This window comes from Streptomyces sp. NPDC001068 (assembly GCF_042897315.1).
In the GTDB taxonomy this organism is placed as follows: domain Bacteria; phylum Actinomycetota; class Actinomycetes; order Streptomycetales; family Streptomycetaceae; genus Streptomyces.
On record NZ_JBIAYD010000012.1, the window covers coordinates 281,522 to 335,736 of the forward strand.

The 54,215-nt window shown below is 71.6% G+C and carries 53 protein-coding genes, 1 tRNA gene and 1 riboswitch (1 of these 55 cut by a window edge); of the genes, 29 read left to right on the top strand and 25 right to left on the bottom strand.

Annotated features, from left to right (window positions below):
* On the bottom strand, positions 1 to 967 hold the 5' portion of the coding sequence (gene thrC / locus ACFY3I_RS32265; RefSeq protein WP_390864596.1) for a threonine synthase. The gene continues 338 nt to the left of window position 1, outside the view; only the first 967 of its 1,305 coding nucleotides appear in the window; it begins with the start codon at positions 965 to 967; its stop codon lies off the left edge, out of view.
* A gap of 18 nt (positions 968 to 985) precedes the next feature.
* Positions 986 to 1,148, bottom strand: a riboswitch (SAM riboswitch).
* A 157-nt stretch (positions 1,149 to 1,305) separates the two neighbouring features.
* On the opposite strand from thrC, the gene ACFY3I_RS32270 reads away from it, so the two are divergent.
* Positions 1,306 to 2,250 carry a glucosyl-3-phosphoglycerate synthase gene (locus ACFY3I_RS32270; RefSeq protein WP_390864598.1) on the top strand — a complete coding sequence of 315 codons (945 nt, stop codon included), beginning with the start codon at positions 1,306 to 1,308 and terminating at the stop codon, positions 2,248 to 2,250.
* A 105-nt stretch (positions 2,251 to 2,355) separates the two neighbouring features.
* Positions 2,356 to 3,780, top strand: coding sequence for a trehalose-6-phosphate synthase (locus tag ACFY3I_RS32275; RefSeq protein ID WP_390864599.1), 1,425 nt, complete (start codon positions 2,356 to 2,358; stop codon positions 3,778 to 3,780).
* Positions 3,781 to 3,899: 119 nt separating this feature from the next.
* Here ACFY3I_RS32275 and otsB read toward each other — a convergent pair whose 3' ends face one another.
* From otsB to ACFY3I_RS32290, 3 genes are all read right to left on the bottom strand, one after another.
* Positions 3,900 to 4,748: a trehalose-phosphatase gene (gene otsB / locus ACFY3I_RS32280; RefSeq protein WP_390864600.1), complete on the bottom strand. Its 849-nt coding sequence runs from the start codon at positions 4,746 to 4,748 to the stop codon at positions 3,900 to 3,902.
* Positions 4,749 to 4,867: 119 nt separating this feature from the next.
* Positions 4,868 to 5,101, bottom strand: coding sequence for a DUF3263 domain-containing protein (locus ACFY3I_RS32285; protein ID WP_390864601.1), 234 nt, complete (start codon positions 5,099 to 5,101; stop codon positions 4,868 to 4,870).
* Between the two features lie 17 nt (positions 5,102 to 5,118).
* Positions 5,119 to 6,372, bottom strand: a complete 1,254-nt coding sequence (locus ACFY3I_RS32290) for an extracellular solute-binding protein (protein ID WP_390864602.1) — start codon at positions 6,370 to 6,372, stop codon at positions 5,119 to 5,121.
* A gap of 141 nt (positions 6,373 to 6,513) precedes the next feature.
* Between ACFY3I_RS32290 and ACFY3I_RS32295 the strand changes: the two genes are divergently transcribed.
* Together ACFY3I_RS32295 and nagA are read left to right on the top strand one after the other, a co-directional pair.
* On the top strand, positions 6,514 to 7,455 hold the full coding sequence (locus ACFY3I_RS32295) for an ROK family protein (protein ID WP_390864603.1): 942 nt from the start codon (positions 6,514 to 6,516) through the stop codon (positions 7,453 to 7,455).
* Positions 7,455 to 8,699, top strand: coding sequence for an N-acetylglucosamine-6-phosphate deacetylase (nagA, locus tag ACFY3I_RS32300; protein ID WP_390864604.1), 1,245 nt, complete (start codon positions 7,455 to 7,457; stop codon positions 8,697 to 8,699). Before ACFY3I_RS32295 ends, nagA begins: the two co-directional genes overlap by 1 nt.
* A 68-nt stretch (positions 8,700 to 8,767) precedes the next feature.
* On the opposite strand, the gene ACFY3I_RS32305 is transcribed toward nagA, so the two are convergent.
* Both ACFY3I_RS32305 and ACFY3I_RS32310 read right to left on the bottom strand, forming a co-directional pair.
* On the bottom strand, positions 8,768 to 9,586 hold the full coding sequence (locus ACFY3I_RS32305) for an alpha/beta fold hydrolase (RefSeq protein WP_390864605.1): 819 nt from the start codon (positions 9,584 to 9,586) through the stop codon (positions 8,768 to 8,770).
* Between the two features lie 59 nt (positions 9,587 to 9,645).
* Complete coding sequence (locus ACFY3I_RS32310; RefSeq protein WP_390864606.1) at positions 9,646 to 10,311, bottom strand: DUF4097 family beta strand repeat-containing protein; 666 nt, start codon at positions 10,309 to 10,311, stop codon at positions 9,646 to 9,648.
* Positions 10,312 to 10,536: 225 nt separating this feature from the next.
* Between ACFY3I_RS32310 and ACFY3I_RS32315 the strand changes: the two genes are divergently transcribed.
* Together ACFY3I_RS32315 and ACFY3I_RS32320 are read left to right on the top strand one after the other, a co-directional pair.
* Complete coding sequence (locus tag ACFY3I_RS32315; RefSeq protein WP_390864607.1) at positions 10,537 to 11,277, top strand: helix-turn-helix domain-containing protein; 741 nt, start codon at positions 10,537 to 10,539, stop codon at positions 11,275 to 11,277.
* A 73-nt stretch (positions 11,278 to 11,350) separates the two neighbouring features.
* Positions 11,351 to 12,280 carry a 1-phosphofructokinase family hexose kinase gene (locus tag ACFY3I_RS32320; protein ID WP_390864608.1) on the top strand — a complete coding sequence of 310 codons (930 nt, stop codon included), beginning with the start codon at positions 11,351 to 11,353 and terminating at the stop codon, positions 12,278 to 12,280.
* Between the two features lie 69 nt (positions 12,281 to 12,349).
* Here ACFY3I_RS32320 and ACFY3I_RS32325 read toward each other — a convergent pair whose 3' ends face one another.
* Positions 12,350 to 13,318 (bottom strand): CBM35 domain-containing protein, encoded by a 969-nt coding sequence (locus tag ACFY3I_RS32325; RefSeq protein WP_390864609.1) that lies wholly within the window; start codon positions 13,316 to 13,318, stop codon positions 12,350 to 12,352.
* Positions 13,319 to 13,436: 118 nt separating this feature from the next.
* Positions 13,437 to 15,086, bottom strand: coding sequence for a diguanylate cyclase CdgB (gene cdgB, locus ACFY3I_RS32330; protein WP_365289675.1), 1,650 nt, complete (start codon positions 15,084 to 15,086; stop codon positions 13,437 to 13,439).
* A 373-nt stretch (positions 15,087 to 15,459) separates the two neighbouring features.
* Between cdgB and ACFY3I_RS32335 the strand changes: the two genes are divergently transcribed.
* Entirely contained in the window at positions 15,460 to 15,978 is a 519-nt protein-coding gene (locus ACFY3I_RS32335; RefSeq protein WP_390864610.1) for a flavin reductase family protein, read from the top strand.
* 149 nt (positions 15,979 to 16,127) lie between these two features.
* Here ACFY3I_RS32335 and arfB read toward each other — a convergent pair whose 3' ends face one another.
* Positions 16,128 to 16,556, bottom strand: coding sequence for an alternative ribosome rescue aminoacyl-tRNA hydrolase ArfB (arfB, locus tag ACFY3I_RS32340; protein ID WP_390864611.1), 429 nt, complete (start codon positions 16,554 to 16,556; stop codon positions 16,128 to 16,130).
* A gap of 182 nt (positions 16,557 to 16,738) precedes the next feature.
* Here arfB and ACFY3I_RS32345 point away from each other — a divergent pair, with 182 nt between their 5' ends.
* Complete coding sequence (locus ACFY3I_RS32345; RefSeq protein WP_089101822.1) at positions 16,739 to 17,314, top strand: TerD family protein; 576 nt, start codon at positions 16,739 to 16,741, stop codon at positions 17,312 to 17,314.
* A 64-nt stretch (positions 17,315 to 17,378) separates the two neighbouring features.
* On the opposite strand, the gene ACFY3I_RS32350 is transcribed toward ACFY3I_RS32345, so the two are convergent.
* Positions 17,379 to 17,636 carry a DUF397 domain-containing protein gene (locus tag ACFY3I_RS32350; RefSeq protein WP_390864612.1) on the bottom strand — a complete coding sequence of 86 codons (258 nt, stop codon included), beginning with the start codon at positions 17,634 to 17,636 and terminating at the stop codon, positions 17,379 to 17,381.
* The gene (locus ACFY3I_RS32355; RefSeq protein WP_390864613.1) at positions 17,633 to 18,487 is read right to left on the bottom strand and encodes a helix-turn-helix domain-containing protein; all 855 of its coding nucleotides are present in this window, start codon (positions 18,485 to 18,487) and stop codon (positions 17,633 to 17,635) included. Before ACFY3I_RS32355 ends, ACFY3I_RS32350 begins: the two co-directional genes overlap by 4 nt.
* Before the next feature lie 114 nt (positions 18,488 to 18,601).
* Here ACFY3I_RS32355 and ACFY3I_RS32360 point away from each other — a divergent pair, with 114 nt between their 5' ends.
* From ACFY3I_RS32360 to ACFY3I_RS32380, 5 genes are all read left to right on the top strand, one after another.
* Positions 18,602 to 19,069 (top strand): ATP-binding protein, encoded by a 468-nt coding sequence (locus ACFY3I_RS32360; protein WP_390864614.1) that lies wholly within the window; start codon positions 18,602 to 18,604, stop codon positions 19,067 to 19,069.
* A gap of 98 nt (positions 19,070 to 19,167) precedes the next feature.
* Positions 19,168 to 19,515, top strand: coding sequence for a hypothetical protein (locus ACFY3I_RS32365; protein ID WP_390864615.1), 348 nt, complete (start codon positions 19,168 to 19,170; stop codon positions 19,513 to 19,515).
* Positions 19,512 to 19,769: a hypothetical protein gene (locus ACFY3I_RS32370; RefSeq protein WP_390864616.1), complete on the top strand. Its 258-nt coding sequence runs from the start codon at positions 19,512 to 19,514 to the stop codon at positions 19,767 to 19,769. Before ACFY3I_RS32365 ends, ACFY3I_RS32370 begins: the two co-directional genes overlap by 4 nt.
* A gap of 301 nt (positions 19,770 to 20,070) precedes the next feature.
* Positions 20,071 to 21,006 carry a helix-turn-helix domain-containing protein gene (locus ACFY3I_RS32375; protein WP_390864617.1) on the top strand — a complete coding sequence of 312 codons (936 nt, stop codon included), beginning with the start codon at positions 20,071 to 20,073 and terminating at the stop codon, positions 21,004 to 21,006.
* Between the two features lie 9 nt (positions 21,007 to 21,015).
* Complete coding sequence (locus ACFY3I_RS32380) at positions 21,016 to 21,555, top strand: GNAT family N-acetyltransferase (RefSeq protein ID WP_390864618.1); 540 nt, start codon at positions 21,016 to 21,018, stop codon at positions 21,553 to 21,555.
* Here the strand turns inward: ACFY3I_RS32380 and ACFY3I_RS32385 are convergent.
* Positions 21,552 to 22,976 (bottom strand): M1 family metallopeptidase, encoded by a 1,425-nt coding sequence (locus ACFY3I_RS32385; RefSeq protein WP_390864619.1) that lies wholly within the window; start codon positions 22,974 to 22,976, stop codon positions 21,552 to 21,554. The two genes, ACFY3I_RS32380 and ACFY3I_RS32385, sit on opposite strands and share 4 nt — an antisense overlap.
* Before the next feature lie 7 nt (positions 22,977 to 22,983).
* On the opposite strand from ACFY3I_RS32385, the gene ACFY3I_RS32390 reads away from it, so the two are divergent.
* Positions 22,984 to 23,484 (top strand): hypothetical protein, encoded by a 501-nt coding sequence (locus ACFY3I_RS32390; RefSeq protein ID WP_365289930.1) that lies wholly within the window; start codon positions 22,984 to 22,986, stop codon positions 23,482 to 23,484.
* 132 nt (positions 23,485 to 23,616) lie between these two features.
* Positions 23,617 to 28,854 (top strand): hypothetical protein, encoded by a 5,238-nt coding sequence (locus ACFY3I_RS32395; protein ID WP_390864620.1) that lies wholly within the window; start codon positions 23,617 to 23,619, stop codon positions 28,852 to 28,854.
* Positions 28,855 to 28,982: 128 nt separating this feature from the next.
* On the opposite strand, the gene ACFY3I_RS32400 is transcribed toward ACFY3I_RS32395, so the two are convergent.
* Complete coding sequence (locus ACFY3I_RS32400) at positions 28,983 to 29,669, bottom strand: pentapeptide repeat-containing protein (RefSeq protein ID WP_390864621.1); 687 nt, start codon at positions 29,667 to 29,669, stop codon at positions 28,983 to 28,985.
* A 104-nt stretch (positions 29,670 to 29,773) separates the two neighbouring features.
* Here ACFY3I_RS32400 and ACFY3I_RS32405 point away from each other — a divergent pair, with 104 nt between their 5' ends.
* The 3 genes from ACFY3I_RS32405 (at position 29,774) to ACFY3I_RS32415 (ending at position 35,192) form a co-directional block, all read left to right on the top strand.
* The gene (locus tag ACFY3I_RS32405; RefSeq protein WP_390864622.1) at positions 29,774 to 30,430 is read left to right on the top strand and encodes a rhomboid-like protein; all 657 of its coding nucleotides are present in this window, start codon (positions 29,774 to 29,776) and stop codon (positions 30,428 to 30,430) included.
* 9 nt (positions 30,431 to 30,439) lie between these two features.
* Positions 30,440 to 31,846 carry an NAD(P)/FAD-dependent oxidoreductase gene (locus tag ACFY3I_RS32410; RefSeq protein WP_390864623.1) on the top strand — a complete coding sequence of 469 codons (1,407 nt, stop codon included), beginning with the start codon at positions 30,440 to 30,442 and terminating at the stop codon, positions 31,844 to 31,846.
* A 97-nt stretch (positions 31,847 to 31,943) separates the two neighbouring features.
* Positions 31,944 to 35,192: a Tat pathway signal protein gene (locus ACFY3I_RS32415; RefSeq protein ID WP_390864624.1), complete on the top strand. Its 3,249-nt coding sequence runs from the start codon at positions 31,944 to 31,946 to the stop codon at positions 35,190 to 35,192.
* Between the two features lie 67 nt (positions 35,193 to 35,259).
* Here the strand turns inward: ACFY3I_RS32415 and ACFY3I_RS32420 are convergent.
* Positions 35,260 to 35,333, bottom strand: a tRNA-Thr gene (locus tag ACFY3I_RS32420).
* 216 nt (positions 35,334 to 35,549) lie between these two features.
* On the opposite strand from ACFY3I_RS32420, the gene ACFY3I_RS32425 reads away from it, so the two are divergent.
* The 3 genes from ACFY3I_RS32425 (at position 35,550) to ACFY3I_RS32435 (ending at position 38,238) form a co-directional block, all read left to right on the top strand.
* Entirely contained in the window at positions 35,550 to 36,686 is a 1,137-nt protein-coding gene (locus ACFY3I_RS32425; protein WP_365289706.1) for a sn-glycerol-3-phosphate ABC transporter ATP-binding protein UgpC, read from the top strand.
* Positions 36,687 to 36,913: 227 nt separating this feature from the next.
* Entirely contained in the window at positions 36,914 to 37,420 is a 507-nt protein-coding gene (locus ACFY3I_RS32430) for a hypothetical protein (protein WP_365289708.1), read from the top strand.
* 86 nt (positions 37,421 to 37,506) lie between these two features.
* Entirely contained in the window at positions 37,507 to 38,238 is a 732-nt protein-coding gene (locus tag ACFY3I_RS32435) for a nucleotidyltransferase family protein (RefSeq protein ID WP_365289709.1), read from the top strand.
* 172 nt (positions 38,239 to 38,410) lie between these two features.
* Here the strand turns inward: ACFY3I_RS32435 and ACFY3I_RS32440 are convergent, their stop codons facing one another.
* From ACFY3I_RS32440 to ACFY3I_RS32465, 6 genes are all read right to left on the bottom strand, one after another.
* On the bottom strand, positions 38,411 to 40,135 hold the full coding sequence (locus ACFY3I_RS32440) for a DoxX family membrane protein (protein WP_390864625.1): 1,725 nt from the start codon (positions 40,133 to 40,135) through the stop codon (positions 38,411 to 38,413).
* Between the two features lie 150 nt (positions 40,136 to 40,285).
* Positions 40,286 to 41,227 (bottom strand): 23S rRNA (guanosine(2251)-2'-O)-methyltransferase RlmB, encoded by a 942-nt coding sequence (rlmB, locus tag ACFY3I_RS32445; protein ID WP_365289713.1) that lies wholly within the window; start codon positions 41,225 to 41,227, stop codon positions 40,286 to 40,288.
* A 122-nt stretch (positions 41,228 to 41,349) separates the two neighbouring features.
* Entirely contained in the window at positions 41,350 to 42,747 is a 1,398-nt protein-coding gene (gene cysS, locus ACFY3I_RS32450) for a cysteine--tRNA ligase (RefSeq protein WP_390864627.1), read from the bottom strand.
* 118 nt (positions 42,748 to 42,865) lie between these two features.
* Positions 42,866 to 43,384, bottom strand: a complete 519-nt coding sequence (gene ispF / locus ACFY3I_RS32455) for a 2-C-methyl-D-erythritol 2,4-cyclodiphosphate synthase (RefSeq protein ID WP_390864628.1) — start codon at positions 43,382 to 43,384, stop codon at positions 42,866 to 42,868.
* Positions 43,374 to 44,138 carry a 2-C-methyl-D-erythritol 4-phosphate cytidylyltransferase gene (ispD, locus tag ACFY3I_RS32460; protein WP_365289719.1) on the bottom strand — a complete coding sequence of 255 codons (765 nt, stop codon included), beginning with the start codon at positions 44,136 to 44,138 and terminating at the stop codon, positions 43,374 to 43,376. The genes ispF and ispD overlap by 11 nt, the downstream gene beginning before the upstream one ends.
* 288 nt (positions 44,139 to 44,426) lie before the next feature.
* Positions 44,427 to 44,909, bottom strand: a complete 483-nt coding sequence (locus ACFY3I_RS32465; RefSeq protein ID WP_003953493.1) for a CarD family transcriptional regulator — start codon at positions 44,907 to 44,909, stop codon at positions 44,427 to 44,429.
* A gap of 603 nt (positions 44,910 to 45,512) precedes the next feature.
* Here ACFY3I_RS32465 and ACFY3I_RS32470 point away from each other — a divergent pair.
* On the top strand, positions 45,513 to 46,184 hold the full coding sequence (locus tag ACFY3I_RS32470; protein ID WP_390864629.1) for a DUF461 domain-containing protein: 672 nt from the start codon (positions 45,513 to 45,515) through the stop codon (positions 46,182 to 46,184).
* A gap of 80 nt (positions 46,185 to 46,264) precedes the next feature.
* On the opposite strand, the gene ACFY3I_RS32475 is transcribed toward ACFY3I_RS32470, so the two are convergent.
* Complete coding sequence (locus ACFY3I_RS32475) at positions 46,265 to 46,945, bottom strand: response regulator transcription factor (protein WP_010358452.1); 681 nt, start codon at positions 46,943 to 46,945, stop codon at positions 46,265 to 46,267.
* On the bottom strand, positions 46,942 to 48,198 hold the full coding sequence (locus ACFY3I_RS32480; RefSeq protein ID WP_351936487.1) for an ATP-binding protein: 1,257 nt from the start codon (positions 48,196 to 48,198) through the stop codon (positions 46,942 to 46,944). The genes ACFY3I_RS32475 and ACFY3I_RS32480 overlap by 4 nt, the downstream gene beginning before the upstream one ends.
* Before the next feature lie 223 nt (positions 48,199 to 48,421).
* On the opposite strand from ACFY3I_RS32480, the gene phoU reads away from it, so the two are divergent.
* A complete protein-coding gene (phoU, locus tag ACFY3I_RS32485; RefSeq protein WP_390864630.1) occupies positions 48,422 to 49,111 on the top strand; it encodes a phosphate signaling complex protein PhoU in 690 nt (229 codons plus the stop codon).
* Between the two features lie 160 nt (positions 49,112 to 49,271).
* Entirely contained in the window at positions 49,272 to 49,427 is a 156-nt protein-coding gene (locus tag ACFY3I_RS32490; protein ID WP_351746889.1) for a hypothetical protein, read from the top strand.
* A 135-nt stretch (positions 49,428 to 49,562) separates the two neighbouring features.
* Here the strand turns inward: ACFY3I_RS32490 and ACFY3I_RS32495 are convergent, their stop codons facing one another.
* Positions 49,563 to 50,528: an alpha/beta fold hydrolase gene (locus ACFY3I_RS32495; protein ID WP_390864631.1), complete on the bottom strand. Its 966-nt coding sequence runs from the start codon at positions 50,526 to 50,528 to the stop codon at positions 49,563 to 49,565.
* Positions 50,529 to 50,698: 170 nt separating this feature from the next.
* Here ACFY3I_RS32495 and ACFY3I_RS32500 point away from each other — a divergent pair, with 170 nt between their 5' ends.
* The 4 genes from ACFY3I_RS32500 to ACFY3I_RS32515 all read left to right on the top strand — a co-directional run bounded on the left by ACFY3I_RS32500 (position 50,699) and on the right by ACFY3I_RS32515 (position 52,576).
* The gene (locus ACFY3I_RS32500; protein ID WP_365289726.1) at positions 50,699 to 51,124 is read left to right on the top strand and encodes a VOC family protein; all 426 of its coding nucleotides are present in this window, start codon (positions 50,699 to 50,701) and stop codon (positions 51,122 to 51,124) included.
* A gap of 141 nt (positions 51,125 to 51,265) precedes the next feature.
* Positions 51,266 to 51,706: a VOC family protein gene (locus tag ACFY3I_RS32505; protein ID WP_365289728.1), complete on the top strand. Its 441-nt coding sequence runs from the start codon at positions 51,266 to 51,268 to the stop codon at positions 51,704 to 51,706.
* Positions 51,707 to 51,844: 138 nt separating this feature from the next.
* Positions 51,845 to 52,276, top strand: a complete 432-nt coding sequence (locus tag ACFY3I_RS32510; RefSeq protein ID WP_390864632.1) for a hypothetical protein — start codon at positions 51,845 to 51,847, stop codon at positions 52,274 to 52,276.
* Between the two features lie 90 nt (positions 52,277 to 52,366).
* Positions 52,367 to 52,576: a hypothetical protein gene (locus tag ACFY3I_RS32515; protein ID WP_390864633.1), complete on the top strand. Its 210-nt coding sequence runs from the start codon at positions 52,367 to 52,369 to the stop codon at positions 52,574 to 52,576.
* Here the strand turns inward: ACFY3I_RS32515 and ACFY3I_RS32520 are convergent.
* Together ACFY3I_RS32520 and ACFY3I_RS32525 are read right to left on the bottom strand one after the other, a co-directional pair.
* Positions 52,567 to 53,367, bottom strand: a complete 801-nt coding sequence (locus ACFY3I_RS32520) for a hypothetical protein (protein ID WP_390864634.1) — start codon at positions 53,365 to 53,367, stop codon at positions 52,567 to 52,569. The two genes, ACFY3I_RS32515 and ACFY3I_RS32520, sit on opposite strands and share 10 nt — an antisense overlap.
* A gap of 32 nt (positions 53,368 to 53,399) precedes the next feature.
* Positions 53,400 to 53,591 (bottom strand): hypothetical protein, encoded by a 192-nt coding sequence (locus ACFY3I_RS32525; protein ID WP_390864635.1) that lies wholly within the window; start codon positions 53,589 to 53,591, stop codon positions 53,400 to 53,402.
* A gap of 198 nt (positions 53,592 to 53,789) precedes the next feature.
* On the opposite strand from ACFY3I_RS32525, the gene ACFY3I_RS32530 reads away from it, so the two are divergent.
* Positions 53,790 to 54,167, top strand: a complete 378-nt coding sequence (locus ACFY3I_RS32530) for a hypothetical protein (RefSeq protein WP_390864636.1) — start codon at positions 53,790 to 53,792, stop codon at positions 54,165 to 54,167.
* Positions 54,168 to 54,215 lie beyond the last annotated feature (48 nt).

A 54,215-nucleotide genomic window follows, 5' to 3' on the forward strand; every position in this document is an offset into this window, starting at 1 on the left:
CGATGGTGTTCGGCTTCTGCGGCCGCACCACGTCGTGGCCCGCCTTGTAGGCCACCGACACCGGCGAGCACCCCTCGGCCTGGGCACCGAAGATCTTGTACGGCCTGTCCTCGACCAGCCCGAGCCTGATCAGCTCCTGGAGCCCCTTGTCGATCTTCGTGAGCTGGGAGCCGGAGGCGATCGGGATGACGAGCTGGTCCGGGATCCGCCAGCCGAGCTGCTCGCAGATCTCGTACGCCAGGGTCTTGGACCCCTCCGCGTAGTACGGCCGCAGGTTGACGTTGACGAAGCCCCAGCCCTCGCCCGCCGAGTCACCGATCAGCTCGGAGCAGAAACGGTTCACGTCGTCGTAGTTGCCCTCGATGCCGACGAGTTCCCCGCCGTAGATCGCGGCCATGACGATCTTGCCCTGCTCAAGGTCGTGCGGGATGAACACGCAGGAGCGGAAGCCGGCCCGGGCGGCGGCGGCACCGACCGCGCCGGCCAGGTTGCCGGTGGAGGAGCAGGAGAGCGTGGTGTAGCCGAAGGCGCGGGCGGCCTCGACCGCCTGGGCGACGACCCGGTCCTTGAAGGAGTGCGTCGGGTTGCCGGAGTCGTCCTTGACGTACAGGCCGCCGGTGACGCCCAGTTCCTTCGCCAGGTTGTCGGCCTGGACGAGCTTGGTCCAGCCCGGGTTGATGTTCGGCTTGGTCGCCACGTCCGCGGGGACGGGCAGCAGCGGCGCGTAGCGCCAGATGTTCGCGGGTCCCGCCTCGATCCGCTTCCGCAGTTCCTCGGTGTCGTAGGCCGAGAAGTCGTAGGCGATCTCCAGCGGGCCGAAACACTCCTCGCAGGCGAAGACCGGGCCGAGCGGCACGCGGTGGCCGCACTCGCGGCAGCTCAGGGCCTCGGCGGGACCGAGGTCGACGGAGGCGGAACCGGAAGCGGCGGTGGAGTCGGTGGTGGGTGCAACAGTCTGCGCAGCCATGAGAGGCGAGGCCCTTTCTCCTCATCTTCCTCACGACGCATCTCGCCGTGAGACGGATTTGGCACCTTCCCTAGCCGGGAGCCTCGCGAGTGATCGACAGTGTTCGGCGATCCACGAGTAACCGACTGGAGGGTTGCCGGGGCTTCATCGGGCCGTATCCCTCTGCCCCTCTGGATGAGCGGTATGTAGTTGTCAACGCCGGGTGACCCCAGGACATGCGATGGTCATCGGCGTTGTTCAAGACTGTAACCGAAGGCCAGGACAGTTGAGAGAGTCGTCCGAACCGCGAGATGGATCACACCTCGCAGTGTGATCGTGACAGTGAGGAGCCGCTGACTGTGCTGGAAGAAGTCGAGCGCTGGCTGGCCACCCGCTCCTGGTCCGTGAACGACCGCCCGCTGCACCGGATACTCGCCGCCAAGCAGCGCACCGGTCAGTCCGTCTCCGTCGTGCTGCCCGCCCTCAACGAGGAGGAGACCGTCGGCGACATCGTCGCGATCATCCGCCACGACCTGATGCGGCAGACACCGCTCGTCGACGAGATCGTGGTCGTCGACTCCGGTTCCACCGACCGGACGGCGACCGTGGCCGCGGCGGCCGGCGCCCGGGTCGTGCACCGCGACACGATCCTGCCGCGCATCCCCGCCGTGCCCGGCAAGGGCGAGGTGCTCTGGCGCTCCCTCCTCGTCACCACCGGGGACATCGTCTGCTTCGTCGACGCCGACCTGCGGGAGTTCTCCTCCGACTTCGTCACCGGAATCGTCGGCCCGCTGCTGACCGACCCGGGCGTGGACCTGGTCAAGGCGATGTACGACCGCCCGCTCGCCGGTTCGGCCGGTCAGGGCGGCCGGGTCACCGAGCTGATGGCCCGTCCGCTGCTGAACATGCACTGGCCGCAGCTGGCCGGGTTCGTCCAGCCGCTCGGCGGCGAGTACGCGGCCCGCCGCTCCCTCCTCGAACAGCTCCCCTTCCCGGTCGGCTACGGCGTGGAGCTCGGCATGCTGGTCGACGCCCTGCACCTGGTCGGCCTGGACGCTCTCGCCCAGGTCGACGTGGGCGTCCGCAAGCACCGCCACCAGGACGGCCAGGCCCTCGGCCGGATGTCCGCCGCGATCTACCGCACCGCCCAGCTGCGGCTGGCCCGCGGCCACCTGATCCGGCCCGCCCTGACCCAGTTCGAACGGGGTGAGGACGGCTTCGAACCGCGCACCTACTCCGTGGACACCGAGGAACGGCCGCCGATGGTGGAGATCACCGAGTACGCCGAGCGCCGGGTGGCCTGAGCGTGGCGTGACTTCGTCGTACGGCCGTATACGGCGGCGCGTCGGGCGCGGCCGTACGTTTGAGCGTTTCCGGGCCGGGCTAGGTTGAGGCGTATGGCTTCCCCCATGGCTTCCACCGACGGTGCCGAGGTGCTGGTCGCGTCCAATCGCGGCCCGGTCTCGTACGACGTCCGCGACGACGGAGCGCTGCACGCCCGGCGTGGCGGCGGCGGGCTGGTCTCCGGTCTGTCGGCGATCGGGCCGGACGCGAACGCGGTGTGGGTGTGCGCGGCGCTGAGCGACGGGGACCGGGAGGCCGTCCGGCGCGCCGAGGGCGGCCGGCTGCCCGCCGGCGACACCGGCGGCCAGCAGGTCCGGATGCTCGACATCGCCCAGGACGTGTTCTCGGACGCGTACAACGGCATCGCGAACTCGGTGCTCTGGTTCGTCCACCACATGCTGTACCAGACCCCGCTGGAGCCGGTCTTCGACGCGGAGTTCCGGCGGCAGTGGGCCTCCTACCAGGCCTACAACCAGGCGTTCGCCGAGGCGCTGGCCCAGGAGGCGGGCCAGGGCGCGGTGGTCGTCATCCAGGACTACCACCTGGCGCTGGCCCCGCGGATGCTGCGCCGGCTGCGGCCGGATCTGCGGATCGGCCATTTCTCCCACACCCCGTGGGCGCCGCCGGACTACTTCCGGCTGCTCCCCGACGACATCGCGGCCGAGCTGCTCAGCGGGATCCTCGGCGCGGATCACGCGGCGTTCCTGACCCGGCGCTGGGCGGACGCGTTCGTGGCCTGCTGTCACGCGGTGCTGGGCCCGGGGATCCCGGCGTCCGGGGAGACCCGGATCGGGGTGCACGGGCTGGGGGCCGACGCGGAGTTCCTGCGGAAACGGTCGCACGAGCCGGACGTGGACGAGCGGATGCGGGCGCTGCGCGAGGAGATCGGGGAGGGCCGCCGGACGATCGTCCGGGTGGACCGAACCGAGCTGTCGAAGAACATCGTGCGGGGACTGCTGGCGTACCGGCAGCTGCTCGACGACCACCCCGAGTGGCGGGAGCGGGTGGTGCATGTCGCGTTCGCCTACCCGTCGCGGCAGGACCTCGCCGTGTACCGGGACTACACGGCCGAGGTGCAGCGGGTCGCCGACGAGATCAACTCGGCGTACGGGACGGCTGGTTGGACGCCGGTGGTGCTGCATGTGAAGGACGACTTCGCGAGGTCGCTGGCGGCGTACCGGCTGGCCGACGTGGCGCTGGTCAACCCGATCCGGGACGGCATGAACCTGGTCGCCAAGGAGATCCCGGTGGTCTCGGACGAGGGGTGCGTGCTGGTGCTCTCGCGGGAGGCGGGGGCGTACGAGGAGCTGGGCGAGGACGCGGTGGTGGTGAACCCCTACGACATCGGAGGGACGGCCGGTGCCCTGCAGGAGGCTTTGACCATGGGGGTGGAGGAGCGGGCGGAGCGGTGCGAGCGGTTGGCCGCGGGGGCTACCGCGTTGCCGCCTGCGGCTTGGTTTCTCGAGCAGTTGAGGGCGTTGGGGGGGTAGCGCCGGTGCGTGGTCGGGTGCGGGTGGGTGGGGGCTTGTCGCGCAGTTCGTCCCCCAGCCTTCGGCCGGGGGTGCCCCCAGCGCCCCTTACGGGGCGCGTTCCGTACGGGGTGCGTTCCCTACGGAGCGCTCTGCTCGGCCAGGTTTTTCAGTAGCCGTACGACTTCTTCCGGGCCGTCGACCACAAGGTCGGCTCGGTCGGCGAGTTCCGTGACCTCCTCGCTGCCGCTGCACACCAGCAGGCCCGGGACGCCTTCCTCGCGGAGTTTCTCCACGGCCGCGAAGGCCGGGATGTCGCCCAGGTCGTCGCCCGCGTAGAGGATCGCGCCCGCGCCGATCTCCCGGGCGAACTCCCGCAGCGCCACGCCCTTGTCCATGCCCGGGGGACGGAGTTCCAGGACCAGGCGGCCCGGTTCGACGATCAGGGCGTGGCGGGTGGCCAGGTCGGTCAGCGGGGCGCGGAGGGACTCGAAGGCGGCCTGCGGGTCGTCGGCCCGGCGGGTGTGGACGGCCACGGCGTGGCCCTTGTCCTCGGTCCAGGTGCCCCGTGCCCCCGCCGCGTCGACGACGGCGGGGAGTTCGGCGCGGACGGCGGCGATGCCGGGGTGCGCGGGCGGGGCGGTGAGTTCGCCGGTGGCCGCGTCCCAGCGTTCGGCGCCGTAGTGGCCGAGGACGACGAGGTGTTCCAGGCCGGGCACGTCGGCGAAGCCGCCGTTGCGGACGGCGATCTCGGTGGGGCGGCCGGTGATCACGGCGACGGCCGCGACCTTGGGCGCGAGGGCGGCCAGGGCCGGTACGGCGTCGGGGTGGGCCCGCGCCTGCTCCGGGTCGGCGACGATCGGCGCGAGCGTCCCGTCGAAGTCGAGCCCGACGAGCGCGGAGCGCGGCTGCGACAGGAGTGCGGCGAGACCGTCGCGACCGGCGGCGGTGCGAGGCGTCGGAAGGGGTTCCGGGAGGTGGGTGCCCATACAGCCGACAGTATCCGAGCGCCCCTAAGGGGCGCTGGGGGCACCCCCGGCCGAAGGCTGGGGGAGGAACCGCGCGACAAGCCCCCACCGACCCGCACGTACCCCCTGGCGCACCCCCCTCACCGCTCCGACCGCCGCGCATCCCGCACCCGTCGCAGCCGATTGACGGTCACCGGGTCGTGGGCCAGTGCCCGCTGGTCGTCGAGGAGGGCGTTGAGGAGCTGGTAGTAGCGCACCGGCGCCAGGTCCAGTTCCTCGCGGATCGCCCGCTCCTTCGCGCCGGGGCTCGGAAAGCCCCGGCGTTCCAGGGCGAGGATCGCCTGCTCGCGTGCGCCCAGTTCTTGCCGGTCCATGCCGAGAACGGTAACGCTCAGCCCGACTTCGTACGGCTGTCCGCCGCCGCGGCCTCGGCCTGGAGCCGGGTGAGGACACCGCTGGGGTCGCCCGTGGACGTGACCGCCGTGCCTATCTGCTTCTTGACGTCGGCGCTGACCTCGGCCCAGGAGGTCTTGCCGGCCGGGTACAGCACGGAGGTCGGCAGCTGTTCGAGGAAGGGGAGCAGCTGCTTGTCCTGGGGCTTCGGGGAGTCGGTCATCGTCTGGGACGCCGACGTGGTGACCGGCAGCAGGCCGTACTCGCGGGAGAAGTCGAGGACGTTCTTCTCGCTGTAGACGTAGTCGAGGAAGTCGCCGATCTGGTCCGCGTGGCCGTTCTGCCTGAACGCCGCCATCCAGTCGGTGACGCCCATGGAGGGGGTGGTCGTGGCCTGCCCCGCCCGGGCCGGCATGGGGACGGCGCCGAACTTCACGCCCTTCTTCTCGGCCTGCTTGATGAGCGTGGGGTGGCCGTTGAGCATGCCGACCTGGCCGTCGGCGAACGCGGCGAACGCCGCCGCGCGGTTCAGCCTGCCGGGGGCGGTCGGCCCGGTCAGGCCCTTGTCGACCAGCTCGTCCTTGAGCCAGGTGAGGGTGTCGACGTTCTGCGGGGAGTCGATCGTGTACGTGCCGATGTCGTCGGTGTAACCGCCGCCGCCGCTGAGCAGCCACTGCATGGTCTCCGCCTGGGCCTCCTCGGCGCCGAGCGGCAGCGCGTACGGGTACTTCACGCCGTCCGAGTCGAGCGCCTTCGCGTCGGCCGCGAGTTCGTCCCAGGTGGTGGGCGGGGTGGTGATGCCGGCCTTGGAGAACAGGGTCTTGTTGTAGAAGAGGACGCGCGTGGAGCCTGCGAACGGTATGCCGTACTGCGCGTGGTTCCACTGGCCCGCCTCGGCGAGCTGGGAGGGGAAGTCGGCCTGGACGGGGATGGAGAGCAGGTCCCCGGCCTCGTACAGCTTGCCGGCGGCCGCGTAGTCGGCGTACGAGCCGATCTGCGCGAGGTCGGGCGCCTTGCCGGCGGCGACCATGTCCTTGACCTTGCGGTCGACGTCGTTCCACGAGTAGACGGTGACGTCGACCTTCACGTCGGCGTGCTGGGCCTCGTACGCCCTGGCCAGTCCGTCCCAGTACTTCTGGGAACTGTTGGCGGCGGAGTCCCCGTAGTCGGCTGCGACGAGTCTGAGGGTGACGTCCGAGGATCCGGTCGTCCCACAGCCACCAAGGACCGCCGTCATGCCCGTTGCGGACATCACCGCGATCATTCCTGCCTTACGCCGCCGCACTCGTACTGCCCCTGTCTAACTGTCTCGCTGTTCAACATGTGGACCCATAAGGTCTACACCACGTAAGTGGACTAGACCTCTTGCGGGTCGGAGGGCCACACTGTTCCCGTGAGACATGTCATCGCCCTGGACGTGGGCGGCACCGGAATGAAGGCGGCGCTGGTCGGCCTGGACGGCGGGCTGCTCCACCAGGACCGCCGGGCGACCGGCCGCGACCGCGGCCCCGAGGCCGTCGTGGACGCCATCGTCGGTTTCGCCGCCGACCTGTACGCCCACGGCGAGCGGCACTTCGGCGAGGGCGCGGCCGCGGTCGGCCTCGCCGTGCCCGGCATAGTCGACGAGCCGAACGGCGTCGCCGTCTTCTCCGCCAACCTCGGCTGGCGCGACGTACCCCTGCGCGCCCTGCTCGCCGACCGACTCGGCATCCCGGTCGCCCTGGGCCACGACGTGCGCACCGGCGGCCTGGCGGAGGGCAGGCTCGGCGCGGGCAAGGGCGCCGACCGCTTCTTCTTCGTCGCGCTCGGCACCGGCATCGCGGGCGGCTTCGGCCTGGACGGCCGGGTGGAGCCGGGCGCGCACGGCTTCGCGGGCGAGATCGGCCACATCGTGGTCCGGCCACAGGGTGTCCCCTGCCCGTGCGGGCAGTACGGCTGCCTGGAGCGGTACGCGTCGGCGGCCGCGGTGAGCGAGGCGTGGGCGAAGGCCACCGGCGACCCGGACGCGGACGCGGCGCACTGCGCCAGGTCCGTCGCGTCCGGTGACCCGAACGCCGTCCGGGTGTGGGAGGAGGCGGTGGACGCCCTGGCCGACGGCCTGGTCACCGCCCTCACCCTGCTGGACCCGCGTGTCCTGATCATCGGTGGCGGTCTGGCGGAGGCGGGAGACGTACTGTTCGAGCCGCTGCGGGAGGCCGTACGGAGCCGGGTCACCTTCCAGAAGCCGCCGACGATCGTCCCGGCCGCCCTGGGAGACACCGCGGGCTGCTTGGGGGCGGGCCTGCTCGCCCAGGACCTGCTGACTACGACTACTACTCCGGAGGTAATGCCCTGATGGCTGCCAATGAGCGCAAGGACAGCGCCCCCTCGGGGGCGCGGGGAACTGCGCGACCAGCCCCCGCGCACCCGCACTCCGGCACGCGTGGTCTGGTCCTCGACGGCGCCCGGGTAGTCCTCCCCACCGGAGTCGTCGACAAGGGCCAAGTGGTCGTCGACGGCACGAGAATCGCCGCCACCGCCCCGGAGGACGCCCAGGTCGTCGACGTCACCGGCCACTGGCTCCTGCCGGGATTCGTCGACATCCACAACCACGGCGGCGGCGGAGCCTCCTTCAGCTCCGGCACCGCGGAGCAGATCCTCACCGGCGTCCGCACCCACCGCGCGCACGGCACCACCACCCTCGTCGCCTCCACCGTCACCGACGACATGGACGTCCTCGCCCGCCAGGCCGGCCTGCTCTCGGAGCTGGCCGAGCAGGGGGAGATCGCGGGTGTCCACTTCGAGGGCCCGTTCATCTCCCCGTGCCGCAAGGGCGCCCACTCCGAGGCCCTGCTGCGCGACCCGGACCCGGCGGAGGTCCGCAAGCTGATCGACGCCGCGCGCGGGCACGCCGCGATGGTCACACTCGCCACCGAACTCCCCGGCGGCATCGACTCCGTACGGCTGCTCGTCGAGCACGGCGTCATCGCCGCCGTCGGCCACACCGACGCGTCGTACGAGCAGACGCTGGAGGCGATCGACGCGGGCGCCACGGTCGCCACCCACCTCTTCAACGCGATGCCGCAGATCGGCCACCGCGCCCCCGGCCCGATCGCCGCCCTCCTGGAGGACGAGCGGGTGACCGTCGAGCTGATCGACGACGGCACCCATCTCCACCCGGCCGCCCTGCAGTTGGCCTTCCACCACGCGGGCCCGGACCGGGTCGCGTTCATCACGGACGCCATGGACGCGGCCGGCAGCGGCGACGGCCGTTACCTGCTGGGCCCGCTGGAGGTAGAGGTCACGGACGGGGTGGCCCGGCTGGTGGAGGGCGGTTCCATCGCCGGCTCCACGCTCACCCTGGACCGCGCGCTGCGGCGGGCGGTGACGGTCGACCGGCTGCCCGTGGAGCACGCGGTCGCCGCCCTGTCCGCCAACCCGGCCCGGCTGCTGGGCCGTTACGACCGGGTCGGCTCCCTGGAACCCGGCAAGGACGCGGACCTGCTGGTCCTGGACGCCGACTTCACGCTGAAGGGCGTGATGCGCCAGGGCGAGTGGGTGGTCGTACCGGAGCTTCCGCCGGCCGCCGACGCGCGCTGAGACGGCGGGCCCCGCCACCTTCGTACGGTGGCGGGGCCCTCGACGTGACGGCGGTGGTGCCCGGTCCGTCAACGCTTCGTGCGGTCCGCGGCGGCCGCCTCGCGCACCGCGTCGGCGACGGCCCGGAAGTCCTTCTTCAGGATCGCCCCGTGGTTGCTGGCGACCTTCGCGCTGAGCCGGATGTCCGGGTTCCTGTCGAACACCTGGTCAAGACCGGCGCGGATCTCCTCCTGCTCGTCGCCCTTGCTGCCCAGCGACGTCCCGGAGGCGAGCACGTACCGCACCGGAACCCTGATGCGGTCCAGCACCGGACCCAGCTCGCGTTCGCGGGAGAGCCTGCCGAGCTCGATGTTGGACTCCGCCATCTGCGCGGGGTTCATCCGCGGGGTCAGGCCGGTCGGGCGCAGCAGCGGCATGAACCAGCCCATCCGCCGGAACAGCTTCCGGATCCGCTGCTCCATGGCCTCGTCCAGCCAGTCGTACGGCGCCGCGCCGTCGACCAGCACCGCGCCCAGGGCACGCTCCGGGTTCCGGGCCGCCCAGTGCGCCCCGACGACCGCCCCGTAGGACCAGCCCACCACCAGCGCCCGCTCCACCCCTCTGGCCGCGAGCACGGCGTCCACGTCCCGGACGGCCGCCTCGAAGGAGTAGTCCGCCGAGCGTCCCGACTTCCGGCCGCGGGCCCGTTCGTCGTAGGTGATGTGCCGCCAGTCGGGGCCGAGTTCGGCGACGACCCGCTGCCAGTACCCCTGGGTGGCGAACTGGCCGTTGAGGTAGAGCACCGGGGTGCCGCTGCCGCCGGTGTCGGTGACGGCCAGGGCCGTGTCGTCGACCGGGACCATGCCGGTCCACCGCGAACCGACCGCGGAAGTGCTGTCGTTCGTCATCTGTTCCCCCTGTAGGTGAGACTGCCGGTGGCGCGAACGGGTGTGGTGCTGCTCGTTGTTCAGAGGCTGCGGGCGGTGATGTCGCCGCGGGCGGTGGTGGCCCGGATGTCGAGTTCGGCGGTGCCGTCGTTCTTGAGGGCGTTGCTGACCCGGCCGAGACCGGTACCGGCGTCCAGGACGGCCGGGACGCCGGCGGCGGCGCCGACCACGATGTCGCCGTCCTGGGTGCGGAGCACGACCGCGCCGCGCACGGCCTCGGTGATCCGGATGTCGCCCCGGGCGGTGCTGATCTCGGCCGGGCCGCCCAGCCGGCCGACCTCGACATCGCCGTCGAGCGCGGTGAGGCGGAGGCCGGCGACCTCGTCGATCTTGATCTGGCGATAGGCGCCTTCGAAGGAGACGTCGCCGAGGCGCCCGACACCGCGCAGCTCGGCGCCGGAGGTGACGGCCTCGACGCGGGAGCCGGCCGGCAGCTGGACGGTGACCTCCACGGACCCGGACGGCCCGAGGAGCCTGCCGCCGGACGCCGCGACCGCGATCCGCAGGACGCCGTCGGCGTAGGCGACGGTGGTCTGCTCGGCGGCCTTGACGTCCCGGTTCCTGCCGGGGTCGGCGGGCCGGACCTCGACGGTGGTGTCGGCGCGGTCCGCGGCGATGAGCTGGACGCGTCCGGCGGGGATCTCCAGGACGGCGGAGACCGGGGCGGGGGTGTCGAACTTCTGCATCGTGCTCTCCTCTGGATCGCTGTTTCCGATGAGAGAAACGCTACGTTGCATTCATCGATCGAGCAACGGATCGATCGCCCGCGAATGCCTTAACTGCAGGCCAGAGTATGGAAATTGTTGCGTTGACTTTCGAGATGAACGCAACGACGACTTCTCGACCGTTGCAATGGACTGGACGTGAACGCTACGCTGGGGGCCACACCGAGGGACACGGAGGAGACCGCGATGCCGGGAGGCAGACTCACCCAGCAGGAACGCCGGCAGATCGCGCTGGGACTGGCCGACGGCCTCGCCTACGCCGAGATCGCCAGAGGCCTGGACCGTCCGACCTCGACGGTCACCCGCGAAGTGCTGCGCAACGGCGGCCCCACCGCCTACCGCGCCGACCAGGCCCACCGGGCCACCGAACGCCGCGCCCACCGACGCGGGCAGACCGCGCCCCGGGGGACCGAGGCGCCCTCGCCCGCGCACGGACGCGACCCGGAGGCCGTACGCGCCTACGAGGAGACGCTGACCACCGTCATGATGGCCTCGGGCATGAGCGCGATGCCGGCCCGGGTGATGGCCTCCCTCACCCTCACCGACACCGGCAGCCTCACCGCGTCCGAACTCGTCGAGCACCTGCAGGTCAGTCCGGCGTCCGTCTCCAAGGCGATCGCGTTCCTGGAGAGCCAGGGACTGGCCCGCCGGGAACAGGGCGAGGGCCGCCGCGAGCGCTACGTCGTCGACGACGACATCTGGTACCAGTCGATGATGGCCAGCGCCCGGTCCACCCTCCGGATGGTCGAGATCGCCCGGCAGGGTGTCGGCGTCCTCGTCCCCGGCACCCCGGCGGCCACCCGCCTGGAGAACATCGCCCGCTTCCTCGACTTCGTGAGCGAGAGCATCGCCCGCGCCGCGGAGCAGGCCCGCGAGATCCTGCACACCAGACCGGAGGCGAACACCCTCGACGGACGGCAACTCTAGGCCGCTCGGCGTCCGTAGGCATGATCGGGACCCCCCGACGGACGGCACGGGCATGCGCGAGGGAGGTCGCCCGATGATCCTCACGGTCACCCTGAACACCGCTCTCGACATCACCTACCGGGTCGGCTCCCTGCGCCCGCACACCTCGCACCGGGTCTCGGACGTCACCGAACGGCCGGGCGGCAAGGGCGTGAACGTGGCCCGGGTACTGGCCTCGCTCGGGCACGAGACGACGGTCACCGGCTTCGCGGGCGGGGCCACCGGGCACGCGGTACGGGAACGGCTCGCGGAGTCGGCGGGGGTGGTGGACGCGCTGCTGCCGGTCACCGGGGCGACCCGGCGCACCATCGCGGTCGTGGACGAACTGTCGGGCGACACGACCCAGTTGAACGAGCCGGGCCCGCAGATAGCGCCCGCCGAGTGGGGCGCCTTCCTCGACCGCTACGAGGAACTGCTGCCGGGCTGCTCGGCGGTGGCACTGTGCGGCAGCCTGCCGCCGGGGGTGCCGGTGGGAGCGTACGCGGGCCTGATAAGGACGGCCCGTTCCGCCGGTGTCCCCGTGCTCCTCGACACCAGCGGGGAGCCGCTGCGGCGCGGGGTCGCCGCCCGCCCGGACCTGCTCAAGCCGAACACCGACGAACTGGCCGAACTCACCGGCTCCCACGACCCGACCCGAGCGACCCAGGACGCCCGCCGCCGCGGTGCCCGCACGGTGGTCGCCTCCCTGGGCCCGCGGGGCCTGCTCGCGGTGACCCCGGAGGGCCGTTGGCAGGCGACGCCCCCGGCCCCGGTGCGCGGCAACCCGACCGGCGCGGGCGACTCAGCGGTCGCCGCCCTGCTCTCCGGCCTGGTGGAACAACTCCCCTGGCCGGACCGACTGGCCCGGGCGGTCGCCCTGTCGGCGGCGACGGTGCGGGCACCGGCGGCCGGCGAGTACGACCCGGCCACGTACACCGAACTCCTGCCCCGGGTCAGGGTGTCGGGCGAGGCCAGCGCGGCGTAGAACCGGCACGACCACACCGACCTGTGCCGCCGCGTTCACCCGGCGGCGGCACCTTCCCGTCCAGAGGGACTACTTCCAGCCCGACTTCAGCCAGAGCTGGTCGAAGTTGACGTCGCACTGGTTGCCCTGCTCGCAGGAGATCTTGATGGTGTTGGTGCCCTTGTTGAGCGTGATGTCCGCCCAGGTGTTGGTCCAGCCCTTTTCGTAGTCACCCGCCGGCGCCTTGGCGAAGTTCCCGAGATTTATCGGACGATCCTGCGCCGTGCCGTTGATCGTGAGGGTGGCGCTGGCGTCCTTGCCGGGAACGCCGTAGGTGGAGAACAGCGTGTACTTGCCGGCCTCTGTGACCCCGTTCACGGTCCAGGTGATCGATGCGCCCGCCTGGTTGAAGTTCCCGACGTAGATGCCGCCGTCGGACTTCGCACCCTTCACGTCCGATGCCAGGGAGGCGCCACCGTCCAGACGGAGGGCCTTCGCGTCGATCGGCGGGATGTCACCCGACGCCGAGACCGAGCTCGTGCTCGACGGGGTCGCGGAGGGGGACTCGGACTGGGCCGGGGGGGTGGAGGTGTCGGCGCCCGCCTTGTCGTCGTCGCCGTTGCCGTTCATCATCGCGACGCTGATGCCGATGACGACCGCCGCGACCACCGCGATCGCGCCGATGAGGAGACCCTTGGTGTTCGGGCCCCGGCCGCGGCCGGAGGACGGCGTCTGCTGGCGGGTGGTCTGCGCGCCGCCCGGGAAGGTCTCCGGGGCCTGGTAGGCGGCGGACGGCGGCTGGCCGTACCCGCCGCCGCCCGGCTGCTGCTGCTGCTGCTGCGGGATGGTCTGGCCGCCGTACGGCGGTGCCTGCGGCGCCTGCTGCTGGCCGCCGTAGGTCCGCTCGCCGACCGAGCGCACTCTGCTGACCGCGTTCGGGTAGCCATAGCCACCGGAGCCGGACGGCGGCTGGGCTCCTCTGGCCTGGCCGTCGGCGTACAGGTAGCCGAACGGGTCCTCGTCCTCGGGCGTGCTCGCGCCGTTGTTGCCGGGCGTCATCCCTTGGTACTCCTCAACAGGTGCGGGCGGATGCGGTACAGGTATTGAGAGTCGAGCCTACCCGGTCCGACTGAGCCAAACGGGTGACTCCGACCGCATCAAAGGGATGACCTGGGCGTCATCCGGCACGGCGATGTTGTTTGGGACGAGATCGTTTCTCTATGTACATCCGCTCGTCCGCGGATTTCAGGACTTCGTCCGCCGTCATGCCACAGTGCGCCCACCCGATGCCGAAGCTGGCGCCCACCCGGACCGCCCGGTCCTCGGCGCGGATCGGCTGGATGATCTCGTTGCGCAGGCGTACGGCCAGGTCCTGGGCGTCCGCCTTGCCGAGCCCGTCGGCGAGGATCACGAACTCGTCGCCGCCGAGACGGGCCACCGTGTCCCCGTCCCGCACCCCCCGGCTGAGCCGCCGGGCGACCTCGATCAGGACCGCGTCGCCCGCGTTGTGACCGAACCGGTCGTTGATCGACTTGAAGCCGTCCAGGTCGCAGAAGAGCACCGCGAGCCCCTTGGCACCGTCGTCGCGGCCCTCCTCGGGGGCCACGGTGTGCACATGGTGGTCGTAGCCGTCGTACGACTGGACCGACGCGGCGAAGTCGAACCCGTGGCCGTTGAGGTCGTAGGCGGGGTGGCCGTAGGCCGCGTCCAGGGACTCCAGGCCGTCGGTGTCTGCGCGCCGGCAGAGCCGGGAGGAGAGCCGGGAGCGCAGCTCGGCGGAGTTCGGCAGGCCGGTCAGGGAGTCGTGGGAGGCGCGGTGGGCGAGCTGGAGCTCGCGGCGCTTGCGCTCCTCTATGTCCTCGACGTGGGTGAGGAGGAAGCGGGGGCCGTCGGCGGCGTCGGCGACGACGGAGTTGCGGAGCGACACCCACACGTACGTGCCGTCCCGGCGGCCGAGACGGAGCTCGGCGCGGCCGCCCTCCGCGGAGGTGCGCAGCAGGGTGCCGATGTCCTCGGGGTGGACCAGGTCGGAGAAGGAGTAGCGGCGCATCGCGGAGGCGGGGCGGCCCAGCAGGCGGCACAGGGCGTCGTTGGTGCGCAGTATCCGTCCGTGCTGGTCGCCGCCCATCTCGGCTATCGCCATGCCGGACGGCGCGTACTCGAAGGCCTGCCGGAAGGATTCCTCGCTGGCGCGCAGGGCCTGCTGCTCGCGCTCCAGCCTGACCAGGGCGCGCTGCATGTTGGCACGTAGACGCGCGTTGCTGATGGCGATCGCGGCCTGGAAGGCGTACATCTGCAGGGCCTCGCGGCCCCAGGCGCCGGGGTGCCGGCCGTTGCGCGGGCGGTCCACGGAGATCACGCCGAGCAGTTCGCCGCAGGAGCTGCCCGATATGCCGGGCGTGTACATGGGGGCGAAGAGCCGGTCCGAGGGGTGCCACTCGTCCTCGAAGCGGGGCGCGGGACCGTCGGTGTACCACTGCGGGACGTCGTCGTCGTCGAGGACCCAGCCCTCGGTGTGCGGTATGAAGACGAGGTCGCCCCACTTCTCGCCCATGTTCAGCCGCCGGTCCCAGGAGTCGCGGGAGCCGGCCCGGCCGGTGATCAGGGCCTCGGCGGCGGAGTTGCCGGAGAGGGCCGCGACGACGAGATCGCCGTCGGGGCGCACGAGATTGACGCAGGCCATCTCGAAGCCGAGGGCGGTGATCACGCCGTCGGCCACGGTCTGCAGTGTGTCCGCCAGGCTGCGGGCCGTGTTCATGTCGGCCATGACCTGGTGCAGTTGTCGCAGGGACGCAAGACGGACGTAGGGTTCCGACTCGGTCTCCATGTTCGCCCTCCCCCCGAGACCTCGCAGCGAATCAAGGGTCTGCTTCGGCGCTACTTTCCCCCGCCACTGAATCACAGCGCGCTCCCCACTCGGTACACAGGGTCAACAATAAATGCCCCTTGTGACTCAAGTCACAGCGGAAGATGAGCAATTGCGTGGAGTTTCTGCGTTTTCCCTGTGCGTTTACCGAACACGGTCTTCGGGAGTGTGCGCACATGATGCACGTTACGAGCTTTCGCCACCCCGCCCTTGGTCCTAGGACCCGGCTCGGGCCGATGGCCGATGCGGTCGCACAGGGGCCGACACTAGCGTTTCCGGTGTGCTGAAGACTCCCTCCCCCACCGTCACAGAAGCCACCGGGCATGCTGTGGGGGTGAGCAACGATGCGTTCAAGGCGGCCCTGGCCCGGCTCGCCGCGGGCGTGGTCCTGGTGACCGCGCAGGAGCCGCCGCTCGACCCGGACGACCCGCTGGCGCCGGCGGGCGAGGACGTCGGCATGACCGCCACCGCGTTCGTGTCGGTGTCGCTCGACCCCCCGTTGGTGCTGGTCAGCCTGCGTACCGGGGCCCGGATGGACGACCTGCTGGACGAACAGCCGCTGTGGGCGGTGTCCGTGCTCACCGAGAGCCAGCGCCACATCGCCGGCCGGTTCGCGATGAAGGGCCGCATCAGCGACCGCCTGCTCTTCGAGGACATCCCGTACGTACGCGGCGAGGCCTCGGGCGCGCCACTGGTCGGCGGCGCCCTCGCGACCCTGGAGTGCCGCACCGAGCAACGCGTCACGGCCGGCGACCACACCCTCGTCATCGGCCGCGTCCTCACCGCCGAACTCCCGAGCGCGGAAGGCGGCCCGCTGATGTATTTCCGCGGCCGTTACCGACAGCTTGGATGAGACCGCGCGGTCTGTTTTTCAATTCACGCGAGCACGCTTTCCGCGGGAGCGCACCGAAAGGCCGATACGCGGCACCGTGAGACGCGGCGCGGTGCGATCGCGAACGGAAATCCCACGGGAGATCCGCGGGCTCGATCCACAGCCGGCCGTTACGACCAGTCCCGGCCCGAGCGGCCCCGCTTGGTGTCCGACCGTTGTTTCTTCTCCCGTAGCCGGCGTTCGTTGATGCCGCGCGGGATGCGTGTCGGGGTGCGGGGCTTGGGCGGGGGCGCGGTGGCCTCCGCGAGGAGCGCCGCGAGGCGTACGGCCGCGGTCTCGCGGTTGCGCCACTGCGAGCGGTGCTCGGAGGACCGTACGACGACCACGCCGTCGACGAGCCGTCCCGCCAGCCGTTCGAGCGCCCGCTCCTTCCACACCGGCGGCAGCGCCGAGGTGTTCGCGAGGTCGAAACGCAGCTCCACCTGCGAGTCGCTGGTGTTGACGTGCTGGCCGCCCGGCCCGGACGACCGCGAGAAACGCCAGTTGAGCTCGGCCTCGGGGAGCGAGACGGAGCCGCGGATGAGATACGGACCGGACATGTCCCCATGGTCGCGCGGCTGACCGGCACACGTCACGCGAATATCGTTCATCACCCGTTTGGCAAAGAAAGTAAAGCGAGCTGGAACCTTCGGTACCCCTCGTGGCGTTCATACCGGTAGCTGTAGCTTCAAGTCCGTACGCCGCACGGCCGTACGCAAACGAGGGAAAGGACTCCCCGACCATGGCTGTAAGCCTGTCCAAGGGTGGCAACGTCTCGCTCACCAAGGAGGCCCCGGGCCTGACCGCCGTCACCGTGGGCCTCGGCTGGGACGTCCGCACGACCACCGGCACGGACTTCGACCTCGACGCCTCGGCGATCGCGGTCAACACGCAGGGCAAGGTCTACTCCGACGCCCACTTCGTCTTCTTCAACAACAAGCAGACCCCGGACAACACGATCGTCCACACCGGCGACAACCGCACGGGCGAGGGCGCCGGCGACGACGAGGCGATCAACGTCAACCTGGCCGGCCTCCCGGCCGACATCGACAAGATCGTCTTCCCGGTCTCGATCTACGACGCGGAGACCCGCTCGCAGAACTTCGGCCAGGTCCGCAACGCCTACATCCGCATCGTGAACCAGGCCGGCGGCGCCGAGATCGCCCGCTACGACCTCTCCGAGGACGCGGCCACCGAGACCGCGATGGTCTTCGGCGAGCTCTACCGCAACGGCGCGGAGTGGAAGTTCCGCGCGGTGGGCCAGGGCTACGCGTCCGGCCTGGTCGGCATCGCCCAGGACTTCGGCGTCAACGTCTGACGAACGCCGCGCGCTGCGCTGTGCGGGAGCCCTCGGTACGGCACCGGGGGCTCCCGTCCTGCGTTCAGTCCCCCGACGCGTACGCCACGAAGGGCGCCCAGGCGGCGGGCGCGAGGGCGAGCCGGGGACCGGCGACCGTTCGGTACTTGGAGTCGCGGACGTGGATGGTGGCGGGAGTGGGGGCTATTTCGAGGCAGGACTCTCCGTTAGTGCCCCAGGTCAGGGCCACCTCTACGCAGCTGTCGCCCTCGGGGCCATCGCTATAGCTGCTCTTGAACCAGGCCAGGCTGGAGGGATCCCCGGATGAGGTCATGCGGATCATGTTTCTCCCAGCAGTTGCTCGATGAAGGCCTGCGAATCCCTTGGCGTAAGCGCTTGAGCCCGGATCGTGCTGTAGCGCAGCTCAAGGATGCGCAGCTCTTTGGGGTCACTGGTCGGCCGACCGTTGTACGCGCCGTCGGATCGACCCACCGCTGAGCCGTCCGGAAACTTCAGCACCTCGATCTTTCCACTCAGCCCAGGGTGAGCTTCGGAGTTCGTCGGCATCACCTGCAGGGTGACGTTTCGCAACTGGCCCACCTCCAACAGATGTTCGAGCTGCTGACGCCAGACCATTGTGCCCCCGACGGGTCGACGTAACGCCGCCTCCTCCTGCACAAAGCTCAGCGCCGGCGCAGGTGCTCGATCGAAGATCGACTTCCGGGCCATCCTTGCGGCCACCAACCGCTCCATCTCGTCCGGTGAGTACGCTGGCTGCCCTGCGTCGAAGATGGCTCGCGCATGCTCCGGCGTCTGCAACAGCCCATGAAGACTGAGCCCGACGTACACCCCGATCTCAACGGCCTGCCCCTCCAGCTTGGCCAGCTCCCGCACCTTCTTCGGGTAGCGGACCTTCTTCACGTCCTCCCACATCGCGGAGATCTGACCCCCCGCGTCCAGCACCTCGTCCGCCCGGTTCAGGTACTCCTGACGAGGGATCCGCTTCCCGCCCTCCACCTTGTAGACCATGTCCTCGCCGTAGCCGACGACCTCCCCGAACTCGGCGGCCCGCATCCCCGACGCCTCCCGCCGCAGCTTCAGCTGACGCCCGACCGTGGCGACGACGGCCACGCCCCAGTCGTCGTCCGGGTCGACCTCCCAGCCCGGCTCGGTCACCTCGCCGTCCGCGCTCATCCCGCTCACCTCTTTCCCGACAACCGGGACAGCACCGGACAAGCACCGGACAGTCACCGTACGCAACCGCTTCATCACTGGTCACGGTACGCACGCCCGGCCACGCTGAGTGACGTGAACGACGAAATCTCCACCCCCGTCCGCAACATGAGCCTGCGACTCTCGTCCACGCCCCGGGGCGCCCGCCTGGCGCGACTGCTGGCCGCCGAGCAACTGCGCGCCTGGGGTCTGCCCTTGGAGCCCGCGACGCAGATCGTGGCCGAGCTGGCGGCGAACGCGGCGACGCACGGCCGGGTGCCGGGACGCGACTTCGGCCTCACCCTCTACGTCGTGGGGGACACCCTGCGGATCGAGGTCACGGACACCCGCGGTGACCTCCCCCCGCGCCCCCGGCCACTCATCCCGGACGCCGAGTCGGGCCGGGGCCTGGTCCTGGTGGAGGCGCTCGCGGACAAGTGGGGCGTGGCCCCCGGGCTGCCGCCACGCAAGACGGTGTGGGCCGAGATCGACATCGCCCGAGGCCCGAAGAACCCGGCTGAGGTCGGGCCAAGGCGCTGCGGGACGGGAGGGCTTTCCTCGTGACCACTCCACTCCCGCTGTCACCTCCGTCCGATCCCGTTCTGTCCGGTTGCCTGCCGTCTCGGCGGATACTCTGGCCGGGGTACCCACTGGAGGACACCATGAGCACTCAGGCCGACCACGGGCACGAGCTGGTCCCCCGTCCCGAGCTGACGCCGGACGCCCTGCGCGCGGCCCTTGCCGTGGTAGCACCAGGACGTCTGGACGAGATGCAGGCCACGAAGGACGAGGCCTTCGCCCAAGCCGTCGAGTGGCAGTCGCTCAGCCCGGTGCAGAGCTGGGTCCAGATCTGGGCCAAGGAGATCGAGATCGCCCGCCGGCCGGACCTGTCCGCCCGCTACGCCCAGGCGGAGAAGGACCTGGAACACGAGGATCCGGCCATCGCGCGAGAAGCCCTCCGCGAGCTGAGCGCGGTCCTCGAAGAGGCGCTGAAGGCAGTTCGCGGGTGAGCTGGAAGTGGGAGTACGCCTTCGGGGCCGAAGAGGCCGCGCGCAGCGTTCCGGCGGACTTCCTGGCCGCTGTGTCACGACGGGCCGACGAGTTGGTCAGGGCGGCGGAAGCTCTTCATGTCCACGGCCGGGCCCATAAGGGGATCGACCCGAGGGGCGGCGACGTCATCGTCTCCGGCGGCTGGTTCAACTACCAGGTCGTGGTGCGCAGCGAGCGTGTCTTCGTCGTCCACATCACCTATCTCGGTTTCTGATCTGACGGTCACTGTTTGCGGGCCCAGATCGACGTGTCACCGTGCCCCGGGAACGCGGGCTTCGGTTCCGGGGGACGTCAGTACCCAAGGAACGAAAACAGGGGAAAGAACCCCACCAAGCCCCACCCCTCCCGCCCGTCGCGCAGCGTCACTCCCGCGAGTGAATATGCCCAACTCGACTGGCTTTGGGGAGGGTTGCGTGCCCTACGCTCAGCGCAGCAACCGCAGAAAAACTTCGGCCCCCGCCGGGACTGCAATCCCAGTGCGAGGGCCTGACCACCTAGGAAGACAGCCCTTCCCGATGGATACGGAAAACCCTAGCGCGCCCTCGTGCGCCGAGCCCCGTGTTGCCGCCAAGAAGCACCCGAACCGGGGGGCAGGCGGTCTCCTGCACGACAACTCCCGCCACACGTCCCACTTCGTGGTGATCGGCAACCACCTGGCCCAGCACTCCACCCTCTCGGCGCTCGCGATCGGGCTCGGCGTGCACATCCAGTCGCTCCCCAAGGGCGCCCAGGTCGACATCAAGAGCCTGGCGATCCGCTTCCCGGAGGGCAGGGACCGGATCGCCGCCGCGCTGAACGAACTGGAGGCCGAGGGCTACCTGCGGCGTGAACGCGAACGGATCGCCGACGGCCGGATCGTCACCCGCACCGTCTCCTGCAACCGGCCCGGCCATCGCGCCCACCACGCCGAAGCCGTGCCACGGCCCAGGACACCGCGCGAGCCCGCCCGCAAGAAGGCCCTGCCCCCCGTCCCGCGCCCCGCCTGCCCCTCCCCGGCGCTCGTCCAGAAGGCCGTCGACCTCCTCGCGGACCTCCGCCGCCGCGACTCCCGGCTGCTGCTGTCGGCCACCGACACCGAGCACCTGGCACCCGGTGTCGCGGCCTGGCTGGAACGGGACGTCACCCCCACCGCCGTACGCCACGCCCTCACCGCCGACCTGCCCACCGAGCCACTCCACCGGCCCGCCGCCCTGCTGGCCCACCGGCTGGCCGACCGCCTGCCGCCACCGCCGCCCTTCCGCGCCCCGGCCCCGCCGCCGGCCGTCCTCACCCACATGCACAACTGCGACGGCTGCGACCGTGGCTTCCGCTCCCCCACGCCCGGACTCTGCCGCGACTGCCGAAGCGGTCTTCCGGAGGAGACCTGGCATGGAGGCGACGATCCTTGCCCCTGGGCACAGACAAAAAAGGGTGATGCCGGAAGAGATCGTGGCCCACTACCCGCCGGATAAGTTGCCCGCATGATCCTCGCCCCGCTGCTCCTCACGCCCGACCACGACATCCCGGCCCCGCTGCTCACCGAGCTGACCGCGCTGTACGCCTCGGACCGGGAGTTCCAGGCGCTCAGCGGGGAGTTTCCGGATCCGGACGACATCCGGCCGGAGCAGGTGGCCGGGGCGCTCGCCGACGAGCTGGTGAGTCCGGACGTGGAGGTGCTGCTGGCGCGGGCCGAGGGGCGGCTGGTCGGAGTGGTGATCACACTGGCCCGGCATCCTGACCCGGCGGACCCGGATCCGTGGATCGGGCTGCTGCTGGTGGACGCGGGGGCGCGGGCGCGCGGGTACGGGCGGCGGATCGCGGAGGGCGTCGAGGAGCGGTTCCGGGCGGCGGGGCGGGCCGCCGTACGGCTGGCCGTGCTGGAGGACAACCCGAAGGGGCTCGCCTTCTGGACGGCCCTCGGGTACGAGGTGATCGGGCACCGCCCGGACCGGCAGCTCGGGCGGCCGTGTGCGGTGCTGCGCAAGCAACTGGGCCCGGACGTCCAGGGCCCGGACGTCTAGGGCCGGGCCGGTCTGCCGTCGCCGTACAGCCAGTCCTTCCAGACGGCGGAGAAGTCCTCGCCGGGCGCCTTCTTCTCCACGTACGCCGTGAACGCGGCGGTGTCCGCGTTGCCGTGACGGTGGGCGGCGGCCCAGCCCTGGACGATGTCGTAGAACGTGTCGTCGCCGACCTTCTGGCGGATCTTCTGCAGGACCATCGCGCCGCGGTCGTACACCGGCCGGTCCGAGATGTCCGCGGCGCTCGACGGCTCGGCGGGCGGGAACGCCCACAGGTCGCTGTCCGCGGGACTCCGGTAGACCTTGTCGAAGGTCTGCTGGGCGGTCGGGCCGCCGTGGTCCTCAGCCCAGAGCCACTCGGCGTAGGTCGCGAATCCCTCGTTGAGCCACATGTCCCGCCAGGTCCTCGGGGTGACCGAGTCGCCGTACCACTGGTGGGCGAGTTCGTGGACGAGGGTCGCGGTGTCCGGGGCGCCGGGGAAGACGGGCCGGTTCTGGGTCTCCAGGGCGTATCCGGAGTCCGCCGGACGGTCCACGATCGCGCCGGTCGAGGAGAACGGGTAGGGCCCGAAGTTGTACGTCTCCCACGCCATGATCTCGGGGATCCTCGCCAGCACCCGGTCGGCGGCGGCGGCCTGCGTCGGGTCCACGGCCGTGTACACCGGCAGGCCGTCCGGGGTGGTGGAGCGGGAGATCGTGTAGTGGCCGACGGCGACCGTGGCGACGTAGCTCGCCATCGGCTCGGCGGTGTGCCAGACGGTGGTGGTACGGCCGTTCCTCGTCGTCTCGCTCTTCAGCTCCCCGTTGGAGACGGCCTGGAGGCCCGCCGGGACGGTGACCGTGATGTCGTACGACGCCTTGTCCGACGGGTGGTGGTCGCCGGGGAACCAGGCCATGGACCCGACCGGCTCGCCGAGCCCGAGCGCGCCGTCCGCGGTGGGCAGCCAGCCCTCCTCCGAGCCGTCGGGGTCGGTGATCGTCTCCGGCCGGCCGGAATAGCGCACGGTCGTGGTGAAGGTCTCGCCCCGGTCCAGGTCGTCGTGCGGGCGGACGGTCAGCTCCTGGCCGGCCCGGTTCCAGCGGGCCCCGCGGCCCTCGACGGTGACCTCGTCGAGGTGCAGTCCCCGCAGGTCCAGGTCGAAGGCGGACAGGTCCCGGGTGGCCCGGGCGGTGATCACGGCGGTGCCGGTGAGACGGCCGCCGTCCGGGTCGTAAGCGAGGGTGAGGCCGTAGTGGCCGACGTCGTAGCCGCCGTTGCCCGCCTTCGGGAAGTACGGGTCGCGCACGCCCGAGCCGCCCGGAGTGCCGTGCACCCCGCCGTCGCACGCGGCCAGCGCGAGGCACAGCAGCGCGGCGGGGAGGGCGGCGGGAAGCGCGGGCAGGGATCGGGGCACGCACGTGATCGTAGGACGCCATGACACCATCGACGACGTGCTCGACATCGGCTATGCCCTCTCCAACCGGTTCCCGGACCCGCCCCAGACCGACTACCGGCGGGTGGACGTCCACGCGCTGCGCCACGACCTGTTCTGCGGGGACGTCTACCTCGCGGACACCAAGGCGGACCGGGAGCTGTCCACAGCCTGGGGATGGGTGCCGGTGCTCGACTTCGCGTGGGCGCTGTGCGACATCGTGGAGCGGATCGACCGCGATCCGGCGGGCTCCCGGGCCGCCCGGCCCCAGCACGCGGAACTCGACTTCACCGAGTCCACCGACCGCATGCTCTTCGAGCGCCGCTTCGGCTGGGTGGACGTCGAGGCGGACTGGATGCCGGCCGAGGAACCCGCGCTGACCTTCTCGCACGCCGAACTGCGCCGGGAGGCAAGGGACTTCCTGCACGACCTGATCGCCGACCTCACCGACATGCACGAGGGCCTGGCGGACAACCCGGCGATCTGGACGCTCCAGGCCCGCTTCCCGAGGGTGTCGTGACCCCGGCCCGGAGTACCCGTCCGCCCTGCTGAACGACGCCTGGATGTACGGAAGTTGACCGCCCACCGAGGCGGGGGTGACAAGTGCTGCGGAAGACGTTCCGCCCGACCCGACCGCCTTTACGTTGACTCCGTGCGGAAGCAGCGACACGCAGGCGACAGCGGGAAAGACGCCTCCACCAGGGGCTCCCGGGCTTCGGTCACCGCCAAGCCCCCCGGCTCCACCGTGCCCGTCAACACCACGCCCGCGGGGCCCGGCACGTCCATCGGACCCACCGAACACGCGCTGCTCGCCATCGCGGGCGCCGCCGGGAACGCGGCCACCACACAGGCGCTGCGGAACGCCAAGGGCAAGGGCGCCGTCCGGCCGCCGGCGGTCCGCGGCCGTCCGGTGGCGCCGGTGGCCGCCGTCGAGGAGGAACGCAGCGATCCGGGACAGGTGCTGCCGCCCTACCTGATGGACTTCCAGGCCGCCGGACTGTCCACCGCCTACGGGCTGACCGGACAGGAGTTCGTGCGCAACGCGGTCGCCGCCGTCGTCGGACGCGGTGACGGCACGGTCTCCGACATCGCGGCCGAGCTGGCCGGGCGCCCCGAGTCGTTCTACGGACAGGGCCGCGCCTTCACGGTCCAGGGCCGGACCGCCAAGGAGTCGTACGACGTCACCGTCAGTATCACCCGCGCCCCCGACGACCGGCCGCCGGTCTTCCACCCCAAGGACCTGCTCGCCAACACGCTGGCCGACCCGGACGGGGCACCGCTCGCCCCGATCGACGAGTCCGAGGGCAAGGACACCAAGGTCGACGTCCAGCACAACACCGCCACCACCGTCGCGACGACCGCGAGCGGCGGATCCAGCAAGGGGCTGGGCGGCATGGCCTTCGGGCTCGCGCCCGTCGTACCGGGCCTGTGGCTCGGCGGCGCCGGCCTCGCCAACGCCCAGCCCTGGCAGTCCTCGCGGGAGTCCCGCAGCCAGCGCAACGTGGCCGAACCCCGGGTGCTGCGCAGCGAGAAGGGCTCGGTGGAGGCACCGCGCAAGGTGCGCTACGGCGTGCGGGTCAAGAAGCACGGCACCGCGGAGGCGCAGACCTTCCACGGCTCCGGCACCCTCACCCAGCGCGTGCCCACCGAACACCTCGTCCCGGCCGGCACCGCGGCACCCGCCGCCCCGGCGCCCATCCAGGCCGGCACCGCCCGCCGCGTCTCCCTCGCCGACTCCATGGCCCCGGTCGCGGTGACCGACACCGCCGCCCCGCACCAGGGCGGCGGCGGGCTCTTCGACACGGTCGCGGGCGTCCTGCACCCTTCGCTCACCGCCCCCGGCGCTCCCGGCCGCGCCCGGCTCCACGAGGCGACCGCCACGGCGACCGTCCTGGAGGACATGCCCCGGCTGCTGCGCGACGGCGTCGTCGGCGAGGACCTGGCGTCCAAGGACGGCAGCACCGTCGGCAGCTACCGCATGCGCGCCGAGATCACCGGCATGTCACCCGCCTGGGGCACCGGCGGGACCCAGCTGCGCACCCACCAGCAGACCCAGCACACGGTCACCGAGAGCGCCGGCAAGGGGCGTGCCGTGACCGGCGGTCTGGGCCCGGCCATCGGCGTCGGGGCGTCCGGCAACGCCGCCGTGCTCAGGGCCACGGCGATGCCGGTCGCGGCGGCCCGCAAGGCCAGGTTCACGGTGGCCGAGCAGACCGTGTCGAGCCGCCAGGGCGCCGAGGTGCGCGGTGACAAGGTGCTCTACCTCGCAACCGTCGACCTCACCGCGGAGGGCACCGGCCCGCGCTCGGCCGAGAACGTGCTGCGCCCCGGGACCCGGGTCGCCCGCCACTCGATGCGGGTGTGGATGAGCCTGCGGGCCGACGAGGCCCAGTCGCTCGGGCTGCCGCTGCCGCCGGGCGTCGAGGCCGGGCAGTTCGTCGAGAAGCCCCGGCGGACCGACGAGAACGGCGAGGAGACCGACGTCGAGCGGCACCTCCCGTTCGGTGCCATGGGCTCCAGCGTCACCCTCAGCCAGCTCGACACCGGCCCCATGGTCCGGGCCGTACAGGAGCTGTTCGCGACCGACCCCCGGCTGGCCGGCTACCTCCCCGCCTTCGGGACGGACGCGGCCCCCTCGACGCCGGGCAAGGAGGAGGCGGCGCTCCAGCGGCGCAACCACCGGGAGCTGATGGCCGCCCTGTCCGAGACCAACCTGCGGGTCAACAAGGACCAGCTGACCACGACCGGCATCCGGGTGCGGCTGCGCCGCAAGGCCACGCTGCACGCCCACGACGTGCAGCTCCGGGTCCGAGGACAGCTCCGCGAGACCGGCTACCTCGGCGACACCGACAACTGGCTGGTGCGCAGCCACTCCGGTGTCACCGGCAACGCGCAGAGCGGGCGCAGCAGTTCGCGTTCGATCGGCGGTCTCGTACTCGGCCAGGCGAGGATCGTCCCCGGCATCCTGACCGGCTCGGCCCGCTACGAGCGGCACCGCGCCGGCACCCGCCGCAACCAGGGCGGCCCCACCACCCGCACCGACATCCTCACCAACGGCTCCGAGAAGGCCAGCACCTTCGGGGCGGCCCTGCGCCTGGACGTCGACGTCACCATGACCTCCCGGCAGCGCAAGCTCGGCCGCGCCCTCACCCCCGGCTCCCCGGGCCGGGACGCACCGGAGGCCACTCCGCTGGCGGGCCTGCACCTGGACGAGCAGGACGTGCGGCTGGTCACCCCGACGGAGTTCACCCTCGACGAGGAGGGCCGGCAGCGGCAGGAGGCGGTGCGCGACCGGCGGCGGGCGCAGACCCCGCGGCCCGACCACGCCGTCACCGCCGAGGGCATCGGCGACCTGGCCACGCTCGTGCCCCGGCCGTCCACCGGACAGGCGCTGCGGGACTGGCAGTTGGTCGAGACCGTCGGCGACGGCCAGGCCGTCCGGGACCTCGCCTTCCAGCTGCTGTCCAAGGCCGCCGCCCGCAACAAGGGCGTCCGCGAGGACCCCGCGCTGCAGGCCGAAGGGCTCGCGCCGCGGCTGGCGATCGAGGAACGGTTCGGCCCGCAGGCCATCACGGCGTCGCTGCGGCAGGCCGCGTCCTCCGGTTGGGTGGTGAAGAACCTGCGCTATCCGCGCCGGCTCGCCGCGCTGAACGGAGCCGTGGGCACCCGGCTCACGCTGGCCAATCCCAAGTTCCTGCACCAGGGCGCGGGTCCGGGCACCGAGACCTTCGTGCTCGGCGGCCACCAGGCGGCCGGCCAGGAGGGGCAGAGCACCACCAGCACCTGGCAGGCCGGCGCCACCGGCTCGGAGAACGGCCCGGAGTGGCGGCTGGGCCAGGGCCTGTCCGGGAACCGCACCAGCGGCGAGGGCGACGCCAGGTCCGCGGCGCTGTCCGGCACCGTCGAGCGCAACGCGCACACCCCGAAGAAGGCGCCGCTGTACCTGGTCCAGTGCGACCTGCTGGTCACCATGGTCGCCGAGGTCAAGGTGACCGGCGGCGGCCCCTACGTGGCGACGGCCGGCCGCACGCTGCCGGGCGAGGCGGCGGTGTGGCTGACCGAGGCGCAGCTGCCCGCCTCGATCCGTAGACAGCTGGGGCTCGACCCCGAACCGGAGCCGGTGATGGCGCCGCCGTCGTCCCGGCCGACGCGGCGGCCCGCGGTGAGCTCCCGGCCCGGCCGGCGCGCGGCGGAGAGCTCCCGGGCGGGCGCCGAACGCGAGGCCCGGGAAGAGGCCCGCGGGGACACTCGAGGAAGGACGGCGACGGAGACCGCGTCCACCACGTCCGCGCCGCCGCCCGCCGCCGGTCCGTCCTTCGGCCGCGCCCTGCCCCTCGGCTTCGGCATGATCGAGAACCTGCCGAACTTCGTGCCGCTGCTGGCCCGGCTGCGTACCCGCCTCGCGGAGAGCGGGCAACAGGGCCTCGCGGACGACCTGCTGCCCCGGCAGCAGTTGGGCGACCGCAACGACAACGTGCAGCGGCTGCTGCGCGTCCTGGACCGCGACGGCAGCGCCGGTCTGCTCTCCGGCGCCATGGACGGCGGGGTCACCGTCGAGCTGTTCGACGGCCGCAGGACTCCCTACTGGGCGGTGTTCAAGGTCAACCGCCTGGGCGACGGCAGTCACGAGGGCGCGGCGGACGACGGCCGGGACCTGGAGTACATCACCGCGGCCGTCGCCCAGCAGGCCGCCTCCCACGACGAGGGCGTGTCGACCGGCGTGGAGGGGATCTTCGCCGGCTCCGGCAAACCGGACGGCGGCGCCGGGCAGCTGAAGAGCATGGGCGGTGCGGCGGGACTCGGTGTCGGCTCGGGCGGCGCACGGCGCTCCGGTACGGCGTCCCGCGGCCAGCTCGGCATGAAGACGGTCGCGGAGGCGAAGACGGCGAAGTCGTCGAAGATGCGGGTGCCGATCGAGGCGACCCTCGAACTGCACCGGGGCGACCGCCGGGTGGCGCTGGTCTCCCTGGGCCGCCAGGCGCTGACCCACCGAGTGCTGGAGAAGGACCTGGCCGCCCTCGGCCGGGTGACCGCGCCGGCCCCCCAGCCGGTGCCCCCCGCGCCCGGACCGCGCGGCGGCCGCCCGGCCGCGCTCGGCAGTTGGCGGTCGGGAGGCGCGCGGCTGCCGATGGAGGCGCAGGTCAACGGCTTCCAGGGCGCCCCGCAGATCCGGGAGCTGGTCGGCGCCGCGGTCCGGGAGGCCGGTGGCGGGGACCGCTTCCACAGCAAGGGCCAGGCTGCCGCCTACACCCTGAACGAGGCCGTCTCCACCGAGTCGCTGATCGCGGCGCTGCCGCTACTGACCTCCGCGGGTGCGGAGCTGCCGCCGGTGCACGCCACCGGTGCGGCCGGCCAGGACCTGCGGGCGTCCCTGCACGCGCGGTTGCGGGACGGCCGGGTGCTGGGTGTGGGCGACAAGATGACCTTCGAGACGGTGGGGCAGAGCCACCTGGACGCGCCCCGGCCCACCCAGACCGACGGCCTCAGCTCCGAGGACCACGGCCGCTCGGCCCGCGGACTGGCGGGCGCGGGACTGCTCAACGCCGACGAGTTCCGCCTCAACCAGCTGATGGCCAACGCCGGCGGCAGCGGCGGCGCGGCCGACGCGGCGGTGAACGCCTCGGGTTCGATGCCGCTGCACAAGCCCAAGGCCGCGTCGGTCCTGGTGCAGTTCACGCTGGACGTGCGGGTGGTGGCGACGGTGAGCAACCGGCTGCTCCCCGGCCGTACGAACACCGCCGTACGGGAGTTGACCCTGCCCCGGCCGGTGGTGGTCCGGATGCCGGAACCCGCGGTGCGGCGCATGCTCGCCGCCCAGCAGGACCGGCTGCAGGACCCGGACGACCACCTGGGGCTGCGGAAGACGGCCGCGCCCCCGCCCCCGGCCTGAGCACCGGCGATACGGGGGCCGCGCCGGTCCGTGGCCGCGGGCCGGTGGCGTCCGGGCGACGGCGGCGACACCTCGGCACGGCCCCGCCCGCCTCGCGGGGCGCTGAGGGGCGCGGTCCGCGGGGTCGGTCACCCCTCCACCCGAATCCCCAGCTGCGCCGCCAGCACCGGGGCGAGATCCAGCAGCTGGGACATGCTGATGACCGCCCCGGCCAGCCGCTCCACCCCTCGGCTGATCTCCAGGGACGCGGCGCCCCGCAGATCGACGTCCTTCATCGTCGTCCCCGTGAAGTCGGCCGCCTTCAGGGTGCAGTCGGTGAACTCCACCCGCTCCAGGACGGCGTCGCCGAAGTCCGGTTCCACCAGGACGCAGCCCTCGAAGACCACGTCCCTGAGCTTGGCCGTGCGCAGGTTGAGGTAGTCGATCTTGCCGCCGCGGATCACCACGCGCTCCAGGACGGAACCGTGCAGCTGGGTGCCGCCCAGCCGGGCGTCGACCACCTCGACATCGCGCAGGGTCGCGTCGGCGAGGTCGGTGCCGACGCCTCTCGGCGCGGTGAGGACCGTGTCCAGCAGGCGGGCGTGGCGCAGCCCCGTCTCGTCGAAGGCGCAGCCCGTCAGCGCGCAGTCCATGAACCGGGCGCCCGCGCCGTCCTGCCCGACGAAGTCCGCCTCGCCGAACGCCAGCCCGTCGTAGTCCCCGTCCGGCTCCAGCTCGCCGCCGGACCAGGGCTCCAGCTCGGGCAGCCGCACCTCCGGCCGCCGCGCGCCCTTCACCTTGCCGCCACCGGTCCCGCCGGTCCCAGTCCTCGCCATACCCCCATCTTGCAGCTCCCCACCGACAACGGGAGCGGCGGGAGATCGGCCGCCCCGGAATGTCAATCACCCGAGCGACGTTGCGACCGTGCATGAATCGCCTCATGCGAATTCTCCGGGGCCTCGGCGGCAAGGTGTGGGCGTACGTCCGCAGCGCTCCCGGCACGTACGTCTGGCTGGCGATCCTGTTCGTGACGACGGTCGCCCTGCACCACATGTCACCCGAGTTCGAGCAGCAGTTCCTGCGGCAGCGGTCCACCAACATCCGTGAGCTGTCCGACAACCCGGTGCGGGTGCTGGTCGCCAGCGCGATGTGGATCGGAGGCGGCCACTGGGTGCCGTACGCCTTCCTCTACACCGTCTTCCACGCACCCGCGGAACGCTGGCTGGGCACGGTCCGCTGGCTCGTGGTGTGCGTGGCCGCGCACGTGCTGGCCACCCTGATCAGCGAGGGTGCGCTGCTGAAGGGCATCCACGACGGCATCGTCCCGCACTCCGCGGTCAACACCCTGGACATCGGGGTGAGTTACGCGCTGGCCGGGGTGGTCGCGGTGCTCTCGTACCGCATCGCGACGCCCTGGCGGTACGCGTACGCCGCGGTCGTCGTGCTGGTCTACGGGCTGCCGCTGGCCGGGTCGCCGACCTTCACCGACCTCGGGCACTTCGTCGCCGCGCTGATCGGATTCGCCTGCTATCCGCTGGTCAGAGGCCGTGGAAAAGCATGGAATCCGAAGGAGACACTGGCCGCCCTCAAGGGTTAACGTCCGGCCATGAGCAGCTCGGCAAGCAGTGTCGTCAACGGCGGCATCTCCTTCTGGTACGCGCACGACGGCCTCCCGGCGGTACGGGAGCCGCTCGACGGGGACGCGTCGGCGGACGTGGTGATCGTGGGCGGTGGCTACACCGGCCTGTGGACCGCGTACTACCTGAAGAAGGCCGCCCCCTTCCTCCGCGTCACGGTCCTGGAGCAGAAGTTCTGCGGCTACGGCGCCTCCGGACGCAACGGCGGCTGGCTCTACAACGGCATCGCCGGCCGCGACCGGTACGCGGCGCTGCACGGCCACGAGGCCGCCGTACGGCTCCAGAAGGCCATGAACGAGACCGTCGACGAGGTCGTCGCGGTCGCCGCCGCCGAGGGCATCGACGCCGACCTGCACAAGGGCGGCGTGCTGGAGGTGGCCACCACCCCCGCCCAGCTGGCCCGGCTGCGGGCCTTCCACGAGCACGAACTGTCGTACGGCGAACAGGACCGCGAACTGTACGGCGCCCGGGAGACCAGGGAGCGGATCCGCGTCGCCGACGCGGTGGGCGGCACCTGGACCCCGCACGGCGCCCGGCTGCACCCCGTGAAGCTGGTGAAGGGGCTGGCGGCGGCCGTGGAGGCGCTCGGGGTGCGGATCCACGAGTCCACCCCGGTGACCGAGATCCGCCCGAAGCACGCCGTCACGCCCTACGGCACGGTCCGCGCCCCCTACGTCCTGCGCTGCACCGAGGGCTTCACCGCGAACCTCAGGGGCCAGAAGCGCACCTGGCTGCCGATGAACTCCTCGATGATCGCCACCGCGCCGCTGACCGACGAGCAGTGGGAGTCGGTGGGCTGGGCGGGCCGCGAGACCCTCGGCGACATGGCGCACGCCTACATGTACGCCCAGCGCACCGCCGACGGACGGATCGCGCTCGGCGGGCGCGGGGTGCCGTACCGCTTCGGCTCCCGCACGGACAACGACGGCCGGACGCAGCAGGCGACGGTCGAGGCCCTCCACGAGCTCCTGGTGCGGTTCTTCCCCTCCCTGGCGGGTGTCGCCGTCGAACACGCCTGGTCCGGGGTGCTCGGGGTGCCGCGCGACTGGTGCGCGACCGTCACCCTCGACCGCGCCACGGGGCTCGGCTGGGCGGGCGGCTACGTCGGCTCCGGCGTCGCCACCACCAACCTCGCCGGACGGACGCTGCGCGACCTCGTCCAGCTCGACTCCGGGCAGGCCGGCCGCACCGACCTGACCGAACTGCCGTGGGTGGACCACAAGGTCCGCAAGTGGGAGCCCGAACCCTTCCGCTGGCTCGGCGTCCAGGGCATGTACGCCACCTACCGCACCGCCGACCGGCGGGAACGCCGCCGGCCGAGCACCGACTCCTCCCGCCTGGCCCGGCTCGCGGACCGGGTGGCGGGACGGCACTGAGGTCACCCGCGGCTCGGACGCCCCTGGAAACCCGTTGAGGCTGTGTCGTTCCTGTGTGCGAACATCGGCCCATCATCCGTGTTCCAGGGGGGAATTGATGGCACTCACCGTGCCCGGCACCGGTTCCGCTACGGCGACCGGACCCGGGCGGCTCACCGCCGTGACGGTCCTGGTCGTCTCACTGCTCGCCTCACTGCTCACCCTCACCGGCGCCGGGACCGCCCGCGCCGACGACGACCCGGCGTGCGCACCGCTGCCCCTCGCGTCCTTCGGCGACCCCGGGGACGCGGAGGCCAAGGTGTCGGTGCCGGCGGACGGCAGCACCTGCTTCACCCTCACCGCCGAGGCGCCCGGCCTGCACCTGGTCTCCCTCGGCGCCGGCAGCAGTGACCTGTACCCACAGCTGTACACCGCCGACGGCACCCAACTCGACTGCTACGACACCGAGTACCGCGTCAAGGGCTGGTGCGACCTGCCCGCGGCCGGCGACTACACCCTCAAGGTCGTCAACACCGCCTGGGACCTCGCCGCCTCGACGCTCACCGTCGTCCCGCTCGGCTCGGCCACCCCGGGCTGCTTCGACCCGACCGGCACCGGCTGGGACCAGCCGCCCGCCACCCGCACCAGCGTCGGCCCGGCCGAGGTCGACTGCCAGCCCTTCACCGGGCGGCCCGGCGAGCGCATCGTCCTCACCGCCGCCACCTCGGTCTACGGCAGCACCACCGCGTGGCTCACCGACGCGACCGGCGCCCGCGTCTGCCCGCACTTCCCGGAGGACGGCGAGGACGGCTGCGTGCTGACCGGCAGCGGCCCCTACCGGGTGATCTCCCAGGTCACCTACTCGGAGAACGGCTTCCCGGCCGGGTACACGGTCGCCGCCCGCCGCCTGAACGACCCCCGGGGCTGCGCCACCGCCCCGGTCCGCCCCTACGGCGCCCTGGACCCGCAGGACCTCACCGTCGGCGGCTGCCACACCTTCACCACCGACAAGGCCGGCCTCTACACCGTCCACTACGTCGACGAGGACCGCGGCACCGGCCCGGTCCAGGTCTACGGCGCGGACGGCAGGAGCGTGTGCCGCTCCGGCACCGACCCGTGCCGGATACCCGCGGCCGGCACCTACACCGCGATCCCCGAGGGCCCCGCCCGCCAGGGCGTGATCGTCCTCGACCGCGCCTCCGACGCCGGGTGCGTGACCACCGGATACGGCCTGCACCAGGGTGAGCTGAGCACGCCCGGCCAGTACGACTGCCTGACCCTGCCCGCCCCGCGGAACGCCCGGATCGCCGCGCTCCGCCCGCTGGCCTCCGCCGGCGTCCACCCCGACGTGGAGGTCGTCGACGCCACCGGCACCGCCCAGTGCGACGCGCAGGCCCTCGGGGCCGGTGACTGCGCGCTCACCGGCACCGCGCCCTACCGCCTGCTGCTGCACAGCAGGTACCAGGCCGAGGGCGCGACCGGCCCCTACAGCGTCGCCCTGCACCGCACCGACGTCCCCGAGGGCTGCCCGGTGCTGCCCGCCGGCAGCTTCGCGGCCGACGGCGCGAAGGCCACGTTCGCCACCGGTGACGGCGACTTCTCGCAGTGCCTGAGCATCCCGGCGGACGCCCACACCGGCGCCGAGCTGCTCCAGCTGGCCACGCCCGGGGACGTACCCGCGATGTTCTCGGTGCTGGACGCCACCGGCAAGAAGGTCTGCGAGCGCTACGCCTCCACCGACGGCTGGAGCGTCTGCCCGCTCACCCCGGGCCAGGCACACACCGTCCTGGTCACCGGCCAGGACAAGGCGGCCACGTACACGCTGAGCCGCCGGGACGTCACCGCCTCCGCGACCTCGGCGGGCTGCGCGAGGACCACGGCGGCCAAGGTCGGCGGCCCCTCCGTGACACGCGGATACGGCGCCGCCGGCACCGTCGACTGCGTCCAGGTCACCACCCCCGCCGCCACCGACGTCGTCCACCTCAACGTGCGGGACGCGCTCGGCACGGCGAACATCGCGGTGTTCGGCGGCGACGGAAAGAGCGAGTGCTCCTTCCGCAACAGCGCCTGCGCGGTCACCGGGTCCACCACCCACCAGGTCCTGGTGCAGACCCCGGCCACGCTGCGGGCCGCGCCCCAGTACCACCTGGACGCCCTGCGTATCGCGACCGCCGACGGCCCCGCGCCCGAGTGCACCAGGGTCCCGTCGGTGTCGTACGGGTACGGCCCGGTCACCGGCACCCTCGACGAGGCGCACAGCGCCGTCTGCGCGGTCCTGCCGACCGCCGGTCTCGACCGCTTCTCCGCCGACATCAAGGACACCGCGGGCGCGGCCGACACGGCCGTACCGGCGCTGTACAACCCGGCGTCCTGGCGCAACGGCTGCGTCCACTACATCGGTTCGGACGGCGACGGCTACGACTGCGCCGCGCTCGGCTCGTCCCCGGCGGCCACCCCGACCGTGTTCCTGCTCGGCCTGCCCGAGACCGCGTCCAGCACCTCCTACAGCGCTCGGCTGGCCTGCTCCTCCGTCATCTGCGGCACCGACAAGGTGAGCGTCACGGGGGTCAGCCCGGCCACCGGGGTGAGCGGCACGAAGGTGAAGGTCACGGTCACCGGCACCGCGCTCGGCCCGAACACGCAGGTACGGCTGAGCCTCTCCGGCCGGACGATCTCCGCGAAGGCCGACTCGGTCGCCGCCGACAACCGTTCGGTGACGGCCACCCTGGACCTGACCGGCGCGGCCGTCGGCGACTGGACCGTCAGCGTGCTGTCGTTCTGCTGCGAGTACCAGAGCGGCGGCTTCACGGTGACCCAGCCCCGGCTGACCGGCACGGCCGCCCCGAAGATCACCGGCACGGCCAAGGTCGGCGCCAAGGTCACGGCGGCCACCGGCAGTTGGTCGGCGGCCCCGACCTCCTACACGTACCAGTGGAAGGCCGACGGCAAGGCGGTCTCCGGGGCCACCGCCGCGTCGTACACCGTCCCGGCGTCCCTGCTCGGCAAGAAGCTCACCGTGACCGTGACGGCCGTGAGGAGCGGCTGGCTGAGCGGCTCCGCGACCTCGGCCGCGGTGACGATCGCGAAGGGCGACGCGCCGAAGGCGACCAAGGCCCCGACGGTCACCGGCACGGCGAAGACCGGGAAGAAACTGACGGCGGCACACGGCACCTGGAGCCCGGCCGCCACCTCGTACGCGTACCAGTGGTACGCGAACGGCAAGGCGATCAGCGGGGCCACCAGCTCCACGCTGACCCTGAAGGCGGCCCAGAAGGGCAGGAAGATCACCGTGCGGGTCACGGCCCACCGCACGGGCCACAGCGACGGCACGGCGACCAGCAAGGCGACGAAGACCGTCACCGGCTGACCCCGCCCCGACAGCCGACGGCCCCCGCGATCCGTGATCGCGGGGGCCGTCGGCGTCTGCCGGAAAGAGCCCCCTGTCGGATTCGAACCGACGACCTTCGCTTTACAAGAGCGGCGCTCTGACCAGCTGAGCTAAGGAGGCACGCGCACGTCCCGACGGGTGCGCCAGTGCAGTGTACCCACGACCTGGTCGGTGCCCGTCGAAAATTTCCGCGAAGTTCACAGGGCTCCAGGTACTGACATACGGGGTGAACGCCGGGTACCGTCCTGAGCCAGTTCACTCACGTGGACTACACCACCACCTTCCTACAACGGATCGTCCGGCACGTTCCTGCCGGTAGAAGGGGGCCTCTGAGCCATGGCCACTGTCACGTTCGACAAGGCGACCCGGATCTACCCGGGTTCCACCAAGCCCGCCGTCGACGGCCTCGACATCGCGATCGAGGACGGCGAATTCCTCGTCCTGGTCGGCCCGTCGGGCTGCGGCAAGTCCACCTCGCTCCGGATGCTCGCGGGGCTCGAGGACGTCAACGGCGGTGCCATCCGCATCGGCGACCGCGACGTCACGCACCTGCCGCCCAAGGACCGGGACATCGCCATGGTGTTCCAGAACTACGCCCTGTACCCGCACATGACCGTCGCCGACAACATGGGCTTCGCGCTCAAGATCGCCGGCGTCAACAAGGCGGAGATCCGGCAGAAGGTCGAGGAGGCCGCGAAGATCCTCGACCTCACCGAGTACCTGGACCGCAAGCCCAAGGCCCTCTCCGGCGGTCAGCGCCAGCGTGTCGCGATGGGCCGCGCCATCGTGCGTGAGCCGCAGGTCTTCCTCATGGACGAGCCGCTGTCCAACCTGGACGCCAAGCTCCGTGTCTCCACGCGTACGCAGATCGCGTCGCTGCAGCGCCGCCTCGGCATCACCACCGTCTACGTCACCCACGACCAGGTCGAGGCCATGACGATGGGCGACCGGGTCGCCGTGCTCAAGGACGGTCTGCTCCAGCAGGTCGACTCACCGCGCAACATGTACGACCGCCCGGCCAACCTCTTCGTCGCCGGCTTCATCGGCTCCCCCGCCATGAACCTGGTCGAGGTCCCGATCACCGACGGCGGCGTGAAGTTCGGCAACAGCGTCGTCCCGGTCAACCGCGAGGCGATCCAGGCCGCCGCCGACAAGGGCGACCGCACCGTGACCGTCGGTGTCCGTCCCGAGCACTTCGACATCGTCGAGCACAACGGCGAGGCCGCGGCATCCCTGTCCAAGGACTCCGAGGACGCCCCGGCCGGCCTCGCGGTCTCCGTGAACGTCGTCGAGGAGCTCGGCGCCGACGGCTACGTCTACGGCAGCGCCAAGGTCGGCGACGACCTCAAGGACCTGGTCGTCCGCGTCAGCGGCCGCGCGGTCCCGGAGAAGGGCGCCACGCTGCACGTCGTGCCGCGGCCGGGCGAGACCCACGTGTTCTCGACGTCCACCGGCGAGCGTCTCTCCGACTGAGTGCGCGTCACGGTGACAAACCTCTGACCAGGGTGAATCCACCCAGGTTGACGTCAAAGGCCCCGCAGCCTGCTGCGGGGCCTTTGACGTTGCCCCGAATTACCCCGGCAAGCGGGTGGTTTTCGAGCAGCGTGCGTCAACCCCGTACCCGAAACCCGGCCCTTCTCCATCCCCCGAACCGGTGACTAAATGTCGCCAAATCATTACCGCACGCTACCCTCACACGCGTGAAGCACTCCACCACCCCTCAGACGCGACGCGGCCACCGGGGCGGCCCTGCCCGCCGTATCGGCCGCACGCTCGCCCTCGTCCTGCCCGTCGTCCTGGTGCTCTCCGGGACCCTCGCCGTCACCCGCGTCAACTGGACGGGAAGCCCGCGGAACTCGGTGCTCACCGCGACCGACGTGACCGACGCCGACGTCTCCGCCAAGACCGCCTCCGCCAAGACCGCCTCCGCCAAGGCCGTCTCCTCGCGGGCCGTCCCGCGAGCCGCCCAGGACGTCCTGCGCGACCGGCTGATGACCGAGCTCCAGGACAAGAACCCGGGCCAGGTCCTCACCCACCTCCAGCAGGCGGTCAACGGCCACCCGTCGCTGGCCGAGCACTGCTCGTCCATCGCGCGGGCGCTGGGCCGGGCCGCGGTGCGCATCTACGGGGCCTCGCGCGCCCAGTCGTACGCCCGCCCGGTCTGCGACACGTCCTTCGCGTCCGGCGTGCTGGCGGCGCACAGCTGAACGGCGGCGGGTGCCCGGGTAACGGATCGCCCAGCACCGCCGTACGGCGGGAAGCCGGTCCGGGGGCGCGCCGTACAGTTCGGGTCATGACCCATCCGAACGTCGCGCTGCGCCCCACTCAAGCCGTGGTCCTGGCCGGTGGCCAGGGCTCACGGCTTCGTCCGTACACCGACGACCGGCCCAAGCCGATGGTCGAGATCCCCGGTACGGGCACACCCATCATCGGCCACCAGCTGACCTGGCTCGCCGAGGAGGGCGTCACGGACGTGGTGGTCTCCTGCGGCCATCTCGCGGACGTCCTGCAGAAGTGGCTGGACTCCGCCGACCTGCCGCTCTCCGTCACCACCGTGGTGGAGAGCGAGCCACTGGGCCGGGGTGGCGGCCTCAGGTACGCGGCCGCGCACCTCCCGCACACCGACCGGCCCTGGTACGCCACGAACGGCGACATCTGGACGCGGTTCTCGCTGCGCGACATGGCCGACTTCCACACCGAGCGGGACGCGGTGGCGACGCTCGCGCTCGCCCGGCCGCGGATCCCCTGGGGCGCGGTGCAGACGGACGGCTTCGGGCACATCACCGACTTCATCGAGGCGCCGCCGTCGACGTTCGAGATCAACGCGGGCGTGTACGTCTTCTCGCCCGAGTTCGCCGCGATGCTTCCCGAGCGGGGGGACCACGAGCGGACGACGTTCCCGCATCTCGCCCGGAGCCGGCAGCTGGCCGGGTTCCCGATCCCGCAGGGGGCCTACTGGCGGGCGATCGACACGGCCAAGGACCTGACGGAGGCGGCGAAGGAGCTGGCCGCGCTGGGACGGTAGGCCGCGTGGGGCCGGCATCGGGTCCGCCGGCCCCGGGACCCGTTCGGGCCTGTCGCACGGTCCCCCGCGGACCCCGTTCGGGCCTGTCGCACGGTCCCCCGCGCCCCCCGAGGACGCCTGAAGGGCCCCGCACCCTTGCCGGTGCGGGGCCCTTCCTCGTTCGCTCGCCGTACTAGCCCAGCAGGCCGCCCACCAGGCCGGGCTGGCCCGAGGAGGACGAGCCGCCGCCGGTGCTGCCCGTACCGCTGCCCGTGCCGCCGGTGGCGGAGGTCCCGCCGGCGGTGCTTCCGCCCGAGCTCGGGCCGGCGGTGGTCGGGGCCGGAACCGTGTGCCGGGGCGGGACCTGGCCCGTCGTGCCCTGGGTCTGGCTGGGGGTCGTGGTGGTGGCGCCCGTGCTGCGGGTCGCGCCCGGGCTGGTCGCCGCCTGTGACGGGCTGGCGGAGGCACCACCGGAGGGCGCCTTCGACGCCGACGGGCTGGCCTGCCTGCCCTTGGCCGACTCGCCCGGCAGCGGGGAGCCGGGAAGGTTGTTGCGGGGGGCCTCGCCGGGGCCGGGGACGACCACGCGGCTGGAGTCACGGACCGCGCCGCCCAGCAGCGAGCCGACGAGCAGGGTGACGCCGATGGTGATGGCCGTGATCAGGGCACCCCGGCGGAGCACGTAGGCGCGCAGGTCCCAGATGTCGGAGTGCGGGCCCAGGCGTCGCCAGGCGCTGCCCGCGAGCCGGCCGTCGACGGAGTAGACGGGGGCGCCGGCGATGATCAGCGGGGACCATGCGGCGAGGTAGATGATGTCGGGAGCGTCGTAGGCCGGGACGGTCTTCCAGCTGACGGTGACGATGAGCGCGGCGGAGAGCAGCGCGCCGACGACCGCGGCCACCCGCTGCCAGCAGCCGAGGACGGTCAGGACCCCGACGATCACCTGGAAGAAGGCGATGACCAGGCCGGAGCCGACCGGGTGCTGCAGGGCGAACTGGCGCAGCGGCTCGGCCACGTCCCAGGGATGCAGCGTGTTGAGCCAGGTGACCATGGAGCCGCGCTTGCCGCCGTCGAAGTAGACGGGGTCGCACAGCTTGCCCATGCCGGCGTAGATGGAGATGAAGCCTAGGAAGATCCGCAGCGGGAGCAGGACCACGCCCAGGTTCATCCGGCGGCCGGGGTAGTAGGCGTGCCGGGCCGGGTCGTCGCTGTGCCGCCTGGCCGAGCGCGACTCCTCGAAGTCCTCGAACTCGTCGTCGCCGTAGGCCTGCTCGCCGTGGCCCTGCCCGTCGTAGCCCTGGTCGCCGTAGCCCTGGTCGCCGTAGCCCCGGTCGCCGTACGACGGTCCGCCGTAGGCCGGTTCGTCGTAGGTGCTGCCCGCGGCCCGCATCGGCGGCAGCAGCCGGCTCTCCCCGGAGGCCGGGGAGCGCGGATGGCCGACCACCGGGGTCTCGACGGTCTGGTCCAGGTCGCGGTAGCCGTCGTCGACGCGCGGGATGACCTGGGTCGCGCCCGCCGGTTCGACGGGCTCCTCGACGTGGCGGACGCTGCCGCCGCGGACGGCCTGGAGTAGCCGGTGGGCGCCGGTGTCGTCGGGCGCGGACCTGCCGCTCCACACGACCGGGCGGCGACGGCCGGGCGCCGCCCCCGCTCTGCCCGCCGTGCCGGCGACCGGGATGCGCGCGGTGTCATCGGTGGCGCTCTGGTGCCGTGCGACCAGGGGAGATGGGGTACGCCGCTTCGATACGCCCAACTGCACGCGGAAACTCGCGTGGTTGACGATGACCTGCGCCGGATCGCTCGGCACCTTCACCATGCTCAGCGCGGGAGCGTCGTCGGGCCCGGAAGCGAATCCGGAACGGAATCCCGGCGTGCGGCCCCCCGTGGGTGTGCGGGGTGTTCTGGTGTCCACACTCATCTAACCGAGTGACGTGGAGTTAGGACACTGCTTTGACCGCCCCGAAGTGTCCGGACCCCGTCAAGGATGCGAAGGACGTCGGAATCACCCCGCGCGGGTGAGGTTGCGGACGTATGTCCAACCCCACCCGCGCACCGGCGTGTGCCGCCGTCAGCTCCGTCGCCGCGACGCCTCGTACAGGACGACCCCCGCCGCCACGCCGGCGTTCAGCGACTCCGCGCCGCCCGGCATCGGGATGCGGACCCGGAAGTCGCAGGTCTCGCCGACCAGGCGGGACAGGCCCTTGCCCTCGCTGCCCACGACGATGACGACCGGGCCGGAGAGCGCCTCCAGGTCGCCGACCGCGTGCTCGCCGTCGGCGGCCAGACCGACGACCACGATGCCGGCCTTCTTGTAGGCCTCCAGCGCGCGGGTGAGGTTGGTGGCGCGGGCCACCGGCGTACGGGCGGCCGTACCGGCCGACGTCTTCCACGCGCCCGCGGTCATACCGGCCGCGCGCCGTTCGGGCACGACCACCCCGTGGCCGCCGAAGGCGGAGACGGAGCGAACCACCGCGCCGAGGTTGCGCGGGTCGGTGACCCCGTCGAGGGCGACGATCAGCGGGTCCTCGCCGTCGTCGTACGCGGCCGCCGCCAGGTCCTCGGGGTGCGCGTACTCGTACGGCGGGACCTGGAGGACCAGACCCTGGTGGTTCAGGCCGTTCGTCATCCGGTCCAGCTCGGGGCGGGGCGCCTCCATGAGGTTGATGCCGCCGCGCTCGGCGGCGAGCTGGAGGGCCTCGCGGACGCGCTCGTCGTTGTCGATGAACTGCTGGACGTAGAGGGTCGACGCGGGCACGCCCTCGCGCAGCGCCTCGACGACCGGGTTACGGCCGACGACCAGCTCGGAGCTGCCCTTTCCGCCCCGGCCGCGCGGCACCGGACGGCGCTGGGCCTGCTTGGTCTTGGCGGTGGCGATGCGGTTCTTCTTGTGGCCCTTGCGCATCTCGGCGGGCGGGGTCGGACCCTTGCCCTCCAGGCCCCGGCGCCGCTGGCCGCCACTGCCGATCTGCGCGCCCTTCTTGCCGGACATGCGGCGGTTGTTGGCTGCCATGGGTTACCCGTCTCCGTAAGCTTCGTCGTACATACGTCTTATGCAGTGTGCCGCCCGGGGGGCCGGGCGGCACAGTCGATCTTGATTGACCGGTGGTCCGACGGACCGGTGGTCACGACTTGTCAGGACTTGAGGGTCCAGCGGGGACCCTGCGCGCCGTCCTCGATCGCGAGGCCGGACTGGTTCAGCCGGTCGCGGATGGCGTCGGCGGTCGCCCAGTCCTTGCGGCTCCGGGCCGACTCGCGCTGGTCGAGCACGAGCCGTACGAGGGTGTCGACCACGCCGTGCAGGTCCTCGCCCTTCTCCGCCCCGCCCGACCAGTGCGGCGCGAGCGGGTCGAGGCCGAGGACGCCGAGCATGGCGCGGACCTCGGCGAGACGGGCCACCGCGGCTTCCTTGTCGTCGGCCGCCAGCGCGCTGTTGCCCTGCCGGACGGTGGTGTGCACGACGGCCAGCGCCTGCGGGACGCCCAGGTCGTCGTCCATCGCCTCGGCGAAGGCCGGCGGCACCTCGGCCGAGGGCTCGACCGCTCCCCCGGCCAGCTCCACCACGCGCTGCGCGAAGCCCTCGATCCGCGCGAACGCCTGGTCGGCCTCGCGCAGCGCCTCCTCGCTGTACTCGATCATCGAGCGGTAGTGCGGGGTGCCGAGGTAGTAGCGCAGCACGATCGGACGCCAGTGCCTGACCATCTCCGAGACGAGGACCGAGTTCCCGAGGGACTTCGACATCTTCTCGCCGCTCAGGGTGACCCAGGCGTTGTGCACCCAGTACTGGGCGAAGTCGTCGCCGTAGGCCTTGGCCTGGGCGATCTCGTTCTCGTGGTGCGGGAAGATCAGGTCGAGACCGCCGCCGTGGATGTCGAAGGACTCGCCGAGGTACTTGTGCGCCATCGCCGAGCACTCCAGGTGCCAGCCGGGGCGGCCGCGGCCCCACGGCGTCTCCCAGCTGGGCTCGCCCGGCTTCACGGACTTCCACAGCGCGAAGTCGCGCTGGTCCCGCTTGCCGGTCTCGCCCTCGCCCGCCGGCTGGCGGAGGTTGTCCAGCTCCTGGTTGGAGAGCTCCAGGTAGTCCGGGTAGGAGCGGACGTCGAAGTAGACGTTGCCGTCGGCCTCGTAGGCGTGTCCGCGCTCGATCAGCCCGCGCATCATCTCGATCATCTCCGGCACGTGCCCGGTCGCGCGGGGCTCGTACGTCGGCGGGAGGCAGCCGAGCGCGGTGTAGCCATCGTCGAACGCGCGCTCGTTCTCGTAGCCGATCGCCCACCAGGGACGGCCCTGGTCGGCGGACTTGGCGATGATCTTGTCGTCGATGTCCGTGACGTTCCGGATGAACGTCACGTCATAGCCGCGGTATTCGAACCAGCGGCGCATGATGTCGAAGTTCAGGCCGGAGCGGATGTGGCCGATGTGGGGCGCCGCCTGCACGGTGGCACCACAGAGGTAGATCGAGACGCAACCCGGCACGAGCGGGGTGAAGTCACGGATCTGCCGGGCGTTGGTGTCGTACAGGCGAATAGTCACGGCACCTAGGGTAGTGGGCCGGGGGGAGTGGATGGCACCGGTATGTGAGGCGCCGCGGCGGGGCGCGGGTGCGTGCCGGCCGGCCACGCGATCCCCCACGCCCCCGGAGTGAGACCGGTCAGCCCTGTCGGACGACCAGCGCCGTGGCCACCGCCATCAGGCCCTCGCCCCGGCCGGGGAATCCGAGGCCGTCGGTGGTGGCCCCGGAGACGGAGACCGGCGCGCCGGCCGCCTCCGAAAGGATCTTCTCGGCCTCGTCCCTGCGCCTGCCGATCTTCGGACGCGGTCCCACGACCTGTACGGCGACGTTCCCGATCAGGAATCCGGCGTCGCGCACGATCCGGGCCGCCTCCGTCAGGAGGGTCACGCCGGACGCGCCCGACCACTGCGGCCGCCCGGTGCCGAAGTGCCGGCCGAGGTCGCCCAGACCGGCGGCGGAGAACAGCGCGTTGCAGGCGGCGTGCGCGACGACGTCCGCGTCGGAGTGACCGGCCAGCCCCGGTCCCTCGCCCTCCCACTTCAGGCCGGCGCACCACAGCTCGCGGCCCTCTTCGAAGGCGTGGATGTCGGTGCCGATGCCGACACGCGGCAGGACCACGGCGGGAGCACCGGGAGCCCCGGGAGTCTCAGAAGCCATCGTTCAGCCTCCTGCGGGCCAGGACCGCCTCCGCGAGGACCAGGTCGAGGGGGCGGGTGACCTTGAAGGCCTCCTCGTGGCCGGGGACGACCACGACCCGTTCGCCGAGCTGCTCGACCATGCTGGCGTCGTCGGTGACGTTGTCGGTGACCGTCTCGTGGGCGCGGACCAGCGTCGCGCGGTCGAAGCCCTGGGGGGTCTGGACGGCTCGCAGGCGGGCGCGCTCGGGGGTGGCGAGCACGGGCTCGGGCTCGCCGGGGGCGGCGGCCGGCTCGACCTCCTTGACCGTGTCGGCCAGCGGGAGCGCGGGGACGACCGCGGGCGCGCCGTCCCGGACCGCCTGGATCACCGCGTCGACCGTGTCGACGGGGACCAGCGGGCGGGCCGCGTCGTGCACCAGGACGATGTCGTAGTCGGGGGGCAGCGCGTCCAGGCCGAGCCTGACCGACTCCTGGCGGGACTCGCCGCCCGGCACGACGAGGAAATCGGTGCGGTCGGGCAGCGCGTGCGCGTCGAGGAGGGACTTGACCTCGGGCGCGCCGTCGGACGGGGCCACCACGACGACCAGCGAGACCGCGCGCGAGGCGGCCAGCGCGCGGATCGCGTGGACGAGCATGGGCGTGCCGTTCAGCGCGCGGAGGGCCTTGGGGGCGCCCGGACCGAGCCGTACGCCCCGGCCGGCGGCGGGAATCACGGCGGCGGTACGCAGTTCCGTACGCCGTTCCGTACGCGAAGGACGCGAATCGTCAGACATCGGTTCCTGTCAGGTTTGTGTGCGGGCCTGGCGTGGGTATGGCCTGGGAAGTGCCGGGCGCGACGCCTTGACCGGACCCTTCCGTGACACTGGTCGAGCCAGCAGCCCGGGCCCGGCACGCCTAGTATCGGGGTTTCCGCCGGTGGTACCGGCGGTTTCCGCCGAGGCGGGTTCCGAGAGCACCGGCTTTCCGGACACGGACATGCCGCAGCGCCCGGCGACAGGTGTGTCATCGGGCACCGCGGCATTATCAGTGTGCGGAGTCTCGGTGTGCCGAGCTGGATCGCGTCAGGACGCGAGGACCTCGTCGAGCAGGGCCTCGGCCTTGTCCTCGTTCGTGTTCTCCGCGAGCGCGAGCTCGCTCACCAGGATCTGGCGGGCCTTGGCGAGCATGCGCTTCTCACCGGCGGAGAGTCCGCGCTCGCGCTCACGACGCCACAGGTCACGCACGACTTCCGCGACCTTGATGACGTCGCCGGAGGCGAGCTTCTCCAGGTTTGCCTTGTAACGACGGGACCAGTTCGTGGGCTCCTCGGCGTACGGCGCGCGCAGCACCTCGAAGACCCGGTCCAGCCCGTCCTGACCGACCACATCACGCACGCCGACGAACTCCGCATTGTCCGCTGGCACACGTACCGTCAGGTCACCCTGGGCGACCTTCAGCACCAAGTAGGTCTTGTCCACGCCTTTGATCTGGCGAGTTTCGATAGCCTCGATCAGCGCGGCCCCGTGATGGGGATAGACCACGGTGTCGCCAACCTTGAACGTCATGTGACAGGTACCCCTTCCGTGGCTATCCAGGGTAACACGGAAACCGGCGGTTCTGAATGGCGTTTTCGCAGGTCAGGGCATATCTCGGGGCTTGACAACAGCGACAGGGACGTGCTGCGCAGGCCGTCCGGAACCAGGTATTCGCAGGTCGGAGCGGCTCTTCGGGCAAGGAGAAACGCGCACGTTACACGCCTCCGGACCGCCGTCCAAGTGGCTGAACGTCCCCAAATGTCCGCTTCCAGGCGTGCGACTTCCGCTACTCCGTTCGGATGCCCGATGCCGGATCGGAGACGTTTCCGGAATTGATCACGGCGCCCGGCCGAACGGCACGTGATCAATTTTCCCGGCCGTCGCGCATTCCTTCACGGAAATTTTGCGCGCGGTGTCGCGAACGAGTTATGTGAATGCCCGACGAGCGCCCCCGTAAGTGACCCAGGAGTCACTTGTGACGCTCTGGGGGTGCAGTCACTGAAGTGAAGCGAGGGCTTGGGGAGGGTCGGGTGCGGCCACGCGGGAACGGCTCGGTAACCTAAGGCCGCTGACAGACACTTAGGGCGGCTTTATTAGGGGGCCGCCCGTTGCGTTCAAGGAGTTGCCGCCGCCGTGAGCAGCAGCCTTCGACGCGGCGCCCTCGCCGCCTCCGCCATCGCCGTCTCCATCGCCGCGCTCTCCGCGTGCGGTGCCGGCAACGACTCCCAGACGCTGGAGATCAAGCCGGACAACGCCGCGACGAGCGTCGGTGACATCAAGATCCAGAACGCCACCGTGATCACCCAGCCCGACCTCACGTCGACGGGGCCGGCCGTGGTCTCCGCGGCCATCTTCAACACCGGCAGCGAGCCCGAGACGCTCCAGTCGATCGTCGTCGCCGGCACCAACAAGACCGCCGAGCTGCACGCCACCAAAACCCAGCCGCTGACCATCGAGCCCGGCGGCCGGCTGATCCTGGGCGGCAAGAACAACGCCTCCGCGGTGCTGGGCAGCAGCCGTGAGGCGGTCAAGGACGGCAACGCGCAGAAGGTCACGTTCACCTTCAGCAGGACCGGCGACGTGAGCCTGCGCGCGTTCGTCGTGCCGGCCGAGAGCTTCTTCACCGGCTGGGGCCCGAGCGCGGTCCCGTCGGCCACGTCCTCCGCGTCCTCGTCGGCCTCCGCCTCGTCCTCCGGTTCCCCGCAGGCGGGGTCCACGGCGAGCGAGAGTGCCAAGGGCAAGAACAAGGCGTCCGAGAGCGCCACCCCGAGCGACTCGGCGTCGGAGTCGACGAACGCGGGCTGAGCGGCCGTACGACCGACGCGGGAAGGGCGGCCCCTGGAGGGGCCGCCCTTCCCGCGTCGGTCCTGGGACCGGCCTTCGGTTTACGGCTCGAACTTGTAGCCGAGACCACGCACCGTCACCAGGTAGCGCGGGGCACCCGGGTCCGGCTCGATCTTGGCGCGCAGGCGCTTGACGTGGACGTCGAGGGTCTTGGTGTCACCGACGTAGTCGGCACCCCAGACCCGGTCGATGAGCTGCATGCGGGTCAGGACTCGGCCCGCGTTGCGCAGCAGCATCTCCAGCAGGTCGAACTCCTTGAGGGGCAGGTCGACCTTGGAGCCGGAGACCGTCACCACGTGGCGGTCGACGTCCATGCGGACCGGACCGGCCTCCAGGGCGGCCGGGGTGACCTCCTCCGGCTCGCCGCGACGGCGCAGGACGGCCCGGATACGGGCGACCAGCTCGCGGGAGGAGAAGGGCTTGGTGACGTAGTCGTCGGCTCCTATTTCGAGCCCGACGACCTTGTCGATCTCACTGTCCTTGGCCGTCACCATGATGACGGGGACGTTGGACCGGCCGCGCAGCTGGCGGCAGACCTCGGTGCCCGGCAGGCCGGGCAGCATCAGGTCGAGCAGGACGAGGTCGGCGCCGTTGCGCTCGAACTCGTCGAGGCCGTCAGGGCCCGTGGCCGCCACTGCGACCTCGAAGCCCTCCTTGCGGAGCATGTACGACAGGGCGTCGGAGAAGGACTCCTCGTCCTCGACGACGAGCACTCGGGTCACGGAAGGACCTCCGGGGCGGGAAGCGGTTCAAACGGGGACGACTCGGTGGTACCGGCCTCGTCATCGAGGTCGGGATCGGGGTGCTGCGAGGCGCGGTCGCGAGCCGCGCCCGCCTCCGGCAACCTGACGGTGAACGTGGAGCCCTGACCTTCGGCGCTCCACACCGTGACCTCCCCGCCGTGCGAGGCGACCACGTGCTTGACGATGGCGAGACCGAGACCGGTACCGCCGGTGGCCCGTGACCGGGCCGGGTCGACGCGGTAGAAGCGCTCGAAGATGCGCTCCTTGTCCTTGTCGGTGATGCCGATGCCCTGGTCGGTCACGGCAAGCTCGATCATGTCGCCGCCGGGTGCGTTGAGGCGCCTGGCGGCTATCCCGACCCGGGTGCGGGCCGGGGAGTAGTTCACGGCGTTCTCGACCAGGTTGCCGAGGGCCGCGGCCAGCTGGCCGCGGTTGCCCCAGACGTGCAGGTCGGCGGTGCCGCCGGCGGCCATGGTGATCTGCTTGGTGCCGGCCTGGTGGCGGCACCGGTCGATCGCCTCGGCGACGAGTTCGTCCACCCGGACGGGCTCGGCGTCCTCCAGCGGATCGTCGTTCTGCACCCTCGACAGGTCGATGAGCTCCTGGACCAGGTTGGTCAGGCGCGTGGCCTCGATCTGCATGCGACCGGCGAAGCGCTGCACGGCCTCCGGATCGTCCGAGGCGTCCATGACGGCCTCGGAGAGCAGGGAGAGCGCGCCGACCGGGGTCTTCAGCTCGTGGCTGACATTCGCCACGAAATCGCGTCGTACCGCCTCGATCCTACGGGCCTCGGTGAGGTCCTCGACGAGGAGCAGTACCAGCCGGGAGCCGAGGGGCGCCACCCGGGCGGAGACGGCGAGGGCCTCCCCGCGTCCGGTGCCGCGCCGGGGCAGGTCCAGTTCGACCTGACGTATCTCGCCGTCGCGCCGGGTGTCCCGGGCCATCTGGAGCATGGGCTCGACGGCGAGTTTGCCGCCGCGCACCAGTCCGAGGGCATATGCCGCCGAGCTCGCCTTGACCACGATGTCGCCCTCGTCGAGGACCACCGCGGAGGAGCGCAGCACGCTCAGTACGGTGTCCACGCCCGGGGGCAGTACCGGGTCGGTGTGCAGAGAAGTCCTGGTCGGTCGCTTCTGGTCGCGTTCGCTCCAGCGGAACGCCAGCATGGCGATGACACCGGTAAGTACACCGGCGATCGCTGCCGCTGCGGCGACCGCCGCGTTCACGTCCATGCAAACAGGTTAAGCAGGGGGTACGACATCCCCACAGTCCGCGAGGTGTCAGCTCGAACACTCGTCGCCCAGAGTTCACCTTGGAGCCAGTATTGGTTCATTTGCGATGGCAGAAACGGACGCGCGGGGACCAGAACATGGGAGCGTGGGGTTCGCAGCTGGTTTCGGCCACGGGCCCCGGCCCCCGGAGCCCCAGAACACACACGTACGAGAGGGAACCCTGATGCGGGACGCGTACCACGAGGAACTCGACTCGATCGGCGACAGCCTGGTCGACATGGCCCGTCTGGTCGGATCGGCGATCGGGCGCGCCACGACGGCGATCCTCGACGGCGACCTGAAGCTGGCCGAAAGCGTCATCGAGGCCGACCAGAAGGTGGACGAGCTCCACCACGACCTGGAGGCCCGGGCGATAGCCCTGCTGGCCCGCCAGCAGCCGGTGGCGACCGATCTGCGGATCGTCGTCACCTCGCTGCGGATGTCCGCCGACCTGGAGCGCTCCGGCGACCTCGCCCAGCACGTGGCGAAGCTCGCCCGGCTGCGCTACCCCGGCAACGCCATCCCGCACGACCTGCACGCCACCATCCTGGAGATGGGGCAGCTCGCGCAGCGTCTGATGGCCAAGGCCGCCGAGGTCATCATCACCAAGGACGTCGACCTGGCCCTCCAGCTGGAGCAGGACGACGACGAGATGGACCTGCTGCACCGCACGATCTTCCAGCACCTGCTGGACGACCGCTGGAAGCACGGCATCGAGACCGCGGTCGACGTGACGCTGCTCGGCCGCTACTACGAGCGCTACGCCGACCACGCGGTCGCCGTCGCAAAGCGCGTCGTCTTCCTGGTCACGGGTGAGCACGCGGACGAGCTCCAGCCCGACATCCAGCCGGTGACGGGCCTCGAGGGCGCGTAACCCCCCGGGGTGCCCGTGGGGGTGCCCCGGCCGGCCGGGGGCTCGCGAGGTGCGGGGCGGGCGTACGGGCGCCACCGTGCGCCGTTGATGCGCCCAGTGAAACGGGCATGAAATGGGCAGGGCACCACGCCCTGCCTCTAGGGACCTCTAGGAGGGATCCATGGCCGAATCCCCCAGCACCACGCCCGACCCCACCCAGCAGCGCGAGACCGAGCAGCCCGTCGAGATCAAGAACCTCCTCGTCATCGGCGCGTGCGGGTGCGGCTCGGGCTGCGGCTGCGGCTGCCAGTCGGGCAGCCCCTGCCAGTGCGGCTGATCGCACACCCGACGTACGGCCAAGGGCCCCCGACTCCGGTCGGGGGCCCTTGGCGCGTGTTCGGGGCCCATCGCACGGATTCGAGGGCCCTTCACGCGTGATCGGGGTCGCGTGTTCAGGGTCCCTTCGCGCGGGTCAGGACAGGGGCAGGGCGGCGAGCCAGTCGACGAGCAGCCGGTTGACGTCGTCGGGCCGTTCCTGCTGGATCCAGTGCCCGCAGCCCTCCAGCAGATGCGAGGAGACCAGGCCCGGCAGCGTGACCGGGTAGGCCTCGACGGCCTCGGCCAGCCAGGTCGTGGAGGCGTCGAGGGTGCCGCCCGCGAACAGGGACGGCTGCGTGATCGCAGCGCCGTCGTAGGCGGCGAGGTCCGCCCAGTCCCGGTCCATGTTCCGGTACCGGTTGAGGGCACCGGTGAGGCCGGTGCGCTCGAACTCACCGGCGTAGGCGTCGAGATCCCGCTCACCGAGCCACCCGGGCAGCCGCCCGGCGGGGAACCGCTCCCTCAACAGGCCCCCCGCGCCCACGAAGTGCGGGTCGGGAGCGCCGGGTCCGGGCATGGTGTCGCCGGAGAAGGCGGCGTAGAACCCCGCGAGCCACCCCCGTACGTCGGGCTCGATCTCGCCCTCGGCCCGCCCCGCCTCCTGGAAGTAGGAGACGTAGAACTCCTCGCCGCCCATGCCCGCGAAGACCTCACTGGGCCGGGGCCCGCCGCGCGGGGCGTACGGCACGCTCAGCAGCCCCACGGCCCGGAAGACGTCCGGCCTGAGCAGCGCGGAGTTCGCGGCGATGACGGAACCCCAGTCGTGGCCGACGACCACGGCCGTCTCCGCGCCGAGCGCCCGCACCACGAAGGCGTTGTCCTCGACGAGTTCGGTCATCCGGTAGGCCTCCGGCGCGGCCGGATGACCGGACCGCCCGTACCCGCGCACGTCGACGGCGACCGCGCGGTACCCCGCCGCGGCGAGCACCGGCAGCTGGTGCCGCCAGGAGTACCAGCTCTCGGGAAAGCCGTGCACGAGCAGTACGAGCGGCCCGGCCCCCTGCTCGACGAGATGGATCCGCCGTCCACCACCGGAAACAACCCGATGCGTACCCTCCATGAGCCCTCCTCGATCGCGGCTTCGTCGCCTCACCACGGATCATGGGAGCAGCGCCGGCGGGACCACGAACACATTTGCCGAACCGGCAAGCCCGCGGCGCGCACCACCGCCTCGTCGCCTCGTCCGGAAAACCGGCGGCCCGCCGCCAACGACCTTGTTAGGGTGCGCCGATGGCAACGATCAGGCAGGTACAGGTCACCTTCGACTGCGCGGAGCCCGTGCGCGTCGCCCGCTTCTGGTGCGAGGTGCTGGGATACGTCATGTCAACGCCGCGCGGGTTCGCCACCTGGGACGAATACGAGCAGTCGCAGCCTCCGGAGGACCGGGGTTCGTGGTCCGCGTGCGTCGACCCCTCGGGCGCCGGCCCCCGGCTGTACTTCCAGCGCGTACCCGAGGGCAAGGTCGTCAAGAACCGGGTCCACCTCGACGTACGGGTCGGCACCGGGCTGGTGGGCGAGGAGCGCCTGGCCGCGCTCGAGGCCGAGTGCGCGCGCCTGATCCCGCTCGGCGCGGTACGCCAACGGCTGCTGCTCGACGAGCACGACTCGTGCATCGTGATGCAGGACGTCGAGGGCAACGAGTTCTGCCTCGACTGACCGTCCTCGTCCGGCCGAGTGTGCGGAGGCTGTCGCGAGGTCGCCCGGGGCGGATGTCGAGAACGCGGCACCGGCTCCGTCCCAGAGGCATCGGCGGCCGCCACCGGCCGCCCGAGGACACAGGACGAAGGAGCGGACGGCATGGCTGTACAGCGGATGGACAACGTCGGCATCGTCGTCGAGGACCTGGAAGCGGCCATCGCGTTCTTCCTGGAACTCGGTATGGAACTGGAGGGAAGGGCCGAGGTGCAGGGCCTCGTCGCAGACCGGTGCACCGGACTCGACGGCGTCCACTGCGACATCGCGATGGTCCGGACCCCGGACGGTCACAGCAGGCTCGAACTGGCGAGGTACCGCACGCCGGTGGCGACCAGCGCCGGACCGCGCAACCCGCCCCACAACATCCTGGGCACGCACCGCGTCATGTTCGCCGTCGACGACCTCGAGGACACCGTCGCCCGCCTGCGCCCGCACGGCGCCGAACTCGTCGGCGGCATCGCCCGCTACGAGGACAGCTACCTGCTCTGCTACGTCCGCGGCCCCGAGGGCATCATCGTCGGCCTGGCCGAGCAGTTGGGCTGAGCGAGCGGTTGGGCTGACCGAGCAGTTGGGCTGAGCGGGCAGTCGGGCTGAGCGGGCACGGCACGCCCATTGGTACGGTTGTCCGTATTTGGGCGGCCCGCACGCGTGACGGGCCTCGGATCTCGGGGAGGCCGGGCCGTGCGGTTCGTCTGTCGGAACTTCGGCCTGTCGGACCTGCCGCGGCGGGGACTCACGCCCCAGGAGGCTCCCGCGGCGGTGCTGCTCCTCGACGTCGAGGCGGATCTGTCCATGTGGGAACACGGGCGGCAGGTGTGGGCACAGGAAGACTTCCCGGTCGCCGAGCTGGCGGACCGCCTGGCGCTCTGGCTCCGGAGTCCGGCCGCCGGCCACGAGGACTTCGAACTCGACTCGATGCAGGCGGAGAAGGGGCTGATCCGCATCGAGAACTCCGGCCGGGGCTGGCGGGTCGGCTCGAATCTCACGCCGGACCTCTGGAGCGCGCCCGTCGGCTGGGACGTCCTCGTGTCGGAGATCGGGAACTTCCACCACGCCGTACGAGAGGGCGTCACCGCGATGGGCATCGACCCCGGCTTCATCTCCGGCCTCTGAGCGGCCGGCCGGCCGAGTCCGTCCCCGCCGGCGGGCCGCTTCGGCGAAATCCCGTTGCCGAGGGCGTTCGGACCGGCTTCGATCACAGACATGAGCAAAGGCGCCGCGGTCGACATCGCCGACGACCACATCCTCGACAACCGGATCGTCCGCGGTCTCCTCGCGATCCGCGGTCACCTCGACTGCTCACTCCACGAGGCCTTGGACGTCTTCACCGCACGCTACAAGGTGCTGCGAGCGGAACGCCCGGACGACTTCACGTGCGGCCACGAGGAATACTGGTCCGGCTTCTACTCGTGAGGGCGCAACTGCGGTCGGCGCACCTGGTGTTCGGATCCCGGGTGGCTCTCCGGAGCGGCCAGAAGCTCCATGATGCGGGTGGCCAGCGCCCAAGCGGCCTCGTCACGAAGGCCGTTCGTGTCGGTCGCGGGATCGTCCTCCAGGCGGTCGGTCATCTCCTGCCCGAGCGCTTTCGCCTGCGCGAGATGGATGTGGCCGGCCAGTCCCCGAAGCCACTCGGTGACCAGGTGAACGTGGTACCCGCGCAGCGCGATGCCCTTCTCGTCGGGCGCCGCCAGAACTTTGACCGCGGCGGCCAGGCGGGCAAGGGGTGAGTCGTGACCGTCCAGGATCAGTCCGAGTTCACTCGGTTTGGACAGCGCGCCGTCCGGGCCGGTCATGACGGGCGGCAGCGGGTGATGCCCGACCGCGGTCAGCTCGAGTACGTGATCGCCCAGGCCGAAGCCGACATGCACGCGTGAGGCGTGGCCAGGGTCGTCAACGCAGACGACGACACGCTGCGGACCGGGTTCTATCGTTCGCGTGGTCCATCGGGTGAGGTTCTCCAGGTCGGCGATGCACACCCGGTCCTCCACCTCCAGCACTCCGTCGAAGACGATGTCGCCGATGACGGGCATGGCCGCCTTCCAGACCGATACGCGAGTGAGCGCGGTCTGTCCACGAGTCCGGACGACGATGTGCCTGCCGTCCGCGCAGGCCGGAGCGTCGTCCCAATCCAGCTCCAGGTGATCGGTGGACCCGATGAAGACCACCGGATGATTCGCGTAGATCTCCACCGATCCGATCAGCACAAGGGTCTCCGGATTTTCCGCAGGGCTCGTTGCTAGACGTCGAGCCACAGGCCTCGGGTGATTTGTTTGTGAAGTCGCTCGTCCAGGCAGCTCACGTGGGCCCAGACGAACTGTGAGCTCTTTTCTCCGGCCCGCGTGATCGTCAATGTGACGCCGTCGCCGGAGTGACCGACATCGGTGGTTTCCATACAGAACGCGCAGCTGACCGGCTCCGTGAGGTTCATCTCGTGAATGTAGCCCGCGGCGTGCGGCCCGAACGAGGCGGAGGGTCCGGACTGCGACGAGGGGCAGCCGACCTGCCGACATCCGCCGACTCCCGTACCGCGGCCGGCGCCGAACGCACGTGACGGCCCGGCCATGGACCAGTCCTGAGGCCGGCCCGAGCACGGGTGGCACGAATCCCCGCGCCGTACGCTGCGCCCATGCGCTATCTGGTCGAGAGGTTCGCTGTCGGTGCTCTACGGCGCGGTCAAGGGATTGAGCAGTTCCTCGGGGCGGTGCGGGAAGCAGAGACCCCGGCCGTTCGCTGGGTCGGCATCGAGTCCACCGAGCGCGGGTACGAGGTGACACTGCACGTCGTCGAGGACGTGGGCAGCGAGGCCTTCTGCGATCTCCTGGAGTTTCCGCCCCTGGACCCCGATGACGAGTTCGGTCGGACGCTTGCTGTCACCGACGACGCGGCGGTTGCGATGGCCGAGGCCGAGCGTCGAACCGGGGCGGTCCGTCACTGCTGGGTGAACGCAGGCATGGCCGGGGACGAGTACCTCGAACACCTCCGCGCGGGGCGCCCTGCAAGGTGAGGTCGGTGGAGTCTCAAGGACCCTGCCAAAGGGCTTGTCAGGGAAGTC

Excerpts from the sequence above, each read along its gene's own strand:
- ACFY3I_RS32365 (WP_390864615.1), top strand. The coding sequence starts at position 19,168 with ATGAGCACTCAGGCCGACCACGGGCACGAGCTGGTCCCCCGTCCCGAG.
- cdgB (WP_365289675.1), bottom strand. The coding sequence starts at position 15,086 with ATGGAGACCGAGTCGGAACCCTACGTCCGTCTTGCGTCCCTGCGACAA.
- ACFY3I_RS32505 (WP_365289728.1), top strand. The coding sequence starts at position 51,266 with ATGGCTGTACAGCGGATGGACAACGTCGGCATCGTCGTCGAGGACCTG.
- ACFY3I_RS32385 (WP_390864619.1), bottom strand. The coding sequence starts at position 22,976 with ATGGTGTCATGGCGTCCTACGATCACGTGCGTGCCCCGATCCCTGCCC.
- ACFY3I_RS32435 (WP_365289709.1), top strand. The coding sequence starts at position 37,507 with ATGACCCATCCGAACGTCGCGCTGCGCCCCACTCAAGCCGTGGTCCTG.
- ACFY3I_RS32410 (WP_390864623.1), top strand. The coding sequence starts at position 30,440 with ATGAGCAGCTCGGCAAGCAGTGTCGTCAACGGCGGCATCTCCTTCTGG.
- ACFY3I_RS32530 (WP_390864636.1), top strand. The coding sequence starts at position 53,790 with ATGCGCTATCTGGTCGAGAGGTTCGCTGTCGGTGCTCTACGGCGCGGT.
- ACFY3I_RS32405 (WP_390864622.1), top strand. The coding sequence starts at position 29,774 with ATGCGAATTCTCCGGGGCCTCGGCGGCAAGGTGTGGGCGTACGTCCGC.
- ACFY3I_RS32285 (WP_390864601.1), bottom strand. The coding sequence starts at position 5,101 with ATGGACCGGCAAGAACTGGGCGCACGCGAGCAGGCGATCCTCGCCCTG.
- nagA (WP_390864604.1), top strand. The coding sequence starts at position 7,455 with ATGGCTGCCAATGAGCGCAAGGACAGCGCCCCCTCGGGGGCGCGGGGA.
- ACFY3I_RS32350 (WP_390864612.1), bottom strand. The coding sequence starts at position 17,636 with ATGATCCGCATGACCTCATCCGGGGATCCCTCCAGCCTGGCCTGGTTC.
- ACFY3I_RS32315 (WP_390864607.1), top strand. The coding sequence starts at position 10,537 with ATGCCGGGAGGCAGACTCACCCAGCAGGAACGCCGGCAGATCGCGCTG.
- ACFY3I_RS32440 (WP_390864625.1), bottom strand. The coding sequence starts at position 40,135 with ATGAGTGTGGACACCAGAACACCCCGCACACCCACGGGGGGCCGCACG.
- ACFY3I_RS32465 (WP_003953493.1), bottom strand. The coding sequence starts at position 44,909 with ATGACGTTCAAGGTTGGCGACACCGTGGTCTATCCCCATCACGGGGCC.
- ACFY3I_RS32515 (WP_390864633.1), top strand. The coding sequence starts at position 52,367 with ATGAGCAAAGGCGCCGCGGTCGACATCGCCGACGACCACATCCTCGAC.
- ACFY3I_RS32355 (WP_390864613.1), bottom strand. The coding sequence starts at position 18,487 with ATGAGCGCGGACGGCGAGGTGACCGAGCCGGGCTGGGAGGTCGACCCG.
- ACFY3I_RS32380 (WP_390864618.1), top strand. The coding sequence starts at position 21,016 with ATGATCCTCGCCCCGCTGCTCCTCACGCCCGACCACGACATCCCGGCC.
- ispF (WP_390864628.1), bottom strand. The coding sequence starts at position 43,384 with ATGGCTTCTGAGACTCCCGGGGCTCCCGGTGCTCCCGCCGTGGTCCTG.
- ACFY3I_RS32415 (WP_390864624.1), top strand. The coding sequence starts at position 31,944 with ATGGCACTCACCGTGCCCGGCACCGGTTCCGCTACGGCGACCGGACCC.
- ACFY3I_RS32275 (WP_390864599.1), top strand. The coding sequence starts at position 2,356 with ATGGCTTCCACCGACGGTGCCGAGGTGCTGGTCGCGTCCAATCGCGGC.
- ACFY3I_RS32290 (WP_390864602.1), bottom strand. The coding sequence starts at position 6,372 with ATGTCCGCAACGGGCATGACGGCGGTCCTTGGTGGCTGTGGGACGACC.
- ACFY3I_RS32525 (WP_390864635.1), bottom strand. The coding sequence starts at position 53,591 with ATGAACCTCACGGAGCCGGTCAGCTGCGCGTTCTGTATGGAAACCACC.
- ispD (WP_365289719.1), bottom strand. The coding sequence starts at position 44,138 with ATGTCTGACGATTCGCGTCCTTCGCGTACGGAACGGCGTACGGAACTG.
- ACFY3I_RS32305 (WP_390864605.1), bottom strand. The coding sequence starts at position 9,586 with ATGACGAACGACAGCACTTCCGCGGTCGGTTCGCGGTGGACCGGCATG.
- ACFY3I_RS32490 (WP_351746889.1), top strand. The coding sequence starts at position 49,272 with ATGGCCGAATCCCCCAGCACCACGCCCGACCCCACCCAGCAGCGCGAG.
- ACFY3I_RS32500 (WP_365289726.1), top strand. The coding sequence starts at position 50,699 with ATGGCAACGATCAGGCAGGTACAGGTCACCTTCGACTGCGCGGAGCCC.
- phoU (WP_390864630.1), top strand. The coding sequence starts at position 48,422 with ATGCGGGACGCGTACCACGAGGAACTCGACTCGATCGGCGACAGCCTG.
- ACFY3I_RS32325 (WP_390864609.1), bottom strand. The coding sequence starts at position 13,318 with ATGACGCCCGGCAACAACGGCGCGAGCACGCCCGAGGACGAGGACCCG.
- ACFY3I_RS32345 (WP_089101822.1), top strand. The coding sequence starts at position 16,739 with ATGGCTGTAAGCCTGTCCAAGGGTGGCAACGTCTCGCTCACCAAGGAG.
- arfB (WP_390864611.1), bottom strand. The coding sequence starts at position 16,556 with ATGTCCGGTCCGTATCTCATCCGCGGCTCCGTCTCGCTCCCCGAGGCC.
- ACFY3I_RS32310 (WP_390864606.1), bottom strand. The coding sequence starts at position 10,311 with ATGCAGAAGTTCGACACCCCCGCCCCGGTCTCCGCCGTCCTGGAGATC.
- ACFY3I_RS32320 (WP_390864608.1), top strand. The coding sequence starts at position 11,351 with ATGATCCTCACGGTCACCCTGAACACCGCTCTCGACATCACCTACCGG.
- otsB (WP_390864600.1), bottom strand. The coding sequence starts at position 4,748 with ATGGGCACCCACCTCCCGGAACCCCTTCCGACGCCTCGCACCGCCGCC.
- rlmB (WP_365289713.1), bottom strand. The coding sequence starts at position 41,227 with ATGGCAGCCAACAACCGCCGCATGTCCGGCAAGAAGGGCGCGCAGATC.
- ACFY3I_RS32425 (WP_365289706.1), top strand. The coding sequence starts at position 35,550 with ATGGCCACTGTCACGTTCGACAAGGCGACCCGGATCTACCCGGGTTCC.
- ACFY3I_RS32495 (WP_390864631.1), bottom strand. The coding sequence starts at position 50,528 with ATGGAGGGTACGCATCGGGTTGTTTCCGGTGGTGGACGGCGGATCCAT.
- ACFY3I_RS32375 (WP_390864617.1), top strand. The coding sequence starts at position 20,071 with ATGGATACGGAAAACCCTAGCGCGCCCTCGTGCGCCGAGCCCCGTGTT.
- ACFY3I_RS32480 (WP_351936487.1), bottom strand. The coding sequence starts at position 48,198 with ATGGACGTGAACGCGGCGGTCGCCGCAGCGGCAGCGATCGCCGGTGTA.
- ACFY3I_RS32400 (WP_390864621.1), bottom strand. The coding sequence starts at position 29,669 with ATGGCGAGGACTGGGACCGGCGGGACCGGTGGCGGCAAGGTGAAGGGC.